This window comes from Nocardioides faecalis, assembly GCF_018388425.1.
GTDB lineage: Bacteria > Actinomycetota > Actinomycetes > Propionibacteriales > Nocardioidaceae > Nocardioides > Nocardioides faecalis.
This window is the reverse complement of record NZ_CP074406.1, coordinates 2,223,429-2,281,099: the sequence shown is the minus strand read 5'-3', so window position 1 is coordinate 2,281,099 and position 57,671 is coordinate 2,223,429. Positions and strand designations below refer to the sequence as shown.

Here is a 57,671-nt window from a genome sequence, read left to right as displayed (position 1 = left end):
AGGTGTTGTAGATGGCGTCGTACGTGCCGTCCTCACGCATGGCGGTGAGGGCCTCGTTGACGTCCTCGACCAGCTGCGTGTTGCCCTTCTTGATGGCCAGGCCGTACTGCTCGTCGGTCTTGTAGGTCTCCACGACCTTGTACTCGCCGCCGGTCGCGTGGTCGAGGTTGACCGGGAGGTCCTGCAGCAGCGCCTCGACCTGGCCGGCCTTGATCGCCTGGAACATCTCGGCGTCGCTGGGGAAGGTGACGATGTCGGCACCCTTGGCGTTCTTCTCGGCGTAGGCCTTGCCGGTGGTGCCCTGCTGCACGCCGATCTTGACGCCCTTGAGGTCGCCGATGCCGGCGATCTTGCTCTTGGCCGGGACGAGCAGCGACTGCTCGGAGTCGTAGTAGCCGTCGGAGAAGTCGAGGTTCTTCTTGCGGTCCTCGGTGATCGTCATCGCGGAGGCGGCGATGTCGCACTGCCCGGAGTTCAGCGCGGTGCCGGACTGCAGGGCGTCGAAGGAGGAGTCCTGGATCTTGATGTCCAGGTCGAGGCGCTCGGCGACCTCCACCACGACGTCGACGTCGAAGCCCTTGAACCCGGTGTCGCTCGACTTGTCGAAGTCCTCGAAGGGCGGGTAGGGGACGTCGGAGCACACGGTGAGGGTGCCGGCCTTGACGACCTCGGCGCCCGAGTCGGTCTTGCCGCTGTCGTCGGAGCCGCACGCTCCGAGAGCGAGGGCGGCGACGGTGGTCAGAGCGAGGACGGAGAGTCGAGACTTCTGCATGCGCGCACTCTAGGGCCAATTGCCCGCGCGCTCAGGCGTTGACCCCGACGCCGCCCGCAGCGTGGACGTCGTGTTCACCACACCCGCTGTGCAGTGGTGCCTGCTCAGCGCAGGGCGGTGACCGCCGCCGTCAGCAGGGGAGCGACGGCCAGAGCCGGCAGCAGGTCGGCCACCGCGACCTGCTTGACGTTCAGCAGGCGCAGGGCGACGCCGACCAGGAGCAGTCCGCCGGTCGCGGTGAGCGCGGCGAGCCCGGCCGCCGGCAGCACGTCGCCCAGTGCCAGCCCGGCAAGGGTGAGACCGCCCTGGACCACGACCAGGGTGAGCACGCTGGCCGCCACCCCCCAGCCGAACGCCGCCGCGAACGCGATCGCCGCGAAGCCGTCGAGGGCGGCCTTGAGGTAGAGCTCGTCGGCACCCTTGCCGAGACCGTCGTTCAACGAGCCCAGGATGGTCAGCGGTCCGGTGCAGAAGACCAGGGAGGAGACCACGAAGCCCTCCACGAAGCGGACCCGCTCCGCGTCGCCGCCGCCTCCGGCCAGCCGGCGCTGCAGCCAGCCGCCCAGTGCCTCGACCCGCTGCTCGAGCCGCAGCAGGGATCCCGCGATGCCACCGAGCAGCACCGATCCCAGCACGATCAGCATCGGCGCGGCGTCGCCGACCGCCTCCGACAGGTCGTCGTCGAGCACCGCCATCGCCGAGGTGGCCGCGATCAGCAGGGTGACCAGGCCCAGTCCGTCGGTCACCAGCTCCCGGGTGCGCGCGGGCAGCCGGTCGCCGGCGAGGCGCCCCAGGGTGGCGCCGAGCAGGACCGCTGCGGCGTTGACGGCGGTGCCGGAACCGGGGATCACGGGCAGCTCCTGTGCGGCTGGGGGACGGGTGCTCCGGCCAGGTGCGGCGGAGGCCGGGGTGAGCGTAGTCTGGCGTCGCCGGACCGCTCGTCGGAGCGCGGTCCCCGTCGTGTGGACCGAGGAGGCAGGGACCCATCATGAGTCGGTATTCGCTGACCACGCGTGTCGCCACGCGTGACGACGCCCCGGTGCTCGCCTCCCTGTGGACCGACTCGGTCCGCCGCGCCGACCCGTCCGAGCAGGTCGCCGACATCGAGCAGATCGTCAAGAACGGCGCCGCCTCGGTGGAGCAGCGGGTGATGGTCGTCGAGTACGACGGCCAGGTCGCCGGTGCCGTGCTGCTGCGGATCCTGACGCTCTCGCCGTTGAACCTCGAGCCGTGCGTGCACGCCTTCTACCCGCGCGTCTTCGTGGACTTCCGCCGCCACGGCGTGGGGCATGCGTTGATGGAGGCCGCGGCGTCGTACGCCGAGGAGAACGGGATCCTGCACGTGGCCACCGCGATCCCGTACGGCTCGCGCGAGGCGAACCGCTTCATGGCGCGCCTCGGGCTCGCGCCGGTCGCGACGTACCGGGTGGCGCCGACCGGTGTGCTCCGCTCGCGGCTGGTGCCCCAGCGCGGCAAGACCGCGCTGGACGGGCGCAGCAAGGTGCTGGCGGCGCGCCGCTCGCTGCGCCGCGCCCGCGCGGAGCGGCTCGCCACCGAGGAGTGAGGCGGCCTCAGCCCTGGGGGTTGGGGTCCCGCTCCAGCAGCGCGCAGGTCAGCCGCGAGGTGCACACCCGGCGGCCCGACTCGTCGGTGATGACGATCTCGAAGCTGGCCATCGTCCGGCCCACATGCAGGGGCGTGGCCACACCCGTCACCAGGCCCTGGGTGGCGGAGCGGTGGTGGGTGGCGTTGATGTCGGTGCCGACCGCGAACCGGCCCGGGCCGGCGTTCAGCGCGGCGCCGATCGAGCCCAGGCTCTCGGCGAGGACCACGGACGCACCACCGTGCAGCAGGCCGTAGGGCTGGGTGTTGCCCTCCACCGGCATCGTCGCCACGACCCGCTCGGGCGTGGCCTCGACGATCACCACGCCCATCCGCTCGTTGAGCGCTCCGGCGTGCGAGTTCAGGTAGGCGAGGGTCTCCTCGGACGTGCTGGTCATGGGCCGACGATAGCGAGCACCCACAGCACCGGGCCGCCCCGGCGCGGTGTCGCGGTGCGCGGGTCGAGGGGCATCGGTCACCGTCGGTCGTCGTCGGTAGAGTCGGCGGGTGCCCGAGACCCGTCCTCCCCGCCTGCTCCTCCTCGACGGCCACTCCCTGGCCTACCGCGCCTTCTTCGCGCTGCCGGTGGACAACTTCTCCACCGCGACCGGCCAGCACACCAACGCGGTCTACGGGTTCACCTCGATGCTGGTCAACGTGCTGCGCGACGAGCAGCCCACCCACGTCGCGGTCGCCTTCGACGTCTCCCGGCAGACGTTCCGGCTCGAGGAGTACGCCGAGTACAAGGCGAAGCGGAACAAGACCCCTGATGAGTTCCGCAGCCAGCTGCCGCTGATCGAGCGGATGCTGGACACCTTCTCGATCCCGTTCCTCAAGGTCGACGGGTACGAGGCCGACGACATCATCGCCACGCTGGTCACCCGGGCGCTGGCCGAGGACAGCGAGATGGAGGTGCTCATCCTCACCGGCGACCGGGACTCCCTGCAGCTGGTCACCGAGCGCTCCACGGTGCTCTACCCGATGCGCGGGGTCTCCGACCTGGCCCGGATGACGCCGCAGGCGGTCGAGGAGAAGTACAAGGTGCCGCCGCACCGCTACCCCGAGCTCGCCGCGATCGTGGGGGAGACCTCCGACAACCTGCCCGGCGTGCCCGGCGTGGGTGCCGGGTTCGCCGCGAAGTGGATCAACACCTACGACGGCCTCGACAACGTGATCGCCCATGCGGACAAGATCACCGGCAAGAAGGGCGAGGCGCTGCGCGAGAACCTCGGCGAGGTGATCCGCAACCGCCGGCTCAACGCGCTGGTCCGCGACCTCGACCTGCCGCTGGGCATCGACGACCTGGTGCGCCACGAGTGGGACCGTTCCGCCGCGCTGGGGTTGCTCGACGAGCTCGAGATCCGCGGCGAGCTGCGCAACCGGATCCTCGACGTCGTGGCCCCCGCCGAGGAGGTCGTGGTCGAGCCGGGCGTCGAGGTGGACGGCGTGGTGCTCGCTCCCGGCAGCGTCGCCGCCTGGCTCGACGCGCTGGGCACCGAGGTCGTCGGTCTCTCGGTGCAGGGCGCCTGGGGCAGCGGCACCGGCCGCGTCGACGGCATCGGCCTCGCGCTCGCCGACGGCCGCGCGGCGTACGTCGACCTCGCCGGCCTCGGGCCCGACGACGAGTCGGCCCTGGCGGCCTGGCTCGCCGACCCCTCGCGCCCGAAGGTGCTGCACGACGCCAAGGGGCCCGTGCTCGCGGTCGCCGCGCAGGGCTGGCGGCTCGCCGGGATCGTGGAGGACACCGCGCTCGCGGCTTACCTGGTGGCCCCCGACCAGCGCACCTACAACCTCACCGACCTCTCGCTGCGCTACCTGCACCGCGAGCTCGAGCCCGCCGGCGACGCCGACCAGGGGATGCTCTTCGACGAGGAGGGCGGCACCGGCGGTGCGGCGCGCAGCGCGATGGTGCAGGCACGTGCCGCCCTCGACCTGTCCGCCGAGCTGTCCGGCGAGGTGGAGCGCGCCGGGGGTGCGCAGCTGCTCACCGACGTCGAGATGCCGCTCGTCAGCGTCCTGGCGGCGATGGAGCAGACCGGCATCGCCGTCGACCTCGACCACCTGGAGTCCCTGGAGCGGCACTTCGCCGAGGAGGTCCGCAAGGAGGCCGAGGAGGCCTACGCGGTCATCGGCAAGGAGATCAACCTCGGCTCGCCCAAGCAGCTGCAGGTCGTGCTCTTCGACGAGCTGGGGATGCCCAAGACCAAGCGCACCAAGACCGGCTACACCACCGACGCGGACGCGCTGGGCAAGCTGGCGCTGAGCAACCCGCACCCGTTCCTGCTGCACCTGCTGCGTCACCGCGAGGTGATCCGGCTGCGGCAGACGATCGAGGGGCTGCTCAAGACGGTCCAGCCCGACGGCCGCATCCACACCACGTTCAACCAGACGATCGCCGCCACCGGTCGGCTCTCCAGCACCGAGCCCAACCTGCAGAACATCCCGGTCCGCACCGAGGAGGGCCGCCGGATCCGGGAGGGGTTCGTGGTCGGGCCCGGGTTCGAGAGCCTGATGACGGCGGACTACAGCCAGATCGAGATGCGGATCATGGCGCACCTGTCCGGCGACGAGCTCCTCATCGAGGCGTTCCGCTCCGGCCGCGACTTCCACGCCACCACCGCGGCGCGGGTCTTCGGGGTCGCGCCCGAGGACGTCACGTCCGAGATGCGGGCGAAGATCAAGGCGATGAACTACGGGCTCGCCTACGGCCTGTCCGCCTTCGGGCTCTCCCAGCAGCTCGGCATCGAGCCCGGCGAGGCCCGCGGCCTGATGGACGAGTACTTCGAGACCTTCGGCGGCATCCGCGACTACCTCGCCGGTGTCGTCGACGAGGCGCGCCGCTCCGGCTTCACCGAGACCATCATGGGCCGGCGCCGCTACCTGCCCGACCTGACCAGCGACAACCGGATGCGCCGCGAGACCGCGGAGCGGATGGCGCTGAACGCGCCGATCCAGGGTTCCGCCGCCGACCTGATCAAGGTCGCCATGCTGCGTACCCAGCAGGCGCTCGACTCCGCGACGCTGACCTCACGGATGCTGCTGCAGGTGCACGACGAGCTCGTGTTCGAGGTCGCCCCCGGTGAGCAGGAGGCACTGGAGGCGCTGGTGCGTGAGCAGATGGCCGGCGCCGCCGACCTCACCGTGCCGCTCGACGTCTCCGTGGGCACCGGCCGGTCCTGGCACGACGCCGCCCACTAGGCCGCCCGGCACGCCGACCGGTCGGGGGCGTCAGGCGCGTCTCAGGCGGGGGTGCCGGGAGCGTCCGGCGTCCGCCGGTGCAGCACGACCTGCAGGCCGACGAGGACCGCTAGCACGACGGCGTCGACGATCGCCACCGTCGTGGCCAGCGACGTGATCGAGTCGGCCAGCGAGCCGATGCCGACGACGGCCAGCACGCCGAGGGCGACGACGTACTTCGTCGCCGCGCCGCGGCGTGCCAATCCGGCGTAGACCAGCAGCTGGAGCACCGCCAGGAGCGCGCCGAGCACCGCGAAGAGCCACAGCCGGCCGCGCACCTCTGCGTAGTCCTGCCCGCCGATGAACACCAGTGCGACGTCGGCGAGGAGGTAGGTCCCGCCCACGCAGGCCACGCCGAGGGACGACAGGAAGGCCAGCCCGCGCAGCACCGCAGCCCGGCTCTCGTGCGCCGTCGACATCGACGGGAACAGCACCACGACCGCGAACTGCGGCAGGAAGAGGACCGCCTTGGTGACGATGAGCCCGCCGGCGTAGAGCCCGGCGTCGTGCTCGTCGAGCACGCTGCCGGCCACCACGACGTCCAGGTTCGACAGCGCCACGAACGCCAGCAGGGCCAGCGAGCTGCCCACCGTCTCGCGGAGCACCTCGCCGCCGACGCGACGTCGCGGCTCGACCCGCTCGCGCCGCGGCAGCCGGCGCAGTGCCCAGGAGCCGACGAGCACGGGCGCCCAGGAGGCGACGAGCACGCTGAGCATCGCGCTGGTCTCGGTGGCCGACACGGACAGGAAGACAGCCCCCAGGGCCACCCTGGGCACGCCCACCGAGAGGTAGACCAGGCTCAGCGGCAACCAGCGGCGCTCACCCTGCAGGACGCCGGCCTGCCCACCCATCACCGTCACCGGGACCACGGTGAGCCCGAGCAGCACCGCGGGCAGCAACCCGTCGAGCCGCAGCAGCTGATAGATGAGGGGAGAGGCCGCGACGGCCAGCGCGCCGACGACGAGCGCTGCCCGCCAGGAGGTGCGCAGCACCGCCGCCTCGATCGTCGCGACGCGGTCCGGCTCGGCGGAGATCCGCCGCGCTGTCGTCGCCTGCAACCCGAGCTGGACCACCGACAGCACCATCAGCAGCGCCATCATCCGCGCCACCGCGCCGTACTCCGCGGGGCCGAGCACGCGGGCGGAGACGATCTGGAAGGCGTAGGTGCCGACGTTCATCACCGCGATCGCCACCGCGATGCCTGCGCCGCTGCGCAGCAGGCGGGTCAGGCGCGAGCCGGACACGTCGACAGTGGTGGTCACCAGAGCAGGCTAGGGGGTCGGTGGAGACGCCGACGCGGCACCGCCGACGATGCCCTCTCGAGGGCCCGCGCGAGGAGGGATCGCGGACCCGAGCCACTGCCGTAGGGCCGCACCCCCAGGGCATACAGTGACCCCCGCCACGGGGCGGGAAGAGAAGGTGAGCATGTCGGGCAACGACGAGCGGCGCTGTCGCGCGCTCCTGCTGACCGTCTATGCCGCGCTCGCGGTCTTCGTCGTCACCGAGAAGTGGGGCCTGACGACCGGGGACACCCGCTTCGAGCTCACGCAGAGCCCGGGGCAGCACCTGGCCGGCACGTTCCGGCTGTGGAACCCCGACGTCTCCCTCGGCGAGCTGCAGAACCAGGCCTACGGCTACCTCTTCCCCCAGGGCTCCTACTACCTCCTGCTGGACACCCTCGGCATGCCGGGCTGGCTCAGCCAGCGGTTCTGGTCGGTGATCGTGCTGCTCGTCGCGTGCGAGGGCGTACGGCGCCTGGCGCGCGCGGTGGGGGTCGGGCCCTGGGCGGCGGCCGCCGCCGGCCTGGCCTACGGGCTGACCCCGCGGCACGTCAGCGAGATCGGCGTCCGCAGTGCCGAGATCCTGCCCGGGGCGGTGATCGCCTGGTCGCTGCTGCCGGTGGCGCTCGCGCTGTCGGGGCGGATGCGGCCACGCACCGCAGCGGTGCTCTCCGCCGCGGCGTTCGCCTGCTCCGGCGGTGTCAACGGGACCGCCACGGCCGCGCCGGCGGCCCTCGTCGGGATCGTCGTGGCCTGGGCGGTGCTGACCCGCCGGCTGTCGTGGCGCTTCGGTGCCGGCTGGCTGGCGCTGTACGCCGCGGTCAGCCTGTGGTGGCTGATGGCGCTGCTGCGCCTGGGCGAGTTCAGCCCGCCCTTCTTCGACTACGTCGAGGACGCCCGTACGACGACCTCCACGTCCGGGTTCGCCGCGGTGCTGCGCGGTGCCAGCAACTGGGTCGGCTACCTGACGGTGGGTGGCGAGCGGTGGTGGCCGGCCGGCTACGACCTGAGCTACGAGCCGTGGCTGGTGCTGGGCTCCGGCCTCGTCGCGGTGCTCGGGTTCCTGGGCCTGCTGCGCCTGCGGGGTCCGCTGCGCACGCCGCTGCTGCTGGCGGCCGGGTTCGGCCTGGCGTGCCAGGTCATCGCGCACACGGGTGCGTTCGCCGGTCCGCTGACCCAGACCTTCCAGGACCTGCTCGACGGTCCGCTGGCGCCGTTGCGCAACGTGCCGAAGGTCGACCCGGTGCTGCGGGTGCCTCTCGCGCTCGGGCTCGGCGTCCTGGTCGACGACCTGCTGCGGGTGGCGCGGACCCGGGCCGGTGCGGCCCAGCAGCGCAGCCGCGGCCGGCGTGTGCGGTTCGCCTCGCGCCGCGTCGCCGCCGGCGGGCTGGTGCTGGCCGTGGTGGCCGGGCTGTGTGCCATGGCGCAGCCGATCGCCACCGCCGACACCCGCACCGCCGGGTGGCGGGAGATCCCGTCCTACTGGAGCGACGTCGCCGAGTACCTGGACGAGCGCGCCGAGCGGCTCGACGGCAGGGGCGGGGTGACGTGGGTCGTGCCCGGCTCGGGGTTCGGCATCCAGCAGTGGGGCTGGACGATGGAGGAGCCGTTCGAGGCGATCGGCGACCTGCCGTGGGTGACCCGCTCGCAGGTGCCGTTGACGCCGCCGGAGACGATCCGGGTGCTGTCCGCGCTCGAGCGCTACCTGCAGACCGGGTCGGGATCGCCGTACCTGCGCCACATGCTGAACCGGATGGGCATCGACACCGTCCTGGTGCGCCACGACCTCGAGCCGCGCGTCTCCCAGGTGACCGCCGACAGCCTGGTGGGGGTGGCGATCGGCCGCTCGCCCGGGCTGGACCAGGTAGCGACGTTCGGCGAGCTCGAGTTCGGTCCGGCCCTGGAGGTCTTCGAGGTCGCCCCGGCGATCGGCGCGGTCACCGGCACGGCCGGCTACGACGTGCGTGACCTCGACGACGCCGTCACGGTGGCCGGGTCGATCGAGGCCGCGGTGTCCGCGGTCGGCGCGGGCCTGGTCGGACCGTCCCAGCCGATCTTCCTGGCGGGCGCCGAGGGATGGTCGTCCGACGCGATCGTGATCGGTGACGGCTACCAGCGCCGCGAGCGCGCCTTCGGCCGCATCCACGACGCCGAGTCCAACGTGATGACCCCCGACGACGAGTACCACGCCGGCCGGGTGCTGCCCAACTATCCCGGAGCGGCCGGGGCGCAGCCCGTCGTGGCGCGCTACTACGGGATCCGGGGCGTCGACGCCTCGAGCTCGCGTGGCTGGGCCGACACGCTGGGCCCGGTCGTGCCGGAGGACGCCCCCTGGTCCGCGCTCGACGGGGACCTCACCACCTACTGGCGTCCGGCGCCCTTCCTGAAGACGGCCGGACAGTGGCTGGAGGTGGACCTGGGACGCGAGCGCGCCATCGGCGAGATCACGCTCCGTGAGCCGCTGGGCGCGCTGGGCCTGGACCGGGTCGTGCGCTGGCGGGTCACCGCGGGCGACGTGGTGCGCGACGTCAGCACCGATCCGTTCACCGGGTCGGCCACCGTCGACCTCGGCACCCGGGCGGACAAGGTCCGGGTCGAGGTGCTCGAGGCGCCGAGCGAGATGGCCGCGGTCGGTCTGGCCGAGGTCGACATCGCCGGGGTGCGCGCCACCCGCACGCTGGTGCTGCCCGACACGCCGACCGCCGACGTGCCCGACCTGCTCTTCTCGGCGCAGCCGGAGAGCCGGGCATGCGTGACCACACTGCTCGGACCCGACTGCGACGTCGACCGTCAGCGCTCGGCGGAGGAGGCGGTCGGCATCGACCGCACCTTCACCCTGGACCGGGCGGGCTCCTGGACCGCGCGCGGCCGGGTCATCGCCCGCAGCCGTCCGGGGACCGTCGAGCTGCTCCGTCCCTGGGACGGCCCCACCATGACCGGCTCGTCGTGGCTCGCCGAGGACCCGACCGTCTCTCCTCGGATGGCCTACGACGGGGACCCGCGGACCTCCTGGGTCGCCGATCCCCGCGACCGCGAGCCGAGCCTGCAGGTCGACCTCGGCACCGAGCGCACCGTGCGTCGCCTGGAGGTCATGGCGCCGGCCGGCATCGCAGCGCGCCCTGACCGCGCCGTCATCCGGGCCACGACGGCGAACGGTGAGGAGGTCCGCGAGGTCGACCTGGACGGGGTCACCCGCTTCGAGCCGTTGCGGGCCCGCGAGCTCACCATCACCTTCTCCCGCGAGACCTCGCGGGGGGCGACGCCGCTGGGCATCGGGGAGGTCGTGCTGGGCGGTGGACGGGCGACCGTCCCGCTGCGCGGCGACGGCGCCACCGGGTCCGTGTGCGGCTACGGTCCCCAGTTCTACGTGGACGGGCGCCGGATCCCGACCCGGGTGGAGGGCCTGATCGGCGACGTCGTCGCGGGCGGCCAGCTGAGCGTGCGGCCCTGCCGCAAGCGGGACGCCCAGATCGAGCTCGGCCCCGGGGAGCACCGGGTGGAGCTGCGCTCCACGGAGCAGTTCCAGCCGGTCGGCCTGGACCTGACTGCGGTCGACGGCGGCACCGCGGCGCTGCCTCGCCCGGACCGCTCCCGCGACATCGAGCTCCTCGAGCGCACCGACACCAGGGTGCGGTTGTCGGTGGGGGCCGGCGAGGACGCCGTCCTCTCCGCGCCGCACAACGTCAACGCCGGCTGGCAGGCCAGCATCGAGGGCAAGGTGCTCGACCGGACCACCGTCGACGGCTGGGCCCAGGGCTGGGTGGTGCCCGAGGGCGTGGCAGGTGAGGTCGAGCTGGTCTACGTCCCCCAGCGCGGCTACCTGCTCTGGCTCGTCGGCGGGCTGGTGCTGCTCGGGCTGATCCTGCTCACGGCCCTGGGCCTGCTGCTCGCACCCATCGGCCGTGCGGTGCTGCGTCTGCCCGGCCTGCGCCGGTTGTCCGGCCTGCGTCGACTGCCCGGCCTGCGTCGACTGCCCGGCCTGCGCCGGTTGTCCGCGCGAGCCCGGCGACGGACCCCGGACGCCGGCGCGGACCCGACGCCCGCGCGGACGCGCTCCACACCCACGCCGGCTCCCGAGCCCGCCCCTGCCCGGCACCGCGCGAGCCCTCGGCCGCTCGTGGTCGGTGCGGCGGCCGTCGGCGCAGGCCTCCTGGGTTGGCTGGTGGGAGGTCCGCTGCTGGCCCCCGCCGCGGCGGCCGGCGTGCTGCTCGCGGGTCGGCCGCGGCTGGTCCAGGCGGCGGTCGGGGTGCCGTTGCTGGTGGTCCTGGTGACCTTGGTCGTCCAGCTGAGCGATGAGGTGCAGAGCCCCTCGCGCGCAGTCGACCTGGTGACGGGTGCCGCTCTGCTGCTCGGACTGGCGGCCGGGCTGTCCCCGTGGGGCTTGGGGGAGCGGTCCGGGGAGGTTCCACCCGGCCGGGTCCGCCCGTGAGCGAGGTCCGGGTCCCGCTCGAGGGCGTACGACGCCTGCGGCGGCCGCCGGCGGACCTGCTGCTCGCGACGACCCTCGCGCTCCTCGTCACCGCTCCGCTGCTGCTCGGGCGAGGGTTCTGGCTCGTCGGCGACATGGTGTTCGTGCCCGCCCAGCCGTGGAAGCCCGCCTGGCTGGGGCTCGACGGGGCGCTGCCGCGGGCGGTGCCGATGGACGCACTGATGTCGGTGCTCACAACCGTCGTGCCGGGCGACCTGGTCCAGAAGGCGGTGGTGCTCGGCGGGTTGGTGCTGGGCGGTCTGGGCGTGGGCCGCCTGGTGGCCCGGACGGTGCCCGGCCAGACCTGGTACGCGCGTGCCGCGGCGATCACACTGTTCTGCTGGAACCCGTGGGTCTACGAGCGCCTGCTGATCGGGCAGTGGGCGATCCTGCTGGGCTACCTGCTGCTGCCGTGGGTCGCGCTCGCCGCGCTGCGGTTGCGCCGCGACCCACGTGACTGGGCGCCCGCCGCGCTCACGCTGACGTGCTCGGCGGTGTGCAGTCCCTCCAGCGGGCTGATGGCGGCCGGCGTCCTCGCCGTGCTCGCGTTGGGACGCGAGTGGGGCGCCTGGTGGCGGGCGGCGCTGCTGGTGGTCGTGGCCAACCTGACCTGGGCGGTCCCCGCCGTCACCGCCGACGCCGCCCGGGTCAGCACGGACGGGGTCTTCGCGGGGTTCGCGGCGCGCGCGGAGTCGTCGGCCGGCGCATTCGCCAGCGTCCTGTCGTTGGGTGGGATCTGGAAGAGCTCCATCGTGCCCGCCGAACGCACCGACGCGGTGCTCGTCGTGCTGTCCTGCCTGCTCAGCATCGCGGCTCTCCTCGGCTGGTGGCGGGCGGGCCGCGGGCGCAGCCGGTGGTTGGCGCTGGGCGCTGTGGCGCTGCTCCTCGCGCTGGTGCCGGTACCCGCGGCCGGTGCCGCGCTGCTCGAGGCGGCGGGGGAGCGGGTGCCGGGGCTCGCGCTGCTGCGTGACTCGCACCGCTTCCTGGCGCCGCTCGGGCTGGTGCTCGCGGTGGGCTCCGCCCACGCCGTGGTGGCGCTCCGCTCGAGGGTCACTCCGGCGACACGGTCGCTGTGGGGGGCGGTGGTCCTGCTGGTCGTGGCGCCGCTGCTGCTGCTGCCCAGCCTGGCGTGGGGGGCGTTCGGGGAGCTGCAGCGCTCGACGTACCCGGCCGAGTGGGACACGGTCGCCGGCCTCGTCGGCGACGAGGACCTCACGGTGGTGCTGCCGTGGCGAGGGCTCTACCGGGGCTACGACTTCAACCACCGCCGGGCGGTCCTCGACCCGGCGCCCCGCTACCTGCCGGGCCAGGTGCTCATCGACGACCGCCTGCTGCTGGAGGACCGTGAGGTGCCGGCCGAGGACCCGCGGGTGCGTGCGGTCGACGGAGCGCTCGCGGCCGCGGAGCCGGCGCAGGCGCTGCGGGCTCTCGGCGTGCGCTGGGTGTTGCTGGAGAAGGGCATGGTGTCGGCGCGGGTGCCGCAGGGAAGCGTCGTGCACGACGGGCCGCTGCTGCGCCTGGTGGACCTGGCCGAGGGCGGTGAGGTCGCCTCCGGCCCCACCGCGGCTCGGCCGGATGTGGGGGCCGGCCAGATTTTGTTGGTGGGCTTGGCGAACTTCTTGGCGATTCTTTTGCTTTTGTCTGCGATCCCCGTGATACTTCACACACGAAGTAACGGGTGTCACACAACATGAGGGTCATGGGGAGTGGGCATCCGCGTGCTGGTCTTTGGGAGGGGCCCGCGCATGAACACGATCATCGCATCCGCCGTCGGTGCTCTTGCCGCTGCAGCTGTCCTCGTCGGCGGCGTCAACGCCATGCAGAGTGACACCAAGCCCGTCAGCGACGAGAAGCTCTACAGCTATTCGACCCAGTAGGGCCGTCTCCATTGCGCCGCGCTCCGTCGCGCGGCCAGTGTGACGTCACGCTTCCCTCGCGAGGGGCGCGTCTGAGCAGACGGCTTGGGAGGGTCCGATGCTGCAAATCGTCATTCCTGCGTACAACGAGGAGCGACGGCTGCCGCGCACGCTGCGTGAGCTGCGCCGTCACGTCGTGACGCATCGTGGCGCCCTCGGTCGTGTCGAGGTCATCGTCGTCGACAACGCCAGCACCGACGCCACCGCCGAGGTCGCCCGCGAGGTCGACTCCCCGGTCATGCCTGTGCGCGTGGTGCGATGCACCCGCCGCGGCAAGGGTGCCGCCGTCCGGGCGGGCCTGCTCGCCACGGACGCCGACCTGGTCTGCTTCATGGACGCCGACGGGGCCACGGGCCTCGACGCGCTCCAGGACGCCTGGCGCCTCGCCCAGCAGGGCGCGGACGTCGTCATCGGCTCGCGCGCGGTGGCCGGCAGCCTCACCGAGGCACGGCACTGCCGCACCCGCTCCGCGGGGGCCACGTTCTACCGCCGCGTCGCCGGCCGCCTCACGCCGGGCATCGCCGACACCCAGTGCGGCTTCAAGGTGTTCCGCGGCGACATCGTCCGGGCGGTGGTCGTGGACCTGCGCGCCTGCGGGTTCTCCTTCGACGTCGAGCTGCTGGTGCGGCTGCGTGCCGCCGGTGCCCGGATCGAGGAGATGCCGGTCAGCTGGGTCGACGTGCCGGGCTCCACCTTCGTGCCCGCGCGTCACGGCGCCAGCGCGTTCCTCGAGCTCGCCCGGATCGCCTGGCGTGCCCGCGAGCTGAGCCGCCCCGCGGCCGCCCGGACGGTGGTCGGTGCACGGTCCCCCATGCCGATGCCCGTCCCCGCCGCCCTGACGGCCGGCCTCGCCGCCGCGGTGTTCCCGATGGTCGCCGATGGCGGCGATCTCCGCGGCGGGACAGCACCATGACCTCGCCGCTCACTGGCGCCCGGGTGGTCGTGGTCAACTGGCGCGACCTGGACCACTCCCTGGCCGGCGGAGCCGAGATCTACGCGTGGCAGTACGCGCTCGCCCTCGCCGAGGGTGGGGCCGACGTCCGCTTCCTGACCGCACGGGAACGCGGCCAGAGCCGCCATGACGCGCGCGACGGCATCGCGGTGCGCCGCGTCGGCGGGGGAGCACTGGGCTTCTACGTGCTCGCCCTGCTCTGGCTCCTGCGGCACCGGCGCCAGGTCGACGCCGTCATCGACCCCGCAGGCGGCCTGCCGTCGTTCTCCCCGCTGGTCAACCGGCGCAGCACCGCTGCGCTGCTCATCGTGCACCACGTGCACCAGGCGCAGTTCGACGTGCACTTCCCGGCCCCGGTCGCGACGCTCGGCCGGTGGCTGGAGCGGGTGGCGATGCGGCGGGTCTACCGACACCAGACCACGGTGGCGGTGTCCCGCTCCACCGAGGCGGAGATGCGCTCGCAGCTGGGATGGACCGGTGACATCCGGATCCTCGAGAACGGCGCCGACCTGCCGCCGTACGACGCCGCGCGGGCCGTGGAGAAGGACCCGGACCGCATCGTGGTGCTCGGCCGCCTGGTCACCCACAAGCGGGTGGACCTGGTGCTCGGCGCCGTTGCCGCGCTGGCCGACCGGCCCGAGCTGGCCGGGCGACAGCTCACCGTCGACGTCGTCGGCCAGGGCCCTGAGCGCGAGCGCCTCGTCTCCCGCGCAACCGCGCTGGACCTGATCGACGTCGTCACCTTCCACGGCTTCGCCCCGGCTGAGCGCAAGGACGAGCTGCTCGCTCGTGCCACGGTGCACGTGTGCGGCTCCGACGCGGAGGGCTGGGGGCAGGCCGTCATCGACGCCGCCGGCTGGGGTGTGCCCACCGTGGCGCGCGACGTGCCTGGGCTGCGGGACTCGATCCGCGACGGCGAGAGCGGCTGGCTCGTCGACGACGACGAGGACCCCCGCGTCGTCGTCGAGCGCCTCGCCGAGGCGCTGGCCCACGCGCTGGTCGCCGGCGCCGATCCTGCCGCCCGGGTGCGCCAGGCCGAGTCGTGCCTGGCCTGGGCGCGACAGTTCGACTGGTCGCAGATGCGTAGCCACGCACGCGACCTCACCATCGAGATGCTCCTCGGGCGCGCCCCTGCGTCGCCCGATCGTCACCACCCACGCGACGCTCGCGTGGCCGTCTGAGAGGTCCTGTCCATCATGCGCAGCAAGCTCGCATCCGTCTTCGTCGGGCTCGGCGTGTTCCTGATCGTTGCGGCGATCCTGGTCCGTTTCTACGCCTACCCGTCCCTGGCGAAGACCCCCGCCGACTACGAGTCGATCACGAAGCTCGAGGCGCTCGACGCCCAGATCTTCAACTCCGACCCCGACGTCCTCGCCGCGGAGACCACGGACCTGTCGATCGTGTCGCGCTCGGTCGCCGACGGCGGTGCGGACGCTCCCGACGACGTGTCCGTGTGGGTGAACTCGACCACGATCAGCCGCCCCGACGGCTCGGTCTTCCAGCAGGCGCGCGACCGGGTGGCCTTCGACTCCGTGACCGGCGTGGCGACCGACTGCGAGCCGTGCGACACCTGGACCGAGATCGCCGAGGGCGACCGCCGCGACGTGGAGCGCACCGGCCTGCTCTTCAAGTTCCCCTTCGGCACCGAGAAGAAGGACTACGACGTCTGGGACTCCTCCGTCAACGAGGCCCCCGTCGCGACCTTCGAGGGCGAGGAGGACCTGCAGGGCCTGACGGTCTACAAGTTCGTCCAGCGCATCGAGCCCACCGTGGTGCAGACCCGCGAGGTCCCGGGCAGCGTGTTCGGCTCCGACGAGGCCGTGGTGGAGGCCGAGATGTGGTACGAGATGACCCGCACCTACTACATCGAGCCGCAGACCGGCTCGCCCGTGAACCGCGTCGAGGAGCGGGTCCAGGAGCTGCGCTACGACGGCACCTCCGTGCCGGCCTTCACCGGCACCGTGCAGTACACCGAGGACCAGGTCTCCGACATGGTCGAGGACGCCAAGAGCAACGCCTTCATGCTCGGCGGCCTCCAGATGCTGTTCCCGCTCGTGATGGGCGTGCTCGGCGCGCTCCTGATCGGCCTCGGCCTGGTCATGGGCCGTGCCGCCGGCGGTCGCTCCTCGGGCAACCGTGCGAACGACAAGACGATGGCCGGGGTCTGAGCACCGCGACCTACCGGACTCCTCTCTAGAGGAGGGAGATGACGGCCTCGAGCAGCTGCTCGAGGCCGTCGTCGTTCCAGTCCGCGGCGCGGGCGCGCAGCGTCAGCACGGTCTCGCCGACCGCCCCGGAGGCGTCACGCAGGCCGACCGCTCCCAGCGAGATCCCGCTGCCACCGGCGGTCACCGGGTGGAAGGCGAGGTGCTGCACCCGGGGCGCCTCCACGCTGCCCAGGTGCGAGACCAGGACCGTCGAGCCCAGCCGACGGGCCAGGAGCCGCATCCCGAGCGCGGCGACACGGTTCACTGCCGGGCTCCAGGGGCGGGGCGCGGCGGGCACCGGGGGCGTCTGCACCGGTGCGGTCGCGAGCGCCCGTGCCACGCCCGCGGGGTCGAGACGCTCCACGTCGCGCAGGCGCAGCAGCACGCTGCGGTCCCGGACCGGGCCCTCGCCCGCCTGCTCCCGCACCGCGCCCACGGCCACGGCCACGTGCCGCGCCCGTCGCCCGCGCGCCCGCTCGTGCGCCACCACCGCCTGCGCTGTGGCCGCGACGAGGTCGGCTGTGCGGTGGGCGCCCGGCACCGTGCGCCCGACAAGCACGTCCCCGGTCCCGGGGCGCCCCGGCACCGGCGGGGTGACCCCCGCCGGCGGGGCGAAGGCGACCTCGCCCAGTCGCGCGGCGACGGTGCGTGCCGCAGAACCGGTCGTCGTACGCTCGCCGACACCGCGGGCGCTCGAGGTGGCCGGGCCCAGTCCCAGCCGGTCCAGCACCGCCAGCAGGCCCAGGCCGTCGACCGCGCTGTGGTGCGCCGACAGCACGACGTGGTCCTCGGCCAGCCCGACGAGCAGGGGAGCGGGGTCGGGAGCCACCAGCGAGGCGCGCAGCCCGGCGAGCGAGGAGCCCCGACGCGGCGGGGGGAGCGCGGGCCAGCCCTGCGCTCGCGCCAGCGCGACCGACCGCTCCCGGAGGAGCGCCTCGACGCCCTCGATGTCGGTGCGGGCGGTGAGCAGGATCCGCCAGCCGATGCTCGGGTCGGCGACCCAGGCCGGCGTGGGCTGGTCCTGGGCCCGGCCGTCGGCCCGGTCGTCGGCCCGGTCGTCGGCCCGGTCGTCGGCCCGGTCGTCGGCTGGGCTCATGGCTTGCGCGCCACGGCGACCAGGCTCACGCCCGGCCACCGGCGCACCGGCAGCACCCGCTCGAGGGCGATCGCTGCCCGCAGGCCGGCGTTCAGGACCGGGTGCACGGCCTCCATCTCGCTCTCGGGCGCCTGTCGGTCACGGCGACGCATCCGCACCACCGGTCGCAGCAGGACGTTCCACGACGCCAGGTCCTCGATGACCAGGCCGGCGCCGGTGATGCGGGCGACCAGCTCGTCGCGCTCGTAGCGGCGCACGTGGCCCAGCGCGACGTCGTGGCCGCTCCACAGGTCCATCCCAGCCGGCACCGCGATCAGGGCGCGGCCGCCGGGGCGCAGCACCCGGAAGGTCTCGGCCGCGACGGCGACGTCGTCGTCGATGTGCTCCCACGCATCCGTCGACATCACCAGGTCCACCGAGGAGTCGGCGACCGGCAGCCGGCGTCCGTCGCCACGCAGCACCGGAATGCCGCGGGCGGCCGCGATCTCCGCGCCGGTCTCGCTGTACTCCACGCCGACCGCGCGCCAACCGAGCTGCCGCAGCACCAGGGTGTTGCCGCCCATGCCGCAGCCGACGTCGATCGCGCGACCGGCCGGCCAGTCGGCGACCGTGCGACGCACCAGGGCGCGCCTGGCGGCATACCACCAGTGGGTGCGCTCGAGCGCGGCCGACTTGGCGATCTCTGCAGCGTCCACGGCGCAGAAACTACCGTGGCGCCACAGCAGGGCGGGTCCCGGCGCTCGCCGGCGGCGGGTCGAGCAGGTCGGCACCGAACAGCGCGGTCCCCGGGGTCAGCGTGCCCCGCACCCGGGACCAGCCGCCCCACAGCCGGTCGTGGTCTTCCGGCCACTCCGGCTCGAGCAGGGTCGTGAGGTGGAAGCGGTGGCTGGACAGCAGGTGCACCCAGTCGCCCAGCGTGCGGTGGTGCTCGACGTACGACGTCGTGCCGGTCTCGTCGTCGACCTCGACGTAGGGCGTGCGGTCCCAGTAGGACTGGGTGGCGGTCAGGCCGTCCTCACCCGGGTCGTCGGGGAACATCCAGCGCGTGGGGTGGGTGATGGAGAAGGCGAACCGGCCACCGGGGCGCAGCACCCGGGCGGTCTCCCGCACGGCGGTGTCGATGTCGGCGACGAACTGCAGGGCGCCGAAGGAGGAGAACACCACGTCGAAGCTGTCGTCGGCGAAGGGCAGGTGGGTGGCGGTGCCGAGCACGCTGGGCACCACGATGCCGGTCATCTCGTCGATGCGGCGCGAGTGCTGGAGCTGGCGGTAGGACAGGTCCAGGCCGAAGGAGCGCCCGCCCTGGCTGCGGACCCAGCGGGAGCACTGCCCGGCACCGGAGCCGACCTCCAGCACGTCGCGGCCCGCCACGTCGCCGAGCACACCGGCCTCGGCCTCGGTGAGGCCCTCGGGGCCCCACAGGAAGCCGGCGTCGCCGAGGAACTCGCCGTGGGTGGCCTGGTACTCGTCGGCGTAGCGGTCCCAGTCGGCGCCGTTGGCGCTGCGCGACTCCGACTCGTCCGCCGCACGCCGGTGCGCCGTCACCGGCGGCTGCGGCCATTGCTGCCCAGGGTCCTGCACGAAGGCGAGGATAGCCGCGCCGGTTGGACTCGGCCGCATCGTGGCCCGTACCCTTGACCGTCTGCGTCCTCGGCGAGCCACCCGGCCCGTCGAGCGTGATGACCCGTTGGCCCCGCTCCGGAGCCCGCGGCCCGACTATCTCTGCCCACCCAAGGACTGTCCCTCCACATGACGAGCACCCTCTCGAACGCCTTCCTGAGCGCCTACGACGACAACGCCCCCCAGGTCGCTGTCAACGACATCGGCTCGGAGGCGGACTTCCTGGCCGCCATCGACCTCACCATCAAGTACTTCAACGACGGCGACATCGTCGACGGCACGATCGTCAAGGTCGACCGCGACGAGGTGCTGCTCGACATCGGCTACAAGACCGAGGGCGTCATCCCCTCGCGCGAGCTGTCGATCAAGCACGACGTCGACCCCTCCGAGGTCGTCAAGGTGGGTGACAAGGTCGAGGCTCTGGTCCTCCAGAAGGAGGACAAGGAGGGTCGCCTGATCCTGTCCAAGAAGCGCGCCCAGTACGAGCGCGCCTGGGGCACGATCGAGGAGATCAAGGAGGCCGACGGCGTCGTCGAGGGCACCGTCATCGAGGTCGTCAAGGGCGGCCTGATCATCGACATCGGCCTGCGCGGCTTCCTGCCCGCCTCGCTGGTGGAGATGCGCCGCGTGCGTGACCTGCAGCCCTACGTGGGCCAGACGCTCGAGGCGAAGATCATCGAGCTCGACAAGAACCGCAACAACGTGGTCCTGTCGCGCCGTGCCTGGCTCGAGCAGACCCAGTCCGAGGTCCGCCACGGCTTCCTCACCCAGCTCCAGAAGGGCCAGATCCGCAAGGGTGTCGTGTCCTCGATCGTCAACTTCGGTGCGTTCGTGGACCTCGGCGGCGTCGACGGCCTGGTGCACGTCTCGGAGCTGTCCTGGAAGCACATCGACCACCCGTCCGAGGTCGTCACCGTGGGCGACGAGGTCACCGTCGAGGTCCTCGACGTCGACATGGACCGCGAGCGTGTCTCCCTGTCGCTGAAGGCGACGCAGGAGGACCCGTGGCAGCACTTCGCCCGGACCCACCAGATCGGTCAGATCGTGCCCGGAAAGGTCACCAAGCTGGTGCCCTTCGGCTCGTTCGTCCGTGTCGAGGAGGGCATCGAGGGCCTGGTGCACATCTCCGAGCTGGCCGAGCGCCACGTGGAGATCCCGGAGCAGGTCGTCCAGGTCAACGACGACGTCATGGTCAAGATCATCGACATCGACCTCGAGCGTCGCCGGATCTCGCTGTCGCTGAAGCAGGCGAACGAGACCACCGCGGCCACCGACGTCGAGGAGTTCGACCCGACGCTGTACGGCATGCCCGCCACCTACGACGAGCAGGGCAACTACATCTACCCCGAGGGCTTCGACCCGGAGACGGGCGAGTGGCTCGAGGGCTACGACGAGCAGCGCGCGACCTGGGAGGAGCAGTACGCCAAGGCGCACGCTCGCTGGGAGGCCCACGTCAAGCAGCAGGCCGACGCCAAGCAGGCCGAGATCGAGGCCGGCGAGGCGACGTCGTACTCCTCCGGCGGCGGCAACGACACGCAGGTCGAGGAGACCGGCGGCTCGCTGGCCTCCGACGAGGCCCTGCAGGCGCTCCGCGAGAAGCTCACGGGCGGCGGCAACTGATCCGCTCCGCCTGAGCACGCACGAAGGCCCCGACGTCACGGTCGGGGCCTTCGGCCTTTCTCGGGGCAGACGGATGGCACGGGGCGCGTGCCGTCCTCGGAATGCTCGATTCACGCCCACCGCGGTGCAGCAGCAGGCACACTGGCGCCGTGGCTGGGGGACGTCTGGGGCGAGCGTTGCTGGCCGCCGTGACCGTGGCGTGCGTGACACTCTCCGCGGCGCTCGCGGCGCCGGGTCAGGCGGCCGGCGAGCCCGGCGGCTCCGAGCCCACCCCCGGGGCGGAGGCGGTGCGGGTCCTGATCGTGGGCGACTCGGTGACCCACGGGTCCTCCGGTGACTGGACCTGGCGCTACCGGCTGTGGCACCACCTCGTCGACTCCGGCGTCGACGTCGACTTCGTCGGGCCCCGCCGGGACCTGTGGAACCTGCGCACCGACGCCGCGGGCGCGACGTCGTACGCCGACCCCGCGTTCGACCAGGACCACGCCGCGAAGTGGGGGATGTGGGCCGCCCTCCCCGACGTGCCGTTCGACGTCCTCGCCGCCGACACCGCGGCGGACGTCGTCGTGGTCATGCTCGGGGCGATCGACCTGTTGTGGACCGACGAGCCGGCCTCGACGGTGGTGGACCGGATGCGGCAGATCGTCACCGAGGTGCGCCGCGGCCGTCCCGGGGCCCACGTGGTGCTGGCACAGGCGACGCAACGCTGGTTCGACGGCGTGCCGGAATTCAACGCCGGGCTGGACGACGTCGCCGCGGAGCTCTCCGAGCCCGGCTCCCGCGTCGTGGTGGCCGCGACCGCCCGGGACTACGACCTGGCCGGCGACACCTGGGACGGCTCGCACGCGAACGCGCGCGGCGAGGTCCGGATCGCCGCTGCGGTCGCCGACGCGTTGGCGAGTGCCGGTGTCGGGCCGCCGGCGCCGCGTCCCCTGGTCCTGCCGCCGGTGGGACCGGTGCAGACGCCGAGCCTCTCGGCCGTCGGTGGCGACGGCCGCGCGACGCTGGCCTGGGTGGGACCCGACGCCGCGACCAGCCACCGGCTCTGGAGCAGGGACGTCACCGCCCGCGCCCCCTGGTCCGTGCACGCTGAAGGGCTGCCCCGCGACGGTGACCGGGCGGTCGCCGGGCTCCGCAACGGCCACCGCTACGAGTTCCGGCTGCAGCCGGTGAAGGGCGATGACCTGCCCGAGACCGGGGTGTACTCGCCGACGGTCGCGGTCGTGCCCGCCGCCGTCGCGCTGCCGCCCGCCCGGCCTCCCGCGCTGTCGAAGGTGCGCAGCCTGCGCGCCAGCGCGGGCAGGCGCTGCGTCCGGCTGACCTGGGCGCGCGTCCCGCACGCCACCGCCTACCGCGTCCAGCGGTTCAGCGGCGGCCGGTGGCGCGGCGGCACCCGCACGAAGCACACCAGGGTCACGCTCAAGAAGCTGCCGGCGGCGAAGGCGTGGCGCTTCCGGGTCCGGGCCGTGCGCGGAGACCGGAGCGGTCCGTCCAAGGTGATCCGGGTCGTCCGCCGTGCGGGGCGGTGCTGAACGCGGTGCTTCGCCACTGCGCCAGTAGGGTCCAGCCATGCGAGTGGGACTGACCGGCGGGATCGCCTCGGGCAAGAGCACCGTCTCGGCCGTCCTGGCCGAGCTGGGTGCGGTGGTGATCGACGCCGACAAGATCGCCCGTGACGTGGTGGCCAAGGGGACGCCCGGGCTGGCGGCCGTCGTCGAGGCGTTCGGTCCCGAGCTGCTCACCGCCGACGGCGAGCTGGACCGGCCCAAGATGGGGGCGTTGGTCTTCGGCGACGCCGAGCAGCGCCGGCGGCTGGAGGCGATCGTGCACCCTCTGGTGTTCGCCGAGTACGCCGCCCGGGAGGCCGCCGCTCCCGCGGACGCCATCGTGGTCCACGACATCCCGCTGCTGGTGGAGTCCGGGCGGGCGGGGGAGTTCGACGCCGTGGTCGTCGTCGACGCACCCACCGAGCTGCAGGTCGAGCGGATGGTGCGGGACCGGGGGATGAGCGAGGAAGACGCGCTGGCCCGGATCGCGGCTCAGGCGACCCGCGAGCAGCGGCGCGCGGTGGCCACGCACCTCATCGAGAACACGGGCACGCTGGAGGAGCTGCGCCGCAGGGCCAGCGAGGTCTTCGCCGCCCTGCGCGCTGCCGCAGGCTGACTCAGGCGGCCGAGCCGGCGGCCAGGTCCGGGTCGCCGAGGCGGCGCAGCTTCTGCAGCGCCTCCCGCTCCAGCTGGCGCACCCGCTCCGCGGAGATGCCGTGCTTCACGCCGATGTCGGCCAGCTTGTGCTGGCGCCCGTCGACCAGACCGTAGCGGGACCGGATGATGTCGGCGGCCCGCTCGTCGAGCTGGTCCACCAGCCGGTTGAGCCGGTCGCGTGCCTCGGTGTCGAGCACGGTCAGGTCGGGGCCCGGCGTGGTCTCCTGCGCCATCAGGTCGCCCAGCGAGGTGTCGCCGTCGTCGTCGATGGGGGTGTCGAGGCTGACGTGCTCACGGCCCCAGGCCATCAGGTCCAGCACCCGCTCGATCTCCATGCCGAGCTCGGTGGCGATCTCCGCCGGCTCCGGCTCGCGGCCCAGCTGACGCTCGAGCGTACGGCGTGCGCCGCCGACCTGGTTGAGCTCCTCCACCACGTGCACGGGCAGCCGCACCACGCGGGCCTGCTGCGCGATGCCGCGGGTGATCGCCTGGCGCACCCACCACGTCGCGTACGTCGAGAACTTGTAACCCTTCGCGTAGTCGAACTTCTCGACCGCGCGGATCAGGCCGGTGTTGCCCTCCTGGATCAGGTCCAGCATCGGCATCTGCGCGCGGCCGTACTTGCGGGCGATGGACACCACGAGCCGCAGGTTCGCGTTGATGAACTCGGTGACGGCCTTGCGGCCCTCCTCGGCGATCCACTCCAGCTCGGCCTGGGAGGCCTGCTTGGGGGCGCCACCCTTGCGCCGACCGATGCGACCCTCGGCGAGCAGGTGCTCGGCGTACAGGCCGGCCTCGATGGTCTTCGCGAGCTCCACCTCCCGGGCCGCGTCGAGGAGGGGGGTGCGTGCGATCTCGTCGAGGTAGAGGCCGACGCTGTCGCGTCCCTCGATCTCACGTCCGGTGCTGCGCCTCGCGGTTGCCGTGGCCATGTGGCGTCCCCTCCTTCGCGGTCGCGGTCAGGGAGACGACCGCATGTCGGTTGCAACACATCCCGTAGGTCCGGGATTCCCCGCACCGGTGATTACCCCGTCCGACGATCCGCAGCCGGGAGAAGTTGCCTGGGGCGGCTAATCTCAGCGACTTCTCAACTTGGGCTCAGCCCAGCGGCTCCACGTCGGCGAGCCCGAGCCGGTCCAGGATCCACGCCAGGGAGAACGCCCGGTCCTCCCAGGCGCGGTAGCGGCCCGACACGCCGCCGTGGCCGGCGGCCATCTCCGTGCGCAGCAGCACGTCGGCCTGCGGCGCCCGCTCCCGCAGGCGCGCCACCCACTTGGCGGGCTCCACGTAGAGCACCCGGGTGTCGTTGAGCGAGGTCTCGGCCAGGATCGGCGGGTAGGGCAGGTCGGCGACGTTGTCGTACGGCGCGTAGCCGGCGATCCGGTCGTAGGCGGCCGGGTCGTCGCTGGGGTTGCCCCACTCGTCGTACTCCGGCACGGTCAGCGGCAGGCTCGCGTCCAGCATCGTGGTGAGCGTGTCCACGAACGGCACGCCCGCCACGAACCCGCCGAACGACTCCGGTGCCTGGTTGGCGACGGCGCCGATGAGCAGGCCACCGGCGCTCGCACCCTCGGCGACGATGCGGTCCGGGGTGCTCCAGCCGGAGTCGACCAGGTGGCGGGCGCAGGCGATGAAGTCGTCGAAGGTGTGCTGCTTGTGCTCGAGCTTGCCGTCGTCGTACCAGTGCCGGCCCATCTCGCCGCCGCCGCGCACGTGCGCGATCGCGAACGCGCCACCGCGGTCCAGCAGGGACAGTCGCGCGACGGCGAAGTACGGGTCCATGGAGGCCTCGTAGGCGCCGTAGCCGTACAGGTGCACCGGCACCGGGTCGTTGCCCGCGGGCCCACGGACGCCCTTGCGCACCACCAGCGAGATCGGCACCTGCACGCCGTCGACCGAGGTGGCCCACAGCCGGTGCTCCTCGTAGGCGTCGGGGTCGTAGCCGCCGAGCACCGGCGCCTGCTTGCGCAGCACCAGCTCGCCGGTGCGCAGGTCGTGGTCGTAGACCGCCGAGGGGCGCGCCAGGCTCGTCATGCCGACCCGGATGGTCGGCTGCTCCCAGGCGGGGTTGCCGCCGGCTCCTACGGTGGCGAGCTCGCCGGGGAAGTCGATGAAGGCGTCCGCGGCGATCGGGGCGGCGAGGTCATGGCTCAACCTCAGCACCCGGACCCGGGGCCGGCCCTCGCTGCGCTGCTGCACCACCAGGTGGTCGGCGAAGGCGTCCACGTCCTCCAGGCGCACCGACTCGTCGTGGGGCAGCAACGGGCGCCACTGCTCCAGCGGAGTCGGCTCAGCCGGCGCCAGGCCCAGCTCGAACTCCGGGCCGGCCGCGTTGTGCAGCACCAGGAACGCGTCGGTGCCGCCGATGACGGCGTGCTCGAGGGAGTACTCCACGCCGTCGGTGCGGGTGGCGAAGCAGACCGGCGCGGCGTGCGGGTCCCTCGCGTCCAGGACGTGGAACTCCGAGGTGGTCTTGGAGCTCGCGGCGATCATCACGAAGCGGCGGCTGCGGGTGCGGCCCACGCCGACGAAGTAGCGCTCGTCCGGCTCGTGGAAGACCAGCTCGTCGTCGGCCTGGGCGGTGCCGAGGCGGTGGCGCCACACCTTGTCCGGGCGCCACGCCTCGTCGACGGTCGTGTAGTAGAAGTGGTCGGGCGAGCCGCCCCAGGTGACCCCGCCGAGCACGCCGGTCAGCTCGTCGTCGAGCAGCTCGCGGGTGCTCAGGTCCAGCACCCGCACCGTGTAGCGCTCGTCGCCGACGACGTCGGTGGCGTACGCCAGCAGCCGGTCGTCGGGGCTCACCGAGGACCCGCCGAGGGAGAAGAACTCGTGGCCCTCGGCGAGGGCGTCCAGGTCGAGCAGCACCTCCTCGCCGGGCAGGGCGGGCTGGTCCGGGCGGGCGTCGGCGGCGGGCTGCGGCGGCGTCCAGTCGTCGGGGTCGCCGACCGCGACGCGGCAGGTGGCGCCGTACTGGCGGCCCTCGAAGGAGCGGCCGTAGTACCAGTAGCCGCGCACCCGGGTGGGCACCGACAGGTCGGTCTCCAGGGTGCGGGACTTGATCTCCTCGAAGATCCGTCCGCGCAGGCTCGCCAGGTGGGCGGTGCGGGCCTGGGTGTAGGCGTTCTCGGCCTCCAGGTGCGCCAGCACCGCCGGGTCCTCCTTGGCCCGCAGCCAGTCGTACTCGTCGACGCGGGTGCGGCCGTGGTGGGTCGTGGTGACCGGACGCGCCTCGGCGCGCGGGGGGACGGGCATCTCGGCGCTCATGTCCCCGACGCTACTGGTCCCGGGCCCGTCCGGGCTGCTGGGGCTCCTCCGAGTCCGGTGGACGCCACCGGCTCAGCGCGGGGTCGTCGGCACGGAACGAGCGCACGGGTCCCGGAGAGCTCTGCGCGGTCTCGAACCGCACCGTCACCACGCCCCGGCCCGCACCCCACACCCAGCCCCGGCCGTGCTCGGCGTGCACCACGTCGAGGCCCGGGGACCACTGGGTGCCCCGGGAGCGGACGCCGGCCTCGGGCAGCACGTGCTCGGCGGCCTGCTGCGCGGCGGCCTGCTGCTCGGCGGCGGGGCCCTCGAGGCTGTCGGGGGCATCGGCGCTGTGGTGGCCGGTGTCCTCGTCGGCGCCCTTGTCGGTGTTCTCGGCCGCGTCCTCCGGGGCGTCGGTGCCGAACAGGTCCTCCTGCACCCAGTCGGCCAGGCCGGACACCCCGACCCCGAGCAGCCGCACGCCCCCGGAGGTGTCGAGGTCGCGCAACAGGCCGCGGGCGACCCGGGCGATGGCGGCAGGGCTCTCCGTGGGGGCGTCGAGGGTGGAGGAGCGGCTCAGCGTGGTGAAGTCGTAGAGCCGGACCTTCAGCGTCACGGTCCGCCCCGACAGGCCACCGCCCTGCAGCCGCCGGGCCACGTCGGCGGCCTGGCGGGTGATGATCGCCTCCATCTGGTCGCGGTCGGTGACGTCGTGCTCGTAGGTGCCCTCCACGCTGACGGACTTGGCCTCCCGGTCGGGCACCACCGCCCGGTCGTCGCGGGCGCGGGCCAGCCGGAACAGCGACTGCCCCTGGGCGCGGCCCAGCACCCGCACCAGCTCGTCCTCGCCGAGCCGGGCGAGGTCGGCGACGGTGTGCACGCCTGCGCGGCGTAGCCGCTCCACGGTGGCCGGGCCGACGCCGGGGATCACCTTGACGTGCATCGGGTGCAGCAGCTCGAGCTCGGTGCCCGGCGCCACGACGAAGAGCCCGTCGGGCTTGCGCAGGTCGCTGGCGACCTTGGCCAGGAACTTCGAGGAGGCCACGCCCACCGAGGCGGTCAGCCCGCCGGTCACCTCCCGGACCCGGCGCCGCAGGTCCTCGGCGAAGGCCGTCACCGTGGGCACCTCCAGGTCGGCCAGGTCGGCCTGCTCGAGGTCCACGAACGCCTCGTCGAGCGACAGCGGCTCCACCAGCGGCGAGCAGGAGCGCAGCACGCCCATCACCGCCTCGCTGGCGGCCCGGTAGGCCTCGAACCGCCCCGAGAGGTACGCCGCGTGCGGGCAGCGCGCGCGGGCCTCGCGGGTCGACATCGCCGAGCGCACCCCGAAGGCGCGCGCCTCGTACGACGCGGTGGCCACCACACCCCGGCCGCCGACCCCGCCGACCACCACCGGCTTGCCCCGCAACGACGGCTTGTCGCGCTGCTCGACCGCGGCGAAGAAGGCGTCGAGGTCCAGGTGGAGGACCGAGGCCTGGGCGCGCACCGGCGTCACGTTAGTCCGCGCCGCCCCCAGGTGCGTCCACCAGCCGTGCACAGCGGTGCGGGCCGGAGACCTCGTGCACACCCGCTGGGCGGCACCGGCGTCGGCGTCGGGTCCGGCGGCGAGCGTTCTGGTCATGACCACACCTCCCGATGCCCCCGTCACCACGCTGACCGCCCGTGCGCCCGAGGACCTGCTCGCCGTCGCCCCCGTCCTGCTCGGCTTCTGGCCCGAGGAGTCGATCGTGATGCTCACCTTCGGCGCCCGCCGTCCCTTCCACGCCCGCCTCGACCTCCCGGGCGCCGGGTGCCGGAGCCCGGCGGTGCTCGACGAGGTCGCCCGCCTGCTCATCGCCCCGGCCCGGCGCCACGCCGTGCGGCACGTGGTGCTGCTCTACTTCACCGCCGAGGCCGCCGGTGCCCGCGCGGTCCACCGGAGGCTGGTCGAGGAGCTGGACGCCGCCCGGATCGGGGTCGTGACCGCTCTCGTGGCCGACGGTCACCGCTACCGGGAGCTGAACCGCGGCCCGGCCGAGGCGGTCGAGGAGGGTCCGGGGGACGGCATGGCGGGCGGGATGGGCGACGGCACGCCGTACGACGTCTCCGCGCACCCGTTCGTCGTCGAGGCGCTCGTCGCCGGCCGGCTGCGGCACCGCGACCGTGAGGATCTGGTGGCCTCGTTGCGCCCCGACCCTGCCGCGGTCGCGGCCGTGCAGGCCGAGGTCGAGCGGCAGAGCGCCGTGCGCCCCGACGTGCCCCGCGACCCCCGCGGGCTACGGGCGGCCGGGACCTGGGTGCAGGCGGTCCTCGGCGAGCTCGTCGAGGCCGGCGCACCGCCTGAGGTCGACGAGCTCGCGGTGCTGCTGCGGGTGCTCCAGGTGCCCCGGGTGCGCGACGCGGCCTGGACGCTGATCCGGCGCGCCGAGGCCGAGGCACACGTCCGGTTCTGGGAGGCGGTCGTCGTGCGCTGCCCGGACGCCCTCCTCGGGCCGCCGGCCGCCCTGCTGGGGTGGGCCGCCTGGCAGGCCGGCGACGGCGCCCGCGCCTGGGCCGCGGTCGACCGGTGCCGCGCGAGCGCGCCGGGATACGGCCTGGCCGAGCACCTGGCGCGGCTGCTGAGCGAGGCGGCGCCGCCCGAGGTCTGGCAGGGCGGGTTCGACTGGGCGATCGGGCTGCCGCCCCTGGGGAGGGGTCACTAAGGTCGTGGCATGGGTGACGACGTCGAGGCCCGGGAGTTCACACCCGCGGACCGGACCCGCTACCGCGACAAGGTCAGGCGGTGCCTGGACGTGTTCGAGCGGATGCTGCGCGAGTCCGCGTTCGACACCGACGATCCGTGGACGGGGATGGAGGTCGAGCTCAACCTCGTCGACGACGCCGGCGACCCCGCGCTGCGCAACGCCGAGGTGCTGGACGCGATCGCCAACGAGGACTTCCAGACCGAGCTCGGCCGGTTCAACATCGAGCTGAACTTGGCGCCCGGGCCGCTGGCCGGCGGCGGCCTGGCGTCCTACGAGACCCAGCTGCGCGAGAGCCTCAACGCCGCGGAGAACAAGGCCGCGGCGCTGGGTGCGCACCAGGTGATGATCGGGATCCTGCCCACCTTGCGCGCCGAGCACCTGCGCAAGGAGGTGATCAGCGAGAACCCGCGCTACGCGCTGCTCAGCGAGCAGATCCTGCGGGCCCGCGGCGAGGACATCACGATCGACGTCCAGGGCGCGGAGCGGCTGCGCACGACGGTCGACACGATCATGCCGGAGGCGGCCTGCACCAGCACCCAGCTGCACGTCCAGGTCAGCCCGGAGCGGTTCGCGTCGTACTGGAACGCCTCCCAGGCCATCGCCGGCATCCAGCTCGCGGTCGGCGCCAACTCGCCGTACCTGCTGGGCCGCCAGCTGTGGGCCGAGACCCGGATCCCGCTGTTCGAGCAGGCCACCGACACCCGCAGCGAGGAGCTGAAGGTGCAGGGCGTGCGTCCGCGCGTGTGGTTCGGAGAGCGGTGGATCACCTCGGTGTTCGACCTCTTCGAGGAGAACGTGCGCTACTTCCCCTCCCTGCTGCCGGTCCTCGACCCGGAGGACCCGCTCACGGTGCTGGAGGCGGGCGGCACGCCCAACCTCTCGGAGCTGCGGCTGCACAACGGCACCATCTACCGCTGGAACCGCCCCGTGTACGACGTCAGCGGCGGCCTGCCGCACCTACGGGTCGAGAACCGGCTGCTGGCCGCCGGACCGACGGTCGTCGACATGGTCGCCAACGCAGCGTTCTACTTCGGCCTGGTGCGGGCGCTGGCCGAGGACGAGCGGCCGCTGTGGTCGCAGATGTCGTTCAGCGCCGCCGAGGAGAACTTCCACGCCGCCGCGCAGCACGGCATCGACGCCGAGGTCTACTGGCCCCGCCTGGGCCGGGTCAGCGCGTCCGAGCTCGTCGTGCGCCGACTGCTGCCGCTGGCCTACGAGGGCCTGGCGGCCTGGGGGGTCGAGCACGAGGAGGCGCACCGCTACCTCGACGTCATCGAACAGCGCTGCGTCACCGGGACCAACGGTGCCTCCTGGTTCGTGAGGCAGATGCGCGAGCGCGGGGTGGAGCTCAGCGACCTCGATCCCACGCCCCGTTTCGACGCGCTGCGTGAGGTGCTGGGGGAGTACCGGGCGCGGATGAACGACAACCAGCCGGTGCACACCTGGTCGTAGCACCCTGGCCGCGGAGACCGCGGGCCTGCTTGTCGCGGGTCGCTCAGCTGGCTGCGTCGCGTGCCTCGCCCGCACGCAGCCGGGTCCAGCGACGCCCGGAGCCCGAGCGCGGGTCCCGCCAGGCGCGGCGGGTGACGACCACCAGCTCCAGGCGCCGCCCCAGCTCGCCGGAGGCCGCGCCGACCGCGGCGGCCCAGGCGAGGTCCTCGGTGTCCGGGCCCTCGGCCATCCGGGTCAACCAGACCAGCGGCACCACCGAGCGGGCGAGGTCCGGGCGGGCCATCGCCTCCACGACCTCCGTGCGCAGCGCGAGGTCGAGCCGCTCATCGGCGCGCACCTCGAAGGTGCGCGGTCCGGAGCCGGGCACGCCGACATGCAGCACCGGCGGGAATGTGCGGCGAGGCTCCTCGACGGCGTGCGCGACCACGATCGAGCGCAGCACCCGGTGCAGCAGCGGGGGCAGCGGGTGCTGGAGGCCGGGACCGGTGGGCATGGCGGCCAGCCTGCCGGATCGCGACCCGGCACGCCGCGCCGATCCACAGGCGCTGGGGTCGGCTCAGCCCTGGTCGCCGCCGCCGAACATGATCTCGTCCCAGCTCGGCACGGAGGCCCGGCCGCGCTTCTTCTGCACGGCGCGACGGTGCCGGGCCCGCTCGGCCTCGGCCCGCTCTTCCTCGGCCTGCTCGGCCGTCTGCTCGGACGCCGCAGGGGCAGCCGTGGCCCGCAGCGGGTCGTCGGCGAAGGGCAGCTCCTCGTCGAGCCCGGCGGGCGCCACCGACTGGGCGGCGGGTGACTGGGCGGCGGGTGACTGGGCGGCGGGCGACTGGGCGGGGGGCTGGGCAGCCGGCGGCTCGGCGACGGGCGGCTCGACGGCGGGCGTCTGGGCGGCGACGTCCTCGAGCGGGACCGCGTTGAGCCGACGCTCGCGGGCGCTGCGCAGGTCGTCGCGTGCCTCGGGGCGGGCGACGGGCGCGACCGCGTCACCGATCAGCCAGCGGGCGTCGTCGTTGTCGGCCAGCACGTAGTTGCCGGGCGCGTCGTAGGTGAACCGCGCGGTGCCCGAGCGCTGCGCCGCGGCGAAGGTCCCGGTCAGCACCCAACGCCCGGTCTCGCGGCGATAGGCGTCCCACTCGACCTCCGTGGGGTCGGCGCCCAGCTCACGCAGGTGCGCCGCGACCGCGTCGCCCAGCGCCCGGGTCTGGGTCCCGGTCGCCGTCGACTCGCCCGGCGTACGACGCACGGAGGCGCGCTGGGCGCGCTGGGCCACGTGCTCCCGCTCGGCGAGCACCGGGCCGACGTACGCCATGATCGCCTCGACGGTGGTGCCCGCGGCGGCGGCGACGGTCTCGGCCGACTCGCCGGCACGGATCCGGTTCTGGATCTCGCGGGGACGGATGCTGCTGCTCATGTTGATCTCCAATCGGCGCGGAGCACCACCGCGCACGGCGGCGCGGAGGTCGGGGGTGATCTCGAGGGAGAACTCCGTGCCCTCGTCGTCCACCAGCAGCAGGCGCCGGTCCGTGACGACGTCGGCGAGGACGAGCCGGGTCGGGCCGCTCGCGGCCTGCTCGGTCTCGTCCGCCATCGTGGTCCTCGGGTCGCTTCCTGCTGGCCCCGGCGGGGTGGCGCCGGGGTCGGTCCTGCGGTGCGGCCAGGCTGCTGCCGCGGTGGTGGTGCCGGGGTGCTGCTCCGGTGGGCCTGAGCCTACGCCCGCAGGGGCCACGGATGGCGTTGCGGGCGCGGCGTGTGGCGACGTGTCGACATTTCTTCGACCCGGGACCGGTCGGCCCTCGGTGCGCGGTGCCACGTCGCGGTCGCGGAGGAGGTGCGCGGCGCGCTGGTTCTCTGCGCTCACGACCACTCCGCCCGGCCGCGGACGTAGAGCCAGCGCCCGCCGTCGTGGCGGAACCGGCTCACCTCGTGCAGCACACCCGGCCTGCCGGCGTGCTCGTGGTGGGCGCGGAACTCCACCACGCCGCGGCGCTCGCCGGGCCCACCGCCCTCGGTGGCCAGCACCTCCAGGCGCAGCCAGCGCACGTCGTCGTCGAGGTCGAGGTCCTCGGGCCGGGTGGCGGGGTGCCAGGTGGCGAGCAGGTAGTCGGCGTCGCCCACGACGAAGGCGGCGAACCGGGAGCGCATCAGCTCCTCGGCGGTGGCGGGCAGCTGCTCGCCGGAGTGGAACTTAGCGCAGCACGCGGCGTACGTCGCCGGTGCACCGCATGGACACGCGGCGTCCGGCTCCACGACCACCCGTGCACCCGCGCCCGTCCTCATGCGCCCGTCCTCATGCGCCCGTCCTCATGCGCCGAGCACCCGGTCGAGGTAGGCGTTGGCGAACACCCGCTGGGGGTCGAGCCGCTCGCGCAGGGCGACGAACGCGGCGAAGCGGGGATAGAGCGCGGCCAGGTCGGCTGCGTCCTGGGTGTGCAGCTTGCCCCAGTGCGGCCGGCCGCCGTGCGCGCGCAGGATCGGCTCCATCAGCGCGAAGTACGCGGTGTGGTCGGCGTCGCGGTGGGTGTGGAACGCCAGGTAGAACGAGTCGCGTCCTGAGGCCGTGGACAGGGCGGGGGTGTCCGCGGGCGCCACCCGGATCTCCACCGGGAACGAGACCCGCAGCCCGGAGCGCTCCAGGGCGGTGCGGCACTCGGCCAGCGCCGTCAACCCGGCCTCGCGGGGCACGGCGTACTCCATCTCGCGGAAGACCACGCGACGCTCGGTGATGAACACCCGGTGGGCCACGTCGCTGTAGGTGCGCGGACCCAGCAGCCGGGCCGCGACCCGGTTCGCGGGCCCGGTGGCCTGCGGCACCCGGTTGAGGGCCGCGGTCAGGGCGCCGAAGGCGGTGTTGGACAGCAGGTCGTCGTCCAGGCGGCGCCGCCACGCGGGCAGCGGGGCGATCGAGGACAGGTCGGTGCCCAGCCGGGTGTTGCACTTGGCCAGCAGCCGGGTGGTGTGCGGGAACCAGTACATGTCGACGTGGTCGTGCGCGGCGACGAGCTCGTCGAAGCCGCCGAGCGCGGCGTCCCACGACATCGGCCTTTCCTCGGCGCGCAGCGCGAAGAGCGGCTCGACCGCGAAGGTGAGGGTGACGATCACCCCCAGCGCGCCGAGCCCGACGCGGACCAGGTCCAGCAGGTCGGGGTTCTCGTGCGCGTCGAGGTGCAGCACCTCACCGGTGCCGGTGACCAGCTCCAGCCCGACGACCTGCGCTGCCAGCCCGGCGGCGCGCCCGCCGGTGCCGTGGGTGCCGGTGGACACGGCACCGGCCAGCGTCTGCTCGGCGATGTCGCCCATGTTGTGCAGGCTCAGCCCCAGGCGCTCCAGCTCGGCGTTGAGGACCTTCAGCTGGGTGCCGGCGCGGACCGTGACCGTCATCGCCTCGCGGTCGACGGCGACGATGCCGCGCATCCGGTCCGGCAGCAGGTGCAGGTCGCGGGGAGCGGCGATCGCGGTGAAGCTGTGCCCGGTGCCGGCGGCCTTCACGCTGCGGCCGGTCTCGGCCGCCGTGCGCACCAGCGCGGCGACCTCCTCGGCATCTGCCGGGCGGACGGCCTCGAGCCCGCTCGCGGTCTCCAGGCCCGACCAGTTACGCCAGGTGTGCGGTCGCGGGTCGCTCATGCGGGGTGACCGTAGTGGGTAGGCGCACTGCCAGGGCGCCGAGGAGGACCAGGATGCCGCCGGCGGCGCTGACCAGGTAGGCAGGGGAGGCGCCGGCGTGGTCGATGATCAGGCCCGCGACCGCGGCACCGGGCGCGATGCCGGCCGCGAGCCCGGTCTGGATGAAGGCCATGCCCTCGGTCAGCCGCGTCGGCGGCAGCACCTGCTCGGCCAGGGACATCGTCGCGATCAGGGTGGGGGAGATGGCCAGCCCGCCGATCAGCAGCACGAAGGCCATCACGGGCACCGAGGGCACCAGGCTCAGCGGCAGCATCGCCACCAGCATGCCCAGCGCGCCGATCCGCAGCCGCACCAGAGGGCCGCGACGCCACGCCACCGCTCCGGAGACGATGCCGGCGAGCAGGCTGCCCAGCGCCCAGATCGCCAGCAGGAACCCGGCCGCGGACTTCTGCCCCTGCTCGTCGGCGAACGCCACCGTGACCACCTCGGCCGCGCCGAACAGCACGCCGAGGGCGGCGGAGACGACCGTCAGCGGGAGGATCGCGCCCCAGGGCATCGGCGGGCGCACGGAGCCGACCTCGCGTGGCGGGTTGGCCGGAGGCTCGGTACGGCGCTGCGCGGCGAACGCGAACGTCCCGACCACGCCGGTGACGAGGGCGAAGCCCAGACCGGCCAGCGGGTGCACGGCGGTGGCCAGCAACGTGACCGCGATGGGACCGACGAGGAAGACCGCCTCGTCGGCGACCGCCTCGAAGGAGAACGCGGTGTGCAGCCGCTCGGGCCGCTCGGCGAGCGTGTAGGACCACCGGGCACGCACGCACGTGCCGACCGAGGGCAGCGAGGCTCCCGCCACCGCCGCGAGCACGAAGGTGGTCCACGTGGGCCACCCCTCGTGCAGCGACAGCATGCCGAGGGAGAGCGCGACGCCCCACAGGCTGATCACGGCCGGCAGCACCCGGCTCTGGCCCAGCCGGTCGAGCAACCTGCCTTGGGGGATGGCGAAGAGGGCGTTGAACAGGACGGCCACCGCGGACACCGCGCCGGCGAACCCGTAGGACCCCGTCGTGTGCTCGGCCAGCAGCACGATCCCCAGACCGACCATCGAGATGGGCAGCCGGGCGACCAGCCCGGTCAGCGAGAACAGGGCGGTGGCCGGGGTGAAGATGCGGCGGTAGGCGTCGAGCATGGCGGTTGGATCTTCCTCCCTACGATGGTGGTGTGCCGAATCCGGAGACCGTCCGCCCGACCGATCCCTACGACGCGGTGCTGCTGGTCTCCTTCGGGGGACCCGAGCGGCCCGAGGACGTGGTGCCGTTCCTGGAGAACGTGACCCGCGGGCGGGGCATCCCGCGGGAGCGGCTGGAGGTGGTGGGGGAGCACTACTACCTCTTCGGTGGCCGCTCGCCGATCAACGACCAGAACCGCGCGCTCATCGCCGCGCTCTCCGCCGACCTCGAGGCGCACGGCATCGACCTGCCGATCTACTGGGGCAACCGCAACTGGGACCCCTACCTCGACGACGTGGTCGCCCAGATGGCCCGCGACGGCGTACGACGCGCCGCCTGCCTGGTCACCTCGGCGTACTCCTCGTGGTCGAGCTGTCGGCAGTACCGCGACAACCTCGAGGCGGCTGTCGCCGCCGTCCCCGACGGCCTCGTCGCGCCGCGGCTGGACAAGATCCGCGCCTACTACCACCACCCCGGCTTCGTGCAGGCCAGCGTCGACGGGGTCCTCGACGCGCTCGCGGACCTGCCGGCCGAGGTGCGCGACGACGCCCGGCTGGTCTTCGTCACCCACTCGATCCCGACCGCGATGAACGACGAGTCCGGTCCCGACGGCGGCGCCTACCTGGCCCAGCACCTCGACGTCGTGGGCGTGGTCGCGGACGCGGTGCAGGAGGCCACCGGCGTCGCACACGAGCGCGAGCTGGTGTTCTGCTCGCGCTCCGGCTCGCCGCGCACGCCGTGGCTGGAGCCTGACGTCAACGACCGGCTCGCCGAGCTGGCCGACGAGCAGGAGCGCACCGGCCGGCGCCAGGCGGTCGTCATGGTCCCCGTCGGGTTCGTCTCCGACCACATGGAGGTCGCCTTCGACCTGGACACCGAGGCGATGGCGACGGCGGAGAGGCTCGGACTCACCGCTCGCCGCTCGGCCTCGGCGAGCACCCACCCGGCGTTCGTGGCCGCGCTGCGCGAGCTGGTGCTCGAGCGTGCCGCCGCCGAGCGCGGCGAGCCGGTGGAGCGGCCCGCGCTCGGCAGTCTGCCGCCCGTGGCGGACCGCTGCCCCACGGGGTGCTGCCTGCCGCGCCGTGAGCAGGGCTCGGCGAACGCGCTGCAGCAGTGAGCGAGCGGCCTTCCCCCACCGAGCTGGTCGACCTGGCCCGCGCCGTGGCGCTGGAGGCCGGTGCGCTGGTGCGCGAGCACGCCGCCGGGGTGGTCTCGGTCGCGGCCACCAAGTCCAGCGACATCGACGTGGTCACCGCGGCGGACCGCGCGTGCGAGGAGCTGATCCGCTCCCGCCTGCTCGCCGTGCGTCCCGACGACGCGATCCTCGGCGAGGAGGGGGACGACGTGGCCGGCACCACCGGGGTGCGCTGGATCGTCGACCCCATCGACGGCACCGTGAACTTCCTCTACGGGCTCGGTGACCACGCGGTCTCGATCGCCGCCGAGCTCGACGGCGAGGTCGTCGCCGGCGTCGTGCTCGACGTGGAGCGCGACCTCGTCTACGCCGCCCACCTCGACCCGACGTCGCCGACCGGCGGCCGGGCGACCCGCGGTGGCGCCGTGATCCAGGTCCGGGGGCCGGCGCCGCTGGCGCACCGGCTCGTCGCCACCGGGTTCAACTACACCCAGGAGGTGCGCAGCGTGCAGGCCGCCGCCGTGGCGCGGCTGCTGCCGGCGATCCGCGACATCCGTCGGTCCGGGTCGTGCGCGCTGGACCTGTGCCGGGTGGCGGCGGGTTCCCTCGACGGCTACGTCGAGGAGGGGGTGCACGTGTGGGACCACGCCGCCGGCGCCCTCATCGCCCGTGCGGCGGGTGCGCGCACCCTGCTCACCGTGGGCGCCGCGGGCCGCGAAGCCGTTCTGTGTGCCCCCGATCACGGGTTCGACGAGCTGCTCGCAGCGGTGCGCAGCGCAGGCCTGCTTCGGGAATAGCCATCGGCGGCCTAGCGTTGTCCACTCGCATCGCCCCGGCTGTCGCGATCGAGGGGGCGATGGTGCACAATCTGCCGCGCCAGCCCGCACGCCCCAGTGCGCTGGCCCGGCTCGACGAGGGAAGAGAGACCGTCATGGCGACCGACTACGACGCACCGCGCAAGAACGAGGACGAGCAGTCTGAGGAGTCCATCGAGGAGCTCAAGGCGCGCCGCCACGACAAGAACTCCGGGAAGGTCGACGAGGACGAGACTGAGGCGGCGGAGTCCTTCGAGCTCCCCGGTGCGGACCTGTCCCACGAGGAGCTGGCCGTGGAGGTCAAGCCCAAGCAGGACGACGAGTTCACCTGCATGAGCTGCTTCCTGGTCCACCACCGCAGCCAGCTCGCGGACCCCAAGGCCATGATCTGCCACGACTGCGCCTGATCCGCTCGGAGTGAGTCGTTCGGCGTGACAGACCCGCCTGACCTACTCGATTTGTAGGAAGCGGCGTGATCTACCCGACGTGAGGTATGCGGGATCCCTAGGAATCCCGTCTCCGCGCGTCGCTCGTGAGCGGCACGAGAAGAGCCCGCCCGTCGTTCTCGACGGGCGGGCTCTCGTGCGTCTGGCGGGGTTTCTCAGCTCTTGCGCAGCGGCGGGGGCAGGTGGCCGGTGGAGCGTACGTAGTAGCGCGCCGCGCGACGCTGGGCGAACATGCGGGCCAGGGCCACCAGGGTGCCGCTCACCGCGGCCCAGGCGACGGCCTCACGCAACGCCACGTCCGGGTCGGCGGGGTTCGCCGGCGGCTCCTTGCCGGTGGCCACCTTCCAGCCGGTGTCGATCCCCTTGCGGGCCACGGCGGCCGCGCCGAGCGCTGCCACCACCGAGAGCACCGACCATGCCTTTGAGCTGTCCTCTGCCATGGCCGGGAGCCTACTGGGCCGCGCACACCGGCCTGCGCCGGTTCCTGACGCGCAGCGCTCCGGACAGGGGTCGCCCCCGTGCGATCAGGTCGCGATCAGGTCGCGATCAGGTCGCGATCAGGAGGTCGGCTGCTCCGGGCGCCGACCGGCGGTGTCGCGGACCGCGGCGCTCAGGGCGTCCGCCAGGGCCTGGGGGTGTCGCGAGCTCACCAACCAGTACGGCGCCGGGTCGGCCGGGTCAGTGATCTGCACCCGCACGGACTTCTTCAGGTAGGGGCGCAGCAGCAGGTAGGCGCGCACGTCGGCGTCGCGACCCGACACCAGCCGGGTCTGCTCGGCGTCGAGGGCCTCGACGGTGCCGACGTGGCGCAGCTCGATCGAGGCCCGCCCGGCGCGGAACCAGCCGTCGCGCACCACGATCTTCGCGTCGCCGTAGATCCTCAGGAAGGCGGCGAGCAGGATCATCGCCGCTGCCGTGGCCCCCCACGCCACCCAGGCCGCCGAGCTGCCGATCAGGGCCACGATCAGCGTCAACCAGAGGGTGGCGATCAGCATGGTGCCCTGCGCCCACCAGCGCAGCGGCACCCGAAGCCGCTCGTGGTAGCCCGCTGACGCCGTCGTGTTCACGCCTCGATGATCCCATCCGGCCTCCAGGGCGCGATCGTTAGGGTCGTCGACCGTGACCAACGACCACGACGTGCCCAGCAACAACCCCACCACCAGCGAGGTGGCGCCCGCGGCGGCCGAGGACCTGGTGGTGGCGGTGCGCCGGCTCGACCCGGACCTGCCGATGCCCGCCTACGCACACCCGGGCGACGCCGGGGCGGACCTGCTCACCACCGTCGACGTGACCCTCGCCCCCGGCGAGCGGGCCCTGGTGCCGACCGGGGTCGCGATCGCGCTGCCGCTGGGCTACGTGGGGCTGGTGCATCCACGCTCCGGGCTCGCCGCGCGGCACGGGCTGTCGATCGTGAACACCCCGGGTACCGTGGATGCGGGCTACCGGGGAGAGATCAAGGTCCTGCTGATCAACCTGGACCCGGCTGAGCCGATCGTGCTCAAGCGCGGGGACCGGGTCGCCCAGCTCGTCGTGCAGCGCGTCGAGCGGGCCCGGTTCGAGCCCGTGGACGCCCTTCCCGAGAGCGTGCGTGGCAGTGGCGGCTACGGTTCTACCGGGGGCTTCGGTGCCTGAGAACGTCAAGGTCGCACCCGGATCCCCGACGATCACCCCGATGAGGAGTTCACAGTGAGGTTGCGGCGCAAGGCTGCCGACGCAGTCGCCGATGGCTCGACCATCGACACGTCCGAGGAGGGCGCGGAGACCGAGGCGCCGCGTGGACCGTACGACGCCGACGACGTGCCTGACGACGGTGTCGACCGGGTCGACCTGGGCTCGCTGCTGATCGCGCCCGTCGCGGACCGCGAGCTGCGGATGCAGGTCGACGAGGCGTCCGGCGAGGTCAAGGCGGTGCTGCTGGCCAACGACGAGGGAGCGGTCGAGCTGCGTGCCTTCGCCGCGCCTCGCAACGGCGACCTGTGGTCAGAGATCCGCCCCCAGATCGCGGCCGACACCGCCCGCCGCGGAGGCACCGCCACCGAGCGCGAGGGTGCCTACGGCACCGAGCTGGTGTGCGAGGTGCGGGTCGCCCGCGCCGACGGCACCACCGGGGTGCAGACCTCGCGGGTGGTCGGCATCAACGGCCCCCGCTGGCTGCTGCGCGCGACGTACCTGGGCGAGCCCGCGCGCTCGCCGGAGGACGCGGGCGAGTGGGAGGACGCGGTGGCCCGGCTCGCGGTGCGCCGCGGCAACCACGCGATGCCGGTCGGTGAGCAGCTGCCGCTCTCGCTGCCCGAGGGCGCGCGCCCGAAGGCAGCACCCGAGAGCTGAGCCATGGGGACCAAGAGCCGCTTGCGGCGCACGATCAGCCGGTGGGCGAGCTCTGAGGAGGCCGAGGCGCGCGACCTGCGCAAGACCTACACCGGGGCCGGCGTGGTCACGGTCGCCGAGGCGCCCGACCGCGAGAAGGTCCGGCTGCGCGGGACCCTGCGCACCGTCACCCTCCGTCCCCGCGGCGGCGTCCCCGCCCTCGAGGCGGAGCTGTACGACGGCACCGGCACCGTCACCGTGATCTGGCTCGGACGCCGGCGGATCGCCGGCATCGGCCCGGGCCGCGGCATCGAGGTGTCCGGACGCATCGGCATGCACGACGGCGTCCGGGTGCTCTACAACCCCAGATACGAGCTGCTGTGAGCGATCGCCCCGACCCGACCGAGTCCACCGAGCCCACCGCGGCGGCACCCGTCGGGGTCGAGACCGTCGAGGCGCTGGTGCGCCACCAGCTCGCCACCGCCCTGGGCGGGCGGCGCGGCATGCTCGAGGCGGGGGTGCCCGGCATCGTGTTCACGGTGCTGTGGCTGAGCACCAAGGAGCTGCAGTGGGCGCTGGTCGCGAGCCTCGTGGTCGCCGGCGCCGCGCTGCTGCTGCGTCTCGTGCAGCGCAGCACCACCCAGTTCGTGCTCAACGCGATCTTCGGGATCGGCATCGGCTGGGTGTTCGTGCGCTGGGCGGAGAGCTCGGGAGGCTCGGAGAGCGACCAGGCGCTGGCGTTCTTCCTGCCCGGGATCTTGATCAGCCTCGGCTACACCATCGTGCTGGGCGCCAGCTGCCTGGCGGGCTGGCCCATGCTCGGGTTCATGCTCGGCGGCGTCACCGGCGACCCCACCGCCTGGCACGACGACCGGCAGGTGGTGCGGCTGTGCAGCCGGCTGACCTGGGTGATGCTGGCCCCCGGCGCGATCGGCGTGCTGCTCCAAGGGCCGGTGTGGCTGCTGGGGCGCAACGACGTCATCGACCCCGATTTCGCGGTCGTGCTGATCTTGGTGCTGCGCACCGGGCTGGGCTGGGTGCTCCGGATCGGCTCGTGGTCGGCGATGATCTGGCTGCTGGCGCGCAACGCGACCCCGCTGGAGGCCCTGGACGCCCGTGAGGCCGACCCGGAGGAGCCCGCCGGGCCCCGTCCCGCCTGAGCGGTGCGTGCCGCCTGGGCGGCGCCTCAGTGCGTCTTCGGGGGGTGCGGCTTCGCAGGGTGCGTGGAGGGCGCGAGCAGCTGCTCGAGCTCGTCCTCTGCCTCGGCGGGCACCACGAACAGCAGCTCGTCGCCGGACTCCACCGGTTGCTCGGCTGTCGGCACGTACACCTGCCCGTCGCGCAGGATGGTGACCAGCGCACAGTTGTCCGGCAGCGGGATCAGCCCCGAGGGCTTGCCCACGTACGGCGAGTCGGCCGGCATCGTCATCTCCACCAGGTTGGCGTTGCCCTGGCGGAAGGTGAACAGCCGGACGAGGTCACCCACGGTGACGGCCTCCTCGACGAGCGCCGACATGATCCGCGGGGTCGAGACGTTGACGTCGACCCCCCACGCCTCGGTGAACAACCACTCGTTGTTCGGGTGGTTCACCCGGCCCACCGTGCGCGGCACACCGAACTCGGTCTTGGCCAGCAGCGACGTGACCAGGTTGGCCTTGTCGTCGCCGGTGGCGGCGATGACGACGTCGCAGCGGTCCAGGCGCGCCTCCTCCAGCGAGGAGAGCTCGCAGGAGTCGGCCAGCAGCCACTCCGCGTCCGGCACCCGCTCGGGGCGGATCGCGCTGGGGGACTTGTCGATGAGCAGCACCTCGTGGCCGTTCTCGATCAGCTCGCGAGCGATCGAGCGACCCACGGCACCTGCTCCGGCGATGGCGACCCTCATGACGTCCTCACTGTCCCCGTCGTTCGGGTCCGTGGTTGAGCACCTGGTAGGAGTGGTCCGCGTGCGCCTCGTGGGTCACCAGGTGGAGCAGGTCGCCCTCCTGGATGACGCTGTCGCGGTCGGGCAGCATCCCCTCGCCGAGACGGTCGATCCACGCCACCCGCAGCCGGCCCTCCTCCTGCAGCTGGCCGACGCGGGCGCCGACCCAGCTCTCGGGGGTCAGCACGTGCTCGACGCGGATGGTGCCCGAGGGGTCGCGGAAGTCCGGCTCCGCACCGGCGGGCAGGATGCGGCGCAGCACCTGGTCGGCGGTCCACTTGACGGTGGCCACCGTGGTGATCCCGAGGCGCTGGTAGACCTCGGCGCGGCCGGGGTCGTAGATGCGGGCGACGACCTGGGCGATGCCGAAGGTCTCCCGGGCGACCCGCGCGGCGATGATGTTGGAGTTGTCACCGCTGGAGACGGCGGCGAAGGCGTCCGCCCGACGGATCCCGGCCTTCTCCAGCACCTCCTGGTCGAAGCCGATGCCGGGGATCTTGTCCCCGTTGAACCCCGGGCCCAGGCGCCGGAAGGAGTCTGGTTCGGAGTCGATGATGGAGACCGTGTGGTTACGGTCCTCGAGGCTCCGGGCCAGGGTCGAGCCGACGCGGCCACATCCCATGATCACGACGTGCACGGTGAGCACGCTATAGCACCGCGCATGCCCTACCGTTGTCGCTCGTGGGTGTCGGCGATGTCTCCAAGCGCATCCTGCTGGGCCGCAAGCTCCGCAGCGCTCAGCTGGGGGAGACGTTGCTCCCGAAGCGCATCGCGTTGCCGGTCTTCGCCAGCGACGCGCTCTCCTCGGTGGCCTACGCCCCCGACGAGGTCTTCATCATGCTCGCGGTCGCCGGTGTCACGCAGTACGTGTGGTCCTGGAAGATCGCGATCGCCGTCGCCCTGGTGATGGCCGCGGTCATCGCGTCGTACCGCCAGACGGTGCACGCCTACCCCTCGGGCGGCGGCGACTACGAGGTGGCGAAGGTCAACCTCGGTCGCAACGCCGGGATCACGGTGGGCAGCGCGCTGCTGGTCGACTACGTGCTGACGGTGGCGGTGTCGATCTCCTCGGGGTCGCAGTACGCCGCGGCCGCGATCCCCGCGCTGCAGCACCACGAGGTGACCGTCGCCACCGTCGCGGTGGTGCTGCTGATGGCGGTGAACCTTCGCGGGATCCGGGAGTCGGGTCGTGTGTTCGCCGTGCCGACGTACCTGTTCATGTTCGCGATCTTCGTGATGTGCGGCTTCGGCTTCGTCGAGCTCGCCTTCGGCACGCTGCCGCAGGTGGAGAGCGCCGACCTCGACATCACCCCCGAGCCCGGCTGGGACGAGCCGCTGACCACCTTCGGGCTGATGATCCTGCTGGCCCGAGCCTTCTCCTCGGGGTGTGCCGCGCTGACCGGGGTGGAGGCGATCTCCAACGGCGTGCCCGCCTTCCGGCGCCCGAAGAGCCGCAACGCCGCCACCACGCTGCTGCTGCTGGGACTGATCGCGATCACGATGATCGTCAGCGTCATCGTGCTGGCCAAGCAGATGGGGATCCGCTACGTCGACCCGCACCACCTGGACCGGCTCACCCGCGACGGCGAGCCGGTGGGCCCCGGCTACGACCAGCACACCGTGATCGCGCAGATCGCGCGGGCGGTGTTCCACGACTTCAGCCCCGGCTTCTACTTCACCGTCACGGTCACCGGGATCATCCTGGTGCTCGCCGCCAACACCGCGTTCAACGGCTTCCCGGTGCTCGGCTCGATCCTGGCCAAGGACGGCCTCGCGCCCCGGGCGCTGGGCGCACGCGGCGACCGGCTCGCCTACAGCAACGGCATCGTGTTCCTCGCGGTGATGGCGATCGCGCTGATCTGGATCTTCGACGCCCAGACCACGCGGCTCATCCAGCTCTACATCGTCGGTGTGTTCGTCTCGTTCAACCTCAGCCAGCTCGGGATGATCCGGCACTGGACACGCGCGCTGCAGACCGAGCGCGACCCGGCCCAACGGCGCCGGATGGTGCGCGCCCGGGTGATCAACGCGATCGGGCTGGGCTTCACCGCCGTCGTCCTCGTCGTCGTGCTCCTCACCAAGTTCACCCAGGGCGCCTGGATCACGGTGTTGGCGATGGCTCTCTTCTTCACGGTCATGCGCGCCATCCGCGCCCACTACGAGAGCGTGGAGGCCGAGCTCGCCGCCGACGAGGAGGACAAGGTGCTCCCCACCCGGGTGCACGCCATCGTCCTGGTCTCCAAGCTGCACAAGCCGACCCTGCGCGCACTGGCGTTCGCGAAGGCGACCCGGCCCAACGCGCTCGAGGGCGTCTACGTCTCCGTCGACGACGCCGAGACCGACCGGCTGCTCGCCGAGTGGGACCAGCGCAACACCGGCGTCCCGCTGCGGGTGCTGCACTCGCCGTACCGCGAGGTGGTCAAGCCGATCGTGGAGTACGCCGCCGCGATCCGCCGGGCCAACCCGCGCGGGGTGGTCGCGGTCTACATCCCCGAGTACGTCGTCGGGCGCTGGTGGGAGCAGCTGCTGCACAACCAGACCGCGCTGCGGCTCAAGGGCCGGCTGCTGTTCAGCCCCGGCGTCATGGTGATCTCGGTGCCGTTCCAGCTGCGCTCCTCCGAGATCGCGCGTGAGCGCGGGGAGCGCGAGGAGTCCCGGGTGCGCCCCGGCGACCTGCGCCGCGGACGCGTGGCGGAGCGCTCGGGCCGGAAGCCGCAGCCATGAGCCCCACGCCTTCACCCGACCGGCGCTCCGCGCGCTCCCGTCCCGACCGGCGCCGGACCGGCCGCGGCAGCCAGGCCCGCCACAACCGGCCGCGGCAGGAACGCGGAGCCTCCGCCGTGGGCCGGCGCTTCGAGGTCGAGGTCGGCCCGGTCGCGCACGGCGGCCACTTCGTCGCCCGCGCGGAGTCACGGGTGATCTTCGTGCGCCACGCCCTGCCCGGGGAGCGGGTGATCGTGGAGATCACCGAGGGCACCGACGGCGACCGGTTCTGGCGCGGCGACGCGGTCGAGGTCCTCGAGGCCTCACCCGACCGGGTCACCCCGCCGTGCCGCTACGCCGGCCCCGGCCTGTGCGGCGGCTGCGACTTCCAGCACGTGGCGCTGCCCGCGCAGCGCGCGCTCAAGGCCGCCGTCGTCGCCGAGCAGCTGCGCCGGCTGGCCGGCCTCGACGTCGCGGTCGAGGTCGAGGCGGTGCCCGGCGACGTCGACGGGCTGCGCTGGCGCACCCGGCAGCGGTACGTGCCGCTGCCCGACGGTGGCCGCGGGATGCGCAAGCACCGCTCGCACGAGGTCGTCGAGGTCGACGAGTGCCTGTTGGAGGCACCCGGCGCGCCGTCGTACGACGTGCGCGGGCACACCTTCCAGGTTGCGGCCGGCGGCTTCTGGCAGGTGCACCCCGGTGCTCCCGAGGCGCTGGTGGGCGCGGTGCTCGAAGCGCTGGCGCCGCAGCCGGGGGAGTCGGTGCTGGACCTGTACGCCGGGGTCGGGCTGTTCACCCGTTTCCTCGCCGACGCCGTGGGGCCCGACGGTCGGGTCGCCTCGGTGGAGGGCGACCCGGCAGCCTCCCGGCTGGCCGCGGCGAACTGTCCCGAGGTCACGGTAAGTCCCGGTGACGTCGGCGAGGTGCTCGCCGGCGGCCCGGCAGGCCTCGGCGACGAGTGGGACACCGTCGACCTGGTCGTGCTCGACCCGCCCCGGGTCGGCGCCAAGCGGGCCGTGGTCGAGCAGGTCGTCGCCCGCGCCCCGCGCGCGGTCGCCTATGTCGCCTGCGACCCCGCCGCGCTGGCCCGCGACGTCGCGATCTTCGCCGAGCACGGCTACCGGCTGGTCTCGCTGCGCGCCTTCGACCTGTTCCCGATGACGCACCACGTTGAGTGCGTATGTCTGCTGACAAGAAAATAAATTTTGGAGGATATTATGGCGAGAAAAATTCACCCAAAAGACACAACAAGAAATATGGCATATGAACTTTGGATGAAAGCGCCAAATCCGATGGTTACTTTCTTCAAAACTTTAGATGTAACAAATATTGTCAAAGTCAGTAAGAAAAAGAATATGAAGTTCAATATGCTTCTGGATTATTGCATTGGAAATGCGGCCGCAAGTGTAAAAGAATTTTATATACTTCCGGTTGGCGACAAACTTATGCAGTATGACACAATTGCGGTAAACACTATTGTGAAAAATAAGAATGATGAAGTAAGTTCTTGTGATATTATGCAAACAGATGATTTAACTGTTTTCAATCAGGAGTATTTGGAATACACAACACAAGTTGCCAAAACTTGCCAGGACAGAGATTTGTCCGAAGATAGTATGGTTATTGGCACATCAGCAATTGTTGATACTGAAATTGATGGTGCTGTTGGTATGAATAGTGGAATTTTTAATAACCCATTTATAATCTGGGGGAAATATAGAAAGAAACTATTTAGATATGAATTACCAATTTCGTTTCAGTTCCACCATGCGCAAATGGATGGAGCGCATGCGGGAAGATTTTTAGCAAATCTGCAGAAAGAGATTAACGAGCTGAAATAAACAATTTTAGATTTGGTAAGAAAACTGACACTGGAGTGGATAAGTTTCCTAGAACAGTCAAAGTGGATATATTTCCGTAAACCTAAGTTAGCAAATTCCATTGCTACCACCCACGTCGAATGCGTCGCTTTGCTGACGAAAACTGGCTCTGACCTGCGGTGATGTGATCTCGGCCTCCGGCGTCGACCCCCGAAAACCGGCCTTAGGGCTCACTTTGCGCTCACTTTGGAATCGCGAGCCCGGATTCCGGCCCTGTGCTCGAGCCCTGCTGCTACGTGGCAGGGGAGAGCCTCTGAGCACGCACAACGGCCCGTAGACGGGCGCGGAGCGTGTCTACGGGCCGTCGGGGCGATCCAGGTCGCCCGAGGGCTCTCACTGGGTGTGTCCCTATTGGTGACGCCAGTTACCAGATCTGCCGAGATCCGGGCCACCCCACGAGCCGGGCTTCTCGGCGAGTGTGACGAAGAGGCTCACCGACGCGAAGAAGCGCTCGGTGCTGAGGTCACGAAGCCACTCGTCCCCCTCGGCTGCAGACATGTAGCCCGCCTCGACGGCGCGCCGCGTCACTCGTGCGAAGCCGAAGACTCCGGCCGCTTGGGCTGCGTCACGGTAGATCGCGGTGACGGAGATGATGCGTAGCGCTGCCGGTCGGCTACTACCGCGTCGGGTGGCCGTAGCAACCGTTCACGCCGTGATCAGGCTGCCGCGATCCGATCGTCCGCTCAGGCAAGGCGTCTGTCACCTGTCGTGGGTAGGGCACCATCTGCGACGTGACCGAACTAGGACTGCTCCGAACCCCCGACGCCACCGCGAGTCTGCGACGAGCGACCATCCACGACGTGCCGAGCATCGTCGAGCTCTTGACCGACGACCCGCTGGGCGCGGGGCGAGACGGAGCAGAGGGCGCGGAGGGGCTCCAGACGTATGTCCGGGCCTTCGAGGCTATCGACGCAGACGCAGCACATCTCCTGCTGGTGGCAGAGTCCGACGGCATGGTCGTGGCGACGATGCAGCTGACCTTCATTCCCGGGCTCGCTCGCCGCGGCGCGCTACGGGCCCAAATCGAGGCGGTTCGGGTCCACGCCGACCTGCGGAGCAGCGGTCTGGGCCGGGCCATGTTCACCTGGGCCATCGCCGAGGCCAAGCGCCGCGGCTGCGGCCTGGTCCAGCTCACCAGCGACAAGCAGCGTCCCGAGGCGCACCGCTTCTACTCCGGGCTCGGCTTCATCGCCTCCCATGAGGGCTTCAAGCTGGCGCTGTAGCCCGCCACTTGGCGCACGGTCGGCCAGGGGCGACTCCAGGGCTTCCTACTTCGTGCATCTGCAGCTCCATCTGCGCTGGAGTCAGCGCAGCGAGGCGGTGCCGCGCGGGTCGCGGTTGCTGCCCCTGGGGTAGCCCCTCGGCCGCCTGCCGCCTCGGCGGTAGCGCGCAGGACGCGGTGATTGCGCCCCGGGGTCATCGACCCCGGCCAGGTGCAGCCGCACGAGGCCGAGCAGACGGCTGGTCGGTCCTTGTTCCGGAGGCTGAGCGAGCGCTGCTCGAGCATCGACTTCAACCTTGCGGCGGCAGCCTCGGCGCCTGCGGTCGTGTAGTGCGCCGGCAGTTGGCCGCGCACCGCGACCTGCTCATCTACGCGAGCTCCGACCTGCGCCACCCATGCGGTGGTCGCGGCGTGCTTCGGGCGCGTGGTCGCGGCGAACGCCTACCACTGGTCGGGACCGTGGAAGGCGGTGTTGAGGGCCTTCATCCGCACGGAGCCGAGGTGGCCCACCTGGTCCTTGGAAGCGCCTTGACGGCGTTGCGACGCGGGTGGTGCTCGCAGGAGTGAGTTCGACGTCGCGCCTACGCGTTGCGACTATCCGCTCCACGATTGAGGGCTCTTCACGGACGAGGGTGTAGTTCCCCGTCGTGGTCAGACGGCGCGTCGTTGAGCAGATAGAGGTCGAGGCCTCTCAAGGATGGAGGTTCCTACGCCGTCCACCTGAAAGACCTCGACATGTCCGACGCCGACGCCCACCAAGGTCGAGAACGACATCGCTGCAGGTCAGAGGCGGTTTCTGGGCTACGGAAGCGTCCGATCGCAAGGGATCGCGTTCACGCTCAGGGGCCGAAACCTGCTCCGGATGACGCACCACGTGGAATGCGTCGCGCTGCTGACGAAAACCGCCTCTGATCCGCGGTGATGTGATCGCGATCTCCGGCGTCGACCCCCGAAAACCGGCCTTAGGGCTCACTTTGGGCTCACTTTGGAATCGCGAGCCCGGATTCCGGCCCTGTGGTCGAGCCCTGCTGCTACGTGGCAGCGGGACTGCTACGTGGCAGGGGAGAGCCTCTGAGCACGCACAACGGTCCGTAGGCGGGCGCGGAGCGCGCCTACGGGCGTCATCACCACCATCGTGGCCGGATTCTTCGGTTACAAGGACATCGTCGACTTCATCGGTGCCGTCACCGACCTCGACGTCGTCAGCGCCGGGATCTCAGCTCTGTCGCTCATCTCGCTCATCCCGATCGTCGGGGACGCCGGGGCCGTGGACTCGAAGACGTTGAAGTTCATCAACCGAGTCTCTGCACGACGGGCTCTCGACACCGTCGGGTTCATCACCTCGAGCAAGAAGATCCCGCTCGGACTCAAACTGCAGATCCTCAAGGCCGTCGACGGGACCAGCATCAAGAAGATCCGTGACCATGGGATCTCCGACGAAGCAATTGTCAACTACGCCACCAACCGCTTCGACTTCGGCGTCCTCGCCCGTGGGCTCGACGGAGCTCGGCACACAACCCCCTCACCTCGGAGGTATGCGAAGGAGAAAGAAGCCGAGAACTACCTGCGCAGCATCACGCCGGGCGCGCTGCCGAAGCAGACGTTGTTCCCGGCGCCAGGATCGACCGGCCGAACAGGCGGCAGGTATCCGGATGTCTACTCGCCAACAACCAAGCTCGCTATCGAAGCGAAGAACGGGTTTATCGAGCTCAACGACTTCATTGCCAAGCAAGTCCGAAAGGACCGAGCTCTCCTCGAGGACCAATACCCCAATCGATGATGTCGAGTGGCAATTCTTCCCGAAGGAGGACGGCGGTGTCGGACCTGACGACGATCTTCGCGAACTCCTCGAGGAGAATGGCATCCCCTACATCATTCACACCCCGTGACAAGGAGTTCTGCAAGGGTGCTTGACTTCAGTGAACTGACTGCCGAAGACGCCCGTTCCTACCGGAACGCCTATGCCGCGGCGGGCGAGCCACGACGACGGTGGCTAGCGGCGGAACTCTCCGCCGCGGGCCAGCCGAGCGCGCTGCTCGACGGCCCCGAGGAGCTTCCCGCCCTCTGGGACTGGTACACGCGCTGGTTCGACTCCGCAGGAGCCAGGGAGCTGACGCTTCGGACATCGCAACCAGCAGACGATCCCCAGCGCGGAACACGGCCTCCCTGGCATGCGGCCGAACCGAGTGAGTACTTCTCCGATGACGGACTTTGGTTGATCGATCTCGTCGGGATCCACTGGGGCCTGCTGGCCAAGGCAGCCATCCCCGAGGCTGAGTGGGTGGTGTACGCAGACAAGGGCCCTGATCCTAAGCGTGGCGTCGACGTCAACTATCAGCGCACGATGTTGGCGGCACCGGGTGTCCGTCACTTCGACCCCGCGAGCATGGTGCACGGGATCACGGTCAGCCACTTCCTCCGCAACGGACCATGGGATCGATATGGAGGACTGCCGGGGCTTTACGCGCACGTCACCCGTGATCTAGGGGCATGAACTAGCCAGTACGACGGGTGGAAGACGACTGATTCTGCTTCATGATCCCGGACGTGCGGGGCGGAATCTCGATCGGCCCGTAGTCGTCGTCGCTTCGGTTGGAGATGCCGTTCCGCTGCCGTGCTTCGGCTCCTTCAACGTCGCCCATGGCCCGGTCGACCGCGACGCGGTCGAGATTCGCAACTTCGTCGTACGGCGACGCGGCGAGTGCGACGTTGGACCCGAAGTCGGCCAGCGCGAAGTCGCCACTTGCCAGAGCATGGGTGGTGACGATGTGCCCGACGTCCACGATCGCCGCGGTCATGATGTGGTCGAGGCGGTCGCCTCCGACGAGCCAACCCCAGCCGTCCTTGCGCAGGTCGGTGAACGGCTCGCCGCTGACAAGGTGCAGCGCTGAGACGAGGTCGGTCATCCCCTCAGCGGCGCGGCTCTGCGACCGCGTCGCCTTGCTTCGTGGAAAGGTGTCGAGGAAAGTCCGGGCTCCACAGGGCAGGGTGGTGGCTATCGGCCACCCGAGGTAACGCGCGGGACAGTGCCACAGAGGACAGACCGCCTTCTCTCGTTGTGGCGAGAGGAGGTAGCGAAGTAGCTATTGCGCTAGCTAGCCGTCCCGCCTCGGACTCTCATCAACGCGGTCTGCGGCGCTGCACCTGCAGCCGGGTGCGCTCGTCGGCGGCCGTCGACGGGAGGGCTCGGAATGGGCTCGCTTTGATTCGCATAGGTCTGCAACCCCGCGCCGACGCCCACCAATGTCGAGAACGGCATCGCTGCAGGTCAGAGGTGGTTTCTGGGTCACGGAGGCGTCCGATCGCAAAGGATCGCGTTGACGCTCAGGGGCCGAAACCTTTTTCCGATGACGCACCACGTGGAGTGCGTCGCGCTGCTGACCAGGTGAGCCGAGGGGCGCCCGCGCGATCTCGCCGCCGCGCATCGGGTCCCTGGTTGTATGGATGCATGGCGGCTCCCGGCTCGACCGTGGAGGCCGGCGAGGCGCCCTGGGCGCGGCCGGCCGACGAGGTGCTGGCGCAGCTGGGAGTCACCAGGGATGGCCTCAGCGGTGACGAGGCGCGTCGCCGCCTGGACGAGGTCGGCCCGAACCGGCTCGCACCTCCCGCCCGCACACCCTGGTGGCGGCGGGTGCTCGACCAGTTCCGAGACGTCCTGATCTACGTCCTGCTCGCCTCCGCGGCCCTGAAGGCGCTGCTGCGCGACTGGGTGGACGTCACCGTCATCGTCGCCGTCACCGTGATCAACGCCGCCGTCGGGCTGATCCAGGAGGGCCGGGCCGAGCAGGCGCTGAACGCCATTTCCAAGATGCTCTCCGTGCGGGCCGCGGTCCGCCGCGACGGCGCCTGGCGCCACGCCGAGGCCGAGGGCCTGGTGCCCGGGGACGTGGTGCGTGTCGCGGCGGGGGACCGGGTGCCCGCGGACATCCGCCTGAGCGAGGCGGTCAACCTGCAGGTCGAGGAGTCGGCCCTGACCGGCGAGTCGGTGGCTGCCGGCAAGTCCCCGGAACCGGTCGCCGCGGACGCCGGGATCGGCGACCGCAGCAGCATGCTGTTCTCCGGGACCCTGGTCGTGGCGGGCACGGGTCGCGGGGTCGTCGTGGGTACGGGGGCCGACACCGAGATCGGCCGGATCCAGGCGATGATCGCCGAGGTCGAGCCGCTGGAGACGCCGCTCTCACGCACCCTGGGCCGTTTCGGCAAGCAGCTCGCCGTGCTCATCGTGGTCATGGCCGCGGTGATGATCCTGGTCGGCGCACTGGTCTACGGAGACGGCGCCGAGCACCTCATCTCGGCCGCGATCGGCTTCGCGGTCGCCGCCGTGCCGGAGGGGATGCCGGCACTCGTCACGATCACGATGGCACTCGGCGTCCAGCAGATGGCTCGGCGGCGCGCGATCACCCGTCGGCTGCCGTCGGTGGAGACGCTCGGCTCGGTCACCACCATCTGCTCGGACAAGACCGGCACGCTGACCAAGAACGAGATGACCGCCACCCGCGTGCTCACCGCCGACGTCGAGCTCGAGGTCACGGGCGTCGGGTACGCCCCCGAGGGCGAGGTCCGACTCGACGACGCTCCGGTGAGCGTCGAGGACCGGGCCGACCTGAGGGTGCTGGCCGAGGTGATGACCCTGTGCAACGACGCCCGCCTCGTCCGCGAGGACGACGGGTGGCGGCTGGTCGGGGAGCCGACCGACGGCTCGCTGCGGGCGCTCGGACCCAAGGCCGGGTTCACCCCCGACGGCTGGACCCGGCACGCAGAGCTCCCGTTCGACTCCGCGACCAAGTACATGGCCGTCCTCGTCGAGTCCCCGCACGGCGAGCGGCACGTGCTCCTCAAGGGGGCGCCGGACCGGGTGCTGGCCCGGTGCACCTCCCAGGCCGGCGCCGACGGCGGTGCCGAGCCGCTGGACACCGGCCTGTGGGAGCGACGGATCGAAGAGCTCAGCGCCCAGGGGCTGCGGGTGCTGGCCGCGGCCCGCACCGTGCCCCGTGCCGCCGCCCCCGCCGGCCTCACCGCCGCTGACGTCGCGGGCGACCTGGAGCTGGTCGGCCTGGTCGGCATCGTGGACCCGCCCCGTCCCGAGGCCGTCGCCGCGATCGCCGAGTGCAAGCGAGGGGGCATCGCGGTCAAGATGATCACCGGCGACCACGCCGGCACCGCCACGGCGATCGCTCGCGAGATGGGGCTGGCCGGCGACGGCACCAGGGTGCTCACCGGCGCGGAGCTGGAGGAGATGAGCGACGAGGCGCTGCGCGAGCGGGTCCGTGAGGTGGACGTCTACGCGCGCACCAGCCCCGAGCACAAGGTCCGGATCGTGCGTGCGCTGCAGTACCACGGCGAGGTCGTGGCCATGACCGGCGACGGGGTCAACGACGCGCCGGCGCTCGCCCAGGCCGACGTCGGCGTCGCGATGGGGATCAAGGGCACCGAGGCCACCAAGGAGGCCGCGGACGTCGTCCTCGGCGACGACAACTTCGCCACCATCGTCGCGGCCGTGGAGGAGGGGCGCCGGATCTACGACAACGTGCGCAAGTCGGTGCTGTTCCTGCTGCCGACCAACGGCGCCCAGTCGCTCGTCATCCTGATCGCCGTCCTCGCCGGACTCACCCTGCCGCTGGAGCCGGTGCAGGTGCTGTGGATCAACATGGTCACCGCGGTGACCCTGTCGTTGTCGTTGGCCAACGAGCCGGCCGAGCGGGGATCGATGGACCGGCCCCCGCGCGACCCGCGGGCGCCCCTGCTCAGCCGGGCCTTCCTGGCGCGCGTGCTGGTGGTCTCGCTGCTCATCGGCGGGGTCGCGATGGCGCTGTTCTACTACGAGCTCGAGCGCGGGGCACCCATCGAGGAGGCCCGTACGACGGCGGTGAGCATGCTCGCCCTCGCCCAGCTCGCCTACCTGCTCAACTGCCGCTTCCTGCAGACCTCCAGCGTCAGTCGCGACGTGCTGCACGGCAACCGGGCCATCTGGTGGTCGGCGCTGGCGCTCCTGGTCCTGCAGGCGGTCTTCGTCTACGCCCCGTTCATGCACACCTGGTTCGGCTCCGCGGCGATCGGGATGCGCGAGTGGGGCCTCGTCCTCGTCCTCGCCGTCGTGGTGTTCGCGCTCACCGAGCTGTCCAAGACCCTGCCCCGGCGCCGGTCGGGCCCTGAGCCGGACGCTCAGCGCACCACGTCGTAGACGAGCTTCTGGATGCCGTTGCGGTAGCCCTGGGACTCGGTCAGGCGCAGCATCTGCTTGGGCTTGTCGGACTCGCTGAACAGCCGCTTCCCCGCGCCCAGGAGCAGCGGGAAGACGAGCAGGTGGAACCGGTCGACAAGGCCGGCGTCGGTCAGGTCGCGGACCAGGGTCGCGGAGCCGTGGATGCTGATCGGCCCGCCCTCGGTCTCCTTGAGCGCGGCGACGTCGGCGATCGAGCGCAGGATGGTGGTCTCACCCCAGTTCTCGACCAGGTCGTCGTCGCCCAGCGTGGTGGACACGATGTACTTCGGCATCGCGTTGTAGCGCGGGAACTCCGCCGTCATCGACGGCCAGATCGGGGCGAAGGCCTCGTAGCTGAGGCGGCCGAGCAGCATCGCCGTGGCCTCCTCCTGCTCGCGGCCCTTGATCTCGTAGGCGTCCTCGACGAAGGGCAGGTCGGCGAAGGTCCAGCCGGAGCTGCGGTGGCCCGGCTCGCCACCGGGAGCCTCGACGACACCGTCGAGCGACATGAAGTGGGTGCTGATCAGGGTGCGCATCCGGTCCTCCTGTGATCCGGGACACGTTCATCCTGGCAGCGTCGGGCGCGGTGTGGAAGCCGGACGACGCCGCTTGTCCTCCACCGCACCTGAGGTTCTACCGTCGAGGACATGAGCATGGAGTCGATCGCCTGGAACCAGGTGTACCGCAGCGCGCACGGACCGAGCGGGAAGCGGTCCTTCGACGTCGCGCTGGCCCGCCGGATCCTCGCGTTCGCCCGTCCGCACCGGGCCAAGCTCATCGGCTTCGTGGTGCTCAGCGTGGTGGGTGCGGCGCTGGCCGTGGCCACGCCCGTGCTCGCCGGTGGCGTCGTCAACGCGATCGTGGACGGCGAGGGCCGTCCGGTGGTGGTCCGGCTCGCGCTCATCATCGCCGCCCTCGCGGTCGCCGACGCCGCCGCCGGCCTGGCCGGGAGGTGGCTGTCCTCGCGGATCGGCGAGGGCCTCATCCTCGACCTGCGCACCGCCGTCTTCGACCACGTGCAGACGATGCCGGTGGCGTTCTTCTCCCGCACCCACACCGGCGCCCTGGTCAGCCGGCTCAACAATGACGTGATCGGCGCGCAGCGCGCGTTCAGCTCGACGCTCTCCGGCGTGGTGGGCAACTTCGTCACCCTCGCGCTGACGCTGGTGGTGATGATCGGGATCTCGTGGCAGGTGACCCTGCTCGCGCTGGTGCTGCTGCCCGTGTTCGTGGTGCCCGCCCGGCGGATGGGGCGGCGCCTGGCCGACATCCAGCGCGAGGCGGCCGACCACAACGCGGCGATGAGCACCCAGATGTCCGAGCGGTTCTCCGCGCCGGGCGCCACGCTGGTCAAGCTGTTCGGACGCCCCGAGGCCGAGTCGGCGGAGTTCGCCAGCCGCGCCCGCCGGGTGGCCCAGATCGGGGTCCGCACCGCGATGGTGCAGACCACCTTCGTCACCGCGCTCACGCTGGTCTCGGCGCTGGCCATCGCCGTCGTGTACGGCGTGGGCGGCTCCCTGGCCATCTCCGGCACCCTGGACGCCGGCGAGGTCGTCACGCTGGCGCTGCTGCTGACCCGGCTCTACGCCCCGCTGACCGCGCTGGCCAGCGCCCGGGTCGAGGTCATGGCGGCCCTGGTCAGCTTCGAGCGGGTCTTCGAGGTGCTCGATCTGGCGCCGCTGATCACCGACGCTCCCGACGCCCGCGAGCTGCCCGAGGGGCCGGTGGCGGTCGAGTTCGACGACGTCCACTTCGCCTACCCGGCGGCCGACAAGGTGTCGCTGGCCTCCCTGGAGGCGGTGGCCCGGCTCGACACCCGCGGCGGCGAGGAGGTGCTGCACGGCGTCACGCTGCGCGCCGAGCCCGGACAGGTGGTGGCACTGGTCGGGTCCTCGGGGGCGGGCAAGTCCACGCTGGCCTCCCTGGTGCCCAGGCTGTACGACGTCGATGCCGGCGCCGTGCGCCTGGCGGGCGTCGACGTCCGCGAGCTGAGCACCCGCAGCGTGCGGGACGCCATCGGCATGGTCACCCAGGACGGCCACCTGTTCCACGACACCATCCGTGGCAACCTGATGCTGGCCCGGCCGGAGGCCGGCGAGGAGGAGCTGTGGGACGCGCTGCGCCGGGCCCGGCTGGCCGACCTGGTGCGCTCGCTGCCCGACGGCCTGGAGACCGTCGTGGGGGAGCGCGGCTACCGGCTCTCCGGCGGCGAGCGGCAGCGGCTGACCATCGCCCGGCTGCTGATGAAGGAACCGCAGGTGGTGATCCTGGACGAGGCGACGGCGTCGTTGGACTCGACCTCGGAGGCGGCGGTGCAGGCGGCGCTGGCCGAGGTCCTCACCGGTCGCACCGCGCTGGTGATCGCGCACCGGCTGTCCACGATCCGCGCGGCCGACCTGATCGCGGTGGTCGAGGACGGACGGATCGTGGAGCGCGGCACCCACACCGAGCTGCTGGCAGCCGGCGGGCGCTACGAGGAGCTCTACCGCACGCAGTTCGCCGAGGACGTCGTACCGGCGGGGGAGACGGGCGCCTGACCTGCCTGGCCCGGGCGGGTCGCCGTGAATCCTGCCTCGACCTCGTGTATCTTGATATCAAGACAATGCCGGGGAACGCCCTCGGCATGCCACGGAATTTAGGTCCACCTGACTATCCCCGCGCCCTTGGCGGCGGGAGGATGATCGAGGAGACCTTCCGCGCTACGCGTAGTCGATGAGGACGGAGACCACCGGATGGCCAGCAAGAACAGCTTCGGCGCCAAGAGCACGTTGGACGTGGGTGAGAAGTCGTACGAGATCTTCCGGCTGGACGCCGTGACCGGGGAAGGTCTCGACGTCGACAGCCTCCCGTTCTCGCTGAAGGTGCTGCTGGAGAACCTCCTGCGCACCGAGGACGGCGCGAACATCACCGCCGACGACATCAAGGCCCTCGCCGGCTGGGACGAGACCGCCCAGCCTGACAAGGAGATCCAGTTCACGCCCGCGCGCGTGATCATGCAGGACTTCACCGGCGTGCCCTGCGTCGTCGACCTCGCCACCATGCGCGAGGCGATGGCCGACCTCGGTGGCGACGCCACCAAGATCAACCCGCTCGCGCCCGCCGAGATGGTCATCGACCACTCCGTCATGGCCGACGTGTTCGGCACGCCCGACGCGTTCGAGCGCAACGTGGAGATCGAGTACGAGCGCAACCGCGAGCGCTACCAGTTCCTGCGCTGGGGCCAGGGCGCCTTCGACGACTTCAAGGTCGTCCCCCCGGGCACCGGCATCGTGCACCAGGTCAACATCGAGCACCTGGCCCGCACCGTCTTCACCCGTGAGGTCGACGGCGAGCTGCTGGCCTACCCCGACACCTGCGTCGGCACCGACTCGCACACCACCATGGTCAACGGCATCGGCGTCGTCGGCTGGGGCGTCGGCGGCATCGAGGCCGAGGCCGCGATGCTCGGCCAGCCGGTCTCCATGCTCATCCCGCGCGTCGTCGGCTTCAAGCTCTCCGGTGAGCTGCCCGAGGGCTCCACCGCCACCGACCTGGTGCTCACCATCACCGAGATGGTCCGCAAGCACGGCGTCGTCGGCAAGTTCGTCGAGTTCTACGGTCCCGGCGTCTCCGCGCTGCCGCTGGCCAACCGCGCCACCATCGGCAACATGTCCCCGGAGTTCGGCTCGACCATCGCGGTCTTCCCGATCGACGAGGAGACCACGACGTACCTGCGCCTGACCGGTCGCTCGGAGGAGCAGATCGCGCTCGTCGAGGCCTACGCCAAGGAGCAGGGCCTGTGGCTCGACCCCTCGGCCGAGC

50 protein-coding genes (2 of these 50 cut by a window edge) are annotated in these 57,671 nt (G+C 72.0%); 29 read left to right on the top strand and 21 right to left on the bottom strand.

Going from position 1 to position 57,671, the window contains the following annotated elements:
* On the bottom strand, window positions 1-772 hold the 5' portion of the coding sequence (locus KG111_RS10545; RefSeq protein ID WP_205291849.1) for an ABC transporter substrate-binding protein. 17 nt of this gene lie to the left of the window's left edge; the window shows 772 of its 789 coding nt (coding positions 1-772); its start codon is at window positions 770-772; the stop codon falls past the left edge of the window.
* Between the two features lie 104 nt (window positions 773-876).
* Window positions 877-1,623 carry a DUF554 domain-containing protein gene (locus KG111_RS10540; RefSeq protein ID WP_205291850.1) on the bottom strand — a complete coding sequence of 249 codons (747 nt, stop codon included), beginning with the start codon at window positions 1,621-1,623 and terminating at the stop codon, window positions 877-879.
* A gap of 137 nt (window positions 1,624-1,760) precedes the next feature.
* Between KG111_RS10540 and KG111_RS10535 the strand changes: the two genes are divergently transcribed.
* Entirely contained in the window at window positions 1,761-2,336 is a 576-nt protein-coding gene (locus KG111_RS10535) for a GNAT family N-acetyltransferase (protein WP_205291851.1), read from the top strand.
* 7 nt (window positions 2,337-2,343) lie between these two features.
* Here the strand turns inward: KG111_RS10535 and KG111_RS10530 are convergent, their stop codons facing one another.
* The gene (locus KG111_RS10530; protein ID WP_205291852.1) at window positions 2,344-2,772 is read right to left on the bottom strand and encodes a hotdog fold thioesterase; all 429 of its coding nucleotides are present in this window, start codon (window positions 2,770-2,772) and stop codon (window positions 2,344-2,346) included.
* 109 nt (window positions 2,773-2,881) lie between these two features.
* On the opposite strand from KG111_RS10530, the gene polA reads away from it, so the two are divergent.
* Window positions 2,882-5,572, top strand: coding sequence for a DNA polymerase I (gene polA, locus KG111_RS10525; protein WP_205291853.1), 2,691 nt, complete (start codon window positions 2,882-2,884; stop codon window positions 5,570-5,572).
* Window positions 5,573-5,613: 41 nt separating this feature from the next.
* Here the strand turns inward: polA and KG111_RS10520 are convergent, their stop codons facing one another.
* Window positions 5,614-6,873 carry a lipopolysaccharide biosynthesis protein gene (locus KG111_RS10520; RefSeq protein WP_249666079.1) on the bottom strand — a complete coding sequence of 420 codons (1,260 nt, stop codon included), beginning with the start codon at window positions 6,871-6,873 and terminating at the stop codon, window positions 5,614-5,616.
* Window positions 6,874-7,036: 163 nt separating this feature from the next.
* Between KG111_RS10520 and KG111_RS10515 the strand changes: the two genes are divergently transcribed.
* The 6 genes from KG111_RS10515 (at window position 7,037) to pgfA (ending at window position 16,395) form a co-directional block, all read left to right on the top strand.
* Window positions 7,037-11,320 carry an alpha-(1->3)-arabinofuranosyltransferase domain-containing protein gene (locus KG111_RS10515; protein WP_205291854.1) on the top strand — a complete coding sequence of 1,428 codons (4,284 nt, stop codon included), beginning with the start codon at window positions 7,037-7,039 and terminating at the stop codon, window positions 11,318-11,320.
* Window positions 11,317-13,053: an MmpA family trehalose lipid delivery protein gene (locus tag KG111_RS10510; protein ID WP_205291855.1), complete on the top strand. Its 1,737-nt coding sequence runs from the start codon at window positions 11,317-11,319 to the stop codon at window positions 13,051-13,053. Before KG111_RS10515 ends, KG111_RS10510 begins: the two co-directional genes overlap by 4 nt.
* 51 nt (window positions 13,054-13,104) lie before the next feature.
* Window positions 13,105-13,236, top strand: coding sequence for a hypothetical protein (locus KG111_RS18485; protein ID WP_275890188.1), 132 nt, complete (start codon window positions 13,105-13,107; stop codon window positions 13,234-13,236).
* Window positions 13,237-13,333: 97 nt separating this feature from the next.
* Complete coding sequence (locus tag KG111_RS10505) at window positions 13,334-14,188, top strand: glycosyltransferase (protein WP_205291856.1); 855 nt, start codon at window positions 13,334-13,336, stop codon at window positions 14,186-14,188.
* Entirely contained in the window at window positions 14,185-15,408 is a 1,224-nt protein-coding gene (locus tag KG111_RS10500; RefSeq protein WP_205291857.1) for a glycosyltransferase family 4 protein, read from the top strand. The genes KG111_RS10505 and KG111_RS10500 overlap by 4 nt, the downstream gene beginning before the upstream one ends.
* Window positions 15,409-15,423: 15 nt before the next feature.
* Window positions 15,424-16,395, top strand: coding sequence for a cell envelope lipid trafficking protein PgfA (gene pgfA / locus KG111_RS10495; RefSeq protein WP_205291858.1), 972 nt, complete (start codon window positions 15,424-15,426; stop codon window positions 16,393-16,395).
* Between the two features lie 25 nt (window positions 16,396-16,420).
* On the opposite strand, the gene KG111_RS10490 is transcribed toward pgfA, so the two are convergent.
* Genes KG111_RS10490 through KG111_RS10480 form a run of 3 tightly spaced genes read right to left on the bottom strand, consistent with a single transcriptional unit; the run spans window position 16,421 to window position 19,111 of the window.
* A complete protein-coding gene (locus KG111_RS10490) occupies window positions 16,421-17,530 on the bottom strand; it encodes a hypothetical protein (RefSeq protein ID WP_205291859.1) in 1,110 nt (369 codons plus the stop codon).
* Window positions 17,527-18,225: a class I SAM-dependent methyltransferase gene (locus KG111_RS10485; RefSeq protein ID WP_205291860.1), complete on the bottom strand. Its 699-nt coding sequence runs from the start codon at window positions 18,223-18,225 to the stop codon at window positions 17,527-17,529. The genes KG111_RS10490 and KG111_RS10485 overlap by 4 nt, the downstream gene beginning before the upstream one ends.
* Window positions 18,226-18,235: 10 nt before the next feature.
* Window positions 18,236-19,111: a class I SAM-dependent methyltransferase gene (locus KG111_RS10480; RefSeq protein WP_307820545.1), complete on the bottom strand. Its 876-nt coding sequence runs from the start codon at window positions 19,109-19,111 to the stop codon at window positions 18,236-18,238.
* A gap of 168 nt (window positions 19,112-19,279) precedes the next feature.
* On the opposite strand from KG111_RS10480, the gene rpsA reads away from it, so the two are divergent.
* The 3 genes from rpsA (at window position 19,280) to coaE (ending at window position 22,933) form a co-directional block, all read left to right on the top strand.
* Entirely contained in the window at window positions 19,280-20,770 is a 1,491-nt protein-coding gene (gene rpsA, locus KG111_RS10475) for a 30S ribosomal protein S1 (RefSeq protein ID WP_205291862.1), read from the top strand.
* Between the two features lie 149 nt (window positions 20,771-20,919).
* Complete coding sequence (locus KG111_RS10470) at window positions 20,920-22,302, top strand: GDSL-type esterase/lipase family protein (protein WP_205291863.1); 1,383 nt, start codon at window positions 20,920-20,922, stop codon at window positions 22,300-22,302.
* A 37-nt stretch (window positions 22,303-22,339) separates the two neighbouring features.
* Window positions 22,340-22,933, top strand: coding sequence for a dephospho-CoA kinase (gene coaE, locus KG111_RS10465; RefSeq protein WP_205291864.1), 594 nt, complete (start codon window positions 22,340-22,342; stop codon window positions 22,931-22,933).
* Window position 22,934: 1 nt separating this feature from the next.
* On the opposite strand, the gene KG111_RS10460 is transcribed toward coaE, so the two are convergent.
* The 3 genes from KG111_RS10460 to KG111_RS10450 form a co-directional block, all read right to left on the bottom strand.
* Window positions 22,935-23,906 (bottom strand): sigma-70 family RNA polymerase sigma factor, encoded by a 972-nt coding sequence (locus KG111_RS10460; RefSeq protein WP_205291865.1) that lies wholly within the window; start codon window positions 23,904-23,906, stop codon window positions 22,935-22,937.
* Window positions 23,907-24,072: 166 nt separating this feature from the next.
* A complete protein-coding gene (locus KG111_RS10455) occupies window positions 24,073-26,238 on the bottom strand; it encodes a S9 family peptidase (protein WP_240195826.1) in 2,166 nt (721 codons plus the stop codon).
* Window positions 26,239-26,248: 10 nt separating this feature from the next.
* On the bottom strand, window positions 26,249-27,706 hold the full coding sequence (locus KG111_RS10450; protein WP_205291961.1) for a DNA polymerase IV: 1,458 nt from the start codon (window positions 27,704-27,706) through the stop codon (window positions 26,249-26,251).
* Window positions 27,707-27,839: 133 nt separating this feature from the next.
* Between KG111_RS10450 and KG111_RS10445 the strand changes: the two genes are divergently transcribed.
* Window positions 27,840-28,901 (top strand): DUF4192 domain-containing protein, encoded by a 1,062-nt coding sequence (locus tag KG111_RS10445; protein ID WP_205291866.1) that lies wholly within the window; start codon window positions 27,840-27,842, stop codon window positions 28,899-28,901.
* A gap of 9 nt (window positions 28,902-28,910) precedes the next feature.
* Window positions 28,911-30,395, top strand: coding sequence for a glutamate-cysteine ligase family protein (locus tag KG111_RS10440; protein WP_205291867.1), 1,485 nt, complete (start codon window positions 28,911-28,913; stop codon window positions 30,393-30,395).
* A 43-nt stretch (window positions 30,396-30,438) separates the two neighbouring features.
* Here the strand turns inward: KG111_RS10440 and KG111_RS10435 are convergent, their stop codons facing one another.
* The 5 genes from KG111_RS10435 to KG111_RS10415 all read right to left on the bottom strand — a co-directional run bounded on the left by KG111_RS10435 (window position 30,439) and on the right by KG111_RS10415 (window position 35,199).
* Complete coding sequence (locus tag KG111_RS10435; RefSeq protein ID WP_205291868.1) at window positions 30,439-30,888, bottom strand: hypothetical protein; 450 nt, start codon at window positions 30,886-30,888, stop codon at window positions 30,439-30,441.
* A gap of 63 nt (window positions 30,889-30,951) precedes the next feature.
* Window positions 30,952-31,980 (bottom strand): septation protein SepH, encoded by a 1,029-nt coding sequence (sepH, locus tag KG111_RS10430; protein ID WP_205291869.1) that lies wholly within the window; start codon window positions 31,978-31,980, stop codon window positions 30,952-30,954.
* Window positions 31,981-32,246: 266 nt separating this feature from the next.
* Window positions 32,247-32,669 carry a YchJ family protein gene (locus KG111_RS10425; RefSeq protein WP_205291870.1) on the bottom strand — a complete coding sequence of 141 codons (423 nt, stop codon included), beginning with the start codon at window positions 32,667-32,669 and terminating at the stop codon, window positions 32,247-32,249.
* A gap of 24 nt (window positions 32,670-32,693) precedes the next feature.
* Window positions 32,694-34,013, bottom strand: a complete 1,320-nt coding sequence (locus KG111_RS10420; protein ID WP_205291871.1) for a D-arabinono-1,4-lactone oxidase — start codon at window positions 34,011-34,013, stop codon at window positions 32,694-32,696.
* The gene (locus KG111_RS10415; RefSeq protein ID WP_205291872.1) at window positions 33,982-35,199 is read right to left on the bottom strand and encodes an MFS transporter; all 1,218 of its coding nucleotides are present in this window, start codon (window positions 35,197-35,199) and stop codon (window positions 33,982-33,984) included. The genes KG111_RS10420 and KG111_RS10415 overlap by 32 nt, the downstream gene beginning before the upstream one ends.
* A 32-nt stretch (window positions 35,200-35,231) precedes the next feature.
* Between KG111_RS10415 and KG111_RS10410 the strand changes: the two genes are divergently transcribed.
* The 3 genes from KG111_RS10410 (at window position 35,232) to KG111_RS10400 (ending at window position 37,596) form a co-directional block, all read left to right on the top strand.
* Entirely contained in the window at window positions 35,232-36,356 is a 1,125-nt protein-coding gene (locus tag KG111_RS10410; RefSeq protein ID WP_205291873.1) for a ferrochelatase, read from the top strand.
* Complete coding sequence (locus KG111_RS10405; RefSeq protein WP_205291874.1) at window positions 36,353-37,171, top strand: inositol monophosphatase family protein; 819 nt, start codon at window positions 36,353-36,355, stop codon at window positions 37,169-37,171. The genes KG111_RS10410 and KG111_RS10405 overlap by 4 nt, the downstream gene beginning before the upstream one ends.
* A 134-nt stretch (window positions 37,172-37,305) precedes the next feature.
* Window positions 37,306-37,596 carry a DUF4193 domain-containing protein gene (locus KG111_RS10400; protein ID WP_205291962.1) on the top strand — a complete coding sequence of 97 codons (291 nt, stop codon included), beginning with the start codon at window positions 37,306-37,308 and terminating at the stop codon, window positions 37,594-37,596.
* A 194-nt stretch (window positions 37,597-37,790) separates the two neighbouring features.
* Here the strand turns inward: KG111_RS10400 and KG111_RS10395 are convergent, their stop codons facing one another.
* Window positions 37,791-38,075 carry a DUF4235 domain-containing protein gene (locus tag KG111_RS10395; protein WP_205291875.1) on the bottom strand — a complete coding sequence of 95 codons (285 nt, stop codon included), beginning with the start codon at window positions 38,073-38,075 and terminating at the stop codon, window positions 37,791-37,793.
* A 117-nt stretch (window positions 38,076-38,192) separates the two neighbouring features.
* Window positions 38,193-38,702, bottom strand: coding sequence for a DUF3093 domain-containing protein (locus KG111_RS10390; RefSeq protein ID WP_205291876.1), 510 nt, complete (start codon window positions 38,700-38,702; stop codon window positions 38,193-38,195).
* Between the two features lie 100 nt (window positions 38,703-38,802).
* Here KG111_RS10390 and dut point away from each other — a divergent pair, with 100 nt between their 5' ends.
* From dut to KG111_RS10370, 4 genes are read left to right on the top strand one after another with little or no spacing between them, the layout of a single operon-like run.
* Window positions 38,803-39,267, top strand: coding sequence for a dUTP diphosphatase (gene dut / locus KG111_RS10385; protein WP_307820550.1), 465 nt, complete (start codon window positions 38,803-38,805; stop codon window positions 39,265-39,267).
* Between the two features lie 54 nt (window positions 39,268-39,321).
* Complete coding sequence (locus tag KG111_RS10380; protein ID WP_205291877.1) at window positions 39,322-39,963, top strand: DUF3710 domain-containing protein; 642 nt, start codon at window positions 39,322-39,324, stop codon at window positions 39,961-39,963.
* A gap of 3 nt (window positions 39,964-39,966) precedes the next feature.
* Window positions 39,967-40,326, top strand: a complete 360-nt coding sequence (locus KG111_RS10375) for an OB-fold nucleic acid binding domain-containing protein (RefSeq protein ID WP_205291878.1) — start codon at window positions 39,967-39,969, stop codon at window positions 40,324-40,326.
* Window positions 40,323-41,102 (top strand): DUF3159 domain-containing protein, encoded by a 780-nt coding sequence (locus tag KG111_RS10370; protein ID WP_249666078.1) that lies wholly within the window; start codon window positions 40,323-40,325, stop codon window positions 41,100-41,102. The genes KG111_RS10375 and KG111_RS10370 overlap by 4 nt, the downstream gene beginning before the upstream one ends.
* A gap of 26 nt (window positions 41,103-41,128) precedes the next feature.
* On the opposite strand, the gene KG111_RS10365 is transcribed toward KG111_RS10370, so the two are convergent.
* A complete protein-coding gene (locus KG111_RS10365) occupies window positions 41,129-41,824 on the bottom strand; it encodes a potassium channel family protein (RefSeq protein WP_205291879.1) in 696 nt (231 codons plus the stop codon).
* A 7-nt stretch (window positions 41,825-41,831) separates the two neighbouring features.
* Entirely contained in the window at window positions 41,832-42,500 is a 669-nt protein-coding gene (locus KG111_RS10360; protein WP_205291880.1) for a potassium channel family protein, read from the bottom strand.
* A 44-nt stretch (window positions 42,501-42,544) separates the two neighbouring features.
* Here KG111_RS10360 and KG111_RS10355 point away from each other — a divergent pair, with 44 nt between their 5' ends.
* The 6 genes from KG111_RS10355 to KG111_RS10330 all read left to right on the top strand — a co-directional run bounded on the left by KG111_RS10355 (window position 42,545) and on the right by KG111_RS10330 (window position 50,162).
* Window positions 42,545-44,587 (top strand): APC family permease, encoded by a 2,043-nt coding sequence (locus KG111_RS10355; protein ID WP_205291881.1) that lies wholly within the window; start codon window positions 42,545-42,547, stop codon window positions 44,585-44,587.
* Complete coding sequence (locus KG111_RS10350; RefSeq protein WP_205291882.1) at window positions 44,584-45,768, top strand: class I SAM-dependent RNA methyltransferase; 1,185 nt, start codon at window positions 44,584-44,586, stop codon at window positions 45,766-45,768. Before KG111_RS10355 ends, KG111_RS10350 begins: the two co-directional genes overlap by 4 nt.
* A 15-nt stretch (window positions 45,769-45,783) precedes the next feature.
* The gene (locus tag KG111_RS10345; protein ID WP_205291883.1) at window positions 45,784-46,407 is read left to right on the top strand and encodes a CatA-like O-acetyltransferase, family 2; all 624 of its coding nucleotides are present in this window, start codon (window positions 45,784-45,786) and stop codon (window positions 46,405-46,407) included.
* An 839-nt stretch (window positions 46,408-47,246) separates the two neighbouring features.
* Window positions 47,247-47,669, top strand: a complete 423-nt coding sequence (locus KG111_RS10340; protein ID WP_249666077.1) for a GNAT family N-acetyltransferase — start codon at window positions 47,247-47,249, stop codon at window positions 47,667-47,669.
* 1,134 nt (window positions 47,670-48,803) lie between these two features.
* On the top strand, window positions 48,804-49,448 hold the full coding sequence (locus tag KG111_RS10335; RefSeq protein WP_205291884.1) for a hypothetical protein: 645 nt from the start codon (window positions 48,804-48,806) through the stop codon (window positions 49,446-49,448).
* A 126-nt stretch (window positions 49,449-49,574) separates the two neighbouring features.
* Window positions 49,575-50,162 (top strand): hypothetical protein, encoded by a 588-nt coding sequence (locus tag KG111_RS10330; RefSeq protein WP_205291885.1) that lies wholly within the window; start codon window positions 49,575-49,577, stop codon window positions 50,160-50,162.
* Window position 50,163: 1 nt separating this feature from the next.
* On the opposite strand, the gene KG111_RS10325 is transcribed toward KG111_RS10330, so the two are convergent.
* Window positions 50,164-50,574: a hypothetical protein gene (locus KG111_RS10325; protein WP_205291886.1), complete on the bottom strand. Its 411-nt coding sequence runs from the start codon at window positions 50,572-50,574 to the stop codon at window positions 50,164-50,166.
* Window positions 50,575-51,116: 542 nt separating this feature from the next.
* Between KG111_RS10325 and KG111_RS10320 the strand changes: the two genes are divergently transcribed.
* Entirely contained in the window at window positions 51,117-53,849 is a 2,733-nt protein-coding gene (locus tag KG111_RS10320) for a cation-translocating P-type ATPase (protein ID WP_205291887.1), read from the top strand.
* On the opposite strand, the gene KG111_RS10315 is transcribed toward KG111_RS10320, so the two are convergent.
* Complete coding sequence (locus KG111_RS10315) at window positions 53,831-54,406, bottom strand: dihydrofolate reductase family protein (protein WP_205291888.1); 576 nt, start codon at window positions 54,404-54,406, stop codon at window positions 53,831-53,833. The genes KG111_RS10320 and KG111_RS10315 overlap by 19 nt on opposite strands.
* A gap of 111 nt (window positions 54,407-54,517) precedes the next feature.
* Between KG111_RS10315 and KG111_RS10310 the strand changes: the two genes are divergently transcribed.
* Together KG111_RS10310 and acnA are read left to right on the top strand one after the other, a co-directional pair.
* Complete coding sequence (locus KG111_RS10310; protein ID WP_205291889.1) at window positions 54,518-56,407, top strand: ABC transporter ATP-binding protein; 1,890 nt, start codon at window positions 54,518-54,520, stop codon at window positions 56,405-56,407.
* Window positions 56,408-56,602: 195 nt separating this feature from the next.
* Window positions 56,603-57,671 carry the beginning of an aconitate hydratase AcnA gene (gene acnA, locus KG111_RS10305; protein ID WP_205291890.1) on the top strand. The gene runs 1,751 nt beyond the window's last position, so 1,069 of the gene's 2,820 nt are visible here — the first part of the coding sequence; the start codon lies at window positions 56,603-56,605; its stop codon lies beyond the right edge, outside the window.

Bases quoted from the DNA above. Each gene is read 5' to 3' on its own strand.
- KG111_RS10535 (WP_205291851.1), top strand. From the start codon at position 1,761: ATGAGTCGGTATTCGCTGACCACGCGTGTCGCCACGCGTGACGACGCC.
- KG111_RS10530 (WP_205291852.1), bottom strand. From the start codon at position 2,772: ATGACCAGCACGTCCGAGGAGACCCTCGCCTACCTGAACTCGCACGCC.
- KG111_RS10515 (WP_205291854.1), top strand. From the start codon at position 7,037: ATGTCGGGCAACGACGAGCGGCGCTGTCGCGCGCTCCTGCTGACCGTC.
- KG111_RS18485 (WP_275890188.1), top strand. From the start codon at position 13,105: ATGAACACGATCATCGCATCCGCCGTCGGTGCTCTTGCCGCTGCAGCT.
- KG111_RS10505 (WP_205291856.1), top strand. From the start codon at position 13,334: ATGCTGCAAATCGTCATTCCTGCGTACAACGAGGAGCGACGGCTGCCG.
- KG111_RS10500 (WP_205291857.1), top strand. From the start codon at position 14,185: ATGACCTCGCCGCTCACTGGCGCCCGGGTGGTCGTGGTCAACTGGCGC.
- pgfA (WP_205291858.1), top strand. From the start codon at position 15,424: ATGCGCAGCAAGCTCGCATCCGTCTTCGTCGGGCTCGGCGTGTTCCTG.
- KG111_RS10490 (WP_205291859.1), bottom strand. From the start codon at position 17,530: ATGAGCCCAGCCGACGACCGGGCCGACGACCGGGCCGACGACCGGGCC.
- rpsA (WP_205291862.1), top strand. From the start codon at position 19,280: ATGACGAGCACCCTCTCGAACGCCTTCCTGAGCGCCTACGACGACAAC.
- coaE (WP_205291864.1), top strand. From the start codon at position 22,340: ATGCGAGTGGGACTGACCGGCGGGATCGCCTCGGGCAAGAGCACCGTC.
- KG111_RS10460 (WP_205291865.1), bottom strand. From the start codon at position 23,906: ATGGCCACGGCAACCGCGAGGCGCAGCACCGGACGTGAGATCGAGGGA.
- KG111_RS10455 (WP_240195826.1), bottom strand. From the start codon at position 26,238: ATGAGCGCCGAGATGCCCGTCCCCCCGCGCGCCGAGGCGCGTCCGGTC.
- KG111_RS10445 (WP_205291866.1), top strand. From the start codon at position 27,840: ATGACCACACCTCCCGATGCCCCCGTCACCACGCTGACCGCCCGTGCG.
- KG111_RS10440 (WP_205291867.1), top strand. From the start codon at position 28,911: ATGGGTGACGACGTCGAGGCCCGGGAGTTCACACCCGCGGACCGGACC.
- KG111_RS10435 (WP_205291868.1), bottom strand. From the start codon at position 30,888: ATGCCCACCGGTCCCGGCCTCCAGCACCCGCTGCCCCCGCTGCTGCAC.
- sepH (WP_205291869.1), bottom strand. From the start codon at position 31,980: ATGGCGGACGAGACCGAGCAGGCCGCGAGCGGCCCGACCCGGCTCGTC.
- KG111_RS10425 (WP_205291870.1), bottom strand. From the start codon at position 32,669: ATGAGGACGGGCGCGGGTGCACGGGTGGTCGTGGAGCCGGACGCCGCG.
- KG111_RS10420 (WP_205291871.1), bottom strand. From the start codon at position 34,013: ATGAGCGACCCGCGACCGCACACCTGGCGTAACTGGTCGGGCCTGGAG.
- KG111_RS10415 (WP_205291872.1), bottom strand. From the start codon at position 35,199: ATGCTCGACGCCTACCGCCGCATCTTCACCCCGGCCACCGCCCTGTTC.
- KG111_RS10400 (WP_205291962.1), top strand. From the start codon at position 37,306: ATGGCGACCGACTACGACGCACCGCGCAAGAACGAGGACGAGCAGTCT.
- KG111_RS10395 (WP_205291875.1), bottom strand. From the start codon at position 38,075: ATGGCAGAGGACAGCTCAAAGGCATGGTCGGTGCTCTCGGTGGTGGCA.
- KG111_RS10375 (WP_205291878.1), top strand. From the start codon at position 39,967: ATGGGGACCAAGAGCCGCTTGCGGCGCACGATCAGCCGGTGGGCGAGC.
- KG111_RS10365 (WP_205291879.1), bottom strand. From the start codon at position 41,824: ATGAGGGTCGCCATCGCCGGAGCAGGTGCCGTGGGTCGCTCGATCGCT.
- KG111_RS10350 (WP_205291882.1), top strand. From the start codon at position 44,584: ATGAGCCCCACGCCTTCACCCGACCGGCGCTCCGCGCGCTCCCGTCCC.
- KG111_RS10345 (WP_205291883.1), top strand. From the start codon at position 45,784: ATGGCGAGAAAAATTCACCCAAAAGACACAACAAGAAATATGGCATAT.
- KG111_RS10325 (WP_205291886.1), bottom strand. From the start codon at position 50,574: ATGACCGACCTCGTCTCAGCGCTGCACCTTGTCAGCGGCGAGCCGTTC.
- KG111_RS10320 (WP_205291887.1), top strand. From the start codon at position 51,117: ATGGCGGCTCCCGGCTCGACCGTGGAGGCCGGCGAGGCGCCCTGGGCG.
- KG111_RS10315 (WP_205291888.1), bottom strand. From the start codon at position 54,406: ATGCGCACCCTGATCAGCACCCACTTCATGTCGCTCGACGGTGTCGTC.
- KG111_RS10310 (WP_205291889.1), top strand. From the start codon at position 54,518: ATGAGCATGGAGTCGATCGCCTGGAACCAGGTGTACCGCAGCGCGCAC.